Origin of the sequence: Streptomyces sp. NPDC018029, assembly GCF_044327655.1 — a bacterium.
Lineage (GTDB): Bacteria > Actinomycetota > Actinomycetes > Streptomycetales > Streptomycetaceae > Streptomyces.
Window position 1 is genome coordinate 1 of record NZ_JBIRFV010000019.1, and the last position, 54,509, is coordinate 54,509.

Genomic DNA, 54,509 nt, shown 5'->3' on the forward strand with positions numbered 1-54,509 from the left:
TTGTCCGGCGGGTGTGTGGGGGGGGGTCCCCACAGGCCCCGGGGGGGGGGGGCCCCCCCCCCCCCCCGGCGGCCCGGGGGGGGGGGGGGGCCCGCCCCCCCCCCCCCCCCCCACGCCCCAGCCGTGGCTGTCCCCCACGAAAGCCCCTCGCGTCAGCTGTGGACGTCGGCCCGGCCCAGTTCCTGCAGCTCGGCAACGGTCATCTCACGCCGCTCTCCACCGTCGAGCGTCACCGTGCAGACACCGCCGCCCCATTCCGCACGCCTCACCTGACCGTGCCGGTTCTCCCACTCGACGTAACTGCCGTCCGCGCCCTCCAGCAGCCCCAGTTCACGCGAGAACGTGGCGTACCGGGCGAACCCACGCTCGCCGCCGGTGCTGTGGCTCCGCGTCTTGGTGTTGTCATAGCGCATCTTCACGAACGGTACGGGGGTCCGGTCGAGCTTGGTCGGCTGAAGCATTCTGCGGAATCTCCCCCAGGCCTCTTCCTCCGTCTCCCTGCCGGAAATCTCGATCCGAAAGGCGGGGAACAGCGCATAGGTGACCGCGTTCAGGTCGGGATTCCCGTTCGCGTGATAACCGTGCACCTTGGGCGCCGCGACACCCACGGCGTCGAAATGGCTGCCTTCGTGACGGAAGCCTTCGAGAAGAGTCAACTGGGCCGCCGCCCCGACGAACTCCGGGCTGCGCTCCCGCCCGAACGCGAGCACCGCCCGGACGAGCCCCTCGTCGTTCGCTCCCCGCACATTGACCTGCAGCAAGTGCCCACGGTCCGCGCTCGCTGCGGCGGTGAAGGTGAACATCGGGTTGGGAGACCACCGCCAGGCAGCTTCCATACCGGGGAGTGGTGCGACGCCGGGGAACCCGGAGAGCGCTGAGTCGAAGTCCATGAGGGTCTCCTTGAGGTCACCGTCGGCCGGGCGTTGCTCCGCCGCTGACACGAAAGACACCGCCACGAACCCGTCTCCCACCGTGACGATCAGGTCGGGCTGCCGCACCCTGAGCGCGATCTTCTCCGGGTCGAATTCATTGAACTCGAAGACGAAGTGCTCGGCGATGGCGGGGCGGTCCAGGGGGTCGCCGTCGAGGTCGACCGCGGAATTCGCACGGTCCGCGCCTTGACAGAGGACCGATACGAACAGGGGGGCCACCAGGGCGTCCCAGTTGCCGCCGTAACAGCCGGGGAACCGGAAGGACTTCGCGAAGCCGCGGTGGATTTCCTGCTCGGTGAGCAGTGCGGCGGCGTCGAAGTGGTGCACGGTGCCACCCGTCGTCTCCAAGGTGCGCAACTGCCGTTGGACCTCGGGTGTTCCCGTGGGTACGAGGACGACCCAGGGGGGCGGAGGTCCCTGTCATGTCGAAGCTGGTCACTCAGCAGAACCTCCTTTCCCGCGTCGACATCTGCCCCGGCGTCGAGACAAATGACCCGGTTCAGCGGATCCCCTCGATGAGTTTCTCCAGTGCCTCGTCGCCGGTATCGGCGAGCAGCGTGACACTGTCCATGCCGATATAGACCTTGCCGTCCGGCGCGATTCCCAGATAGCTGTTGCGGCGGTCGGCCTCGCCGACGGGATACAGATACGCGCCCGCTTCCTCGCTGAGTACATCGAAGATCTCGTCGTCCCATTCGGCCGCGAGAGGGTCCAGCCGGAAGCCCATGCGGGCCATCGTCCTGCCCGGCCCCCGCTCCTCGCACGCCAGGCCGCCGAATTCGGCGAGGAAGAGCCGTGCCGCCTCGTGGATCTCGAAGCCGCCGTGTTCGTGCAGGACTCTCTCCCACTCGGCCGTGGGCACGGTTCGCCCGGGGTACCAGCCGGCCGCCCGCAGTACGCGGTCGGTCTCCGCGGACCACAACCTGCTTGCTCGTGACGTGTCCATAGGAGTGGTGGTTTGTTCGGTGGCGGGACCGGGCCGAGCGGTTCAGGGCACGAAGCGGAACGTAGACGTCACCGCGTCGAAGATGTCGAAGAAGGAGTCCGCGAGGCCGAGGACCTGGCTGCTGCCCGAGACGAGGGCGACCTTGCCCTCCTGGCCGGGGACCGGGATGAAGGTCTGCATCAGGACGACGCGGATCGTACGGTCGTCGCCGTCCACGGAGACGTCCTCGATGCCGTACGTGCGGGCCGCGAGGCCGACGCCCGGGATCTCGACCGTCGTGACCTTCCGCCACGCGTCGCCCTCCCGCTTGGCCTCGCGCACGCCGAGCTGGGCGACGATGCGGTCCGGGTCGGTGGGGAGCACGTCGCCGTTGGGCGTGCGGGCGCCGACCAGGGAGACGGTGACCGAGCCCGTGACCGGCGTATCGCCGCCGAAGCTCTCCGCCATGCAGCCGCAGTACAGCGCGCCGGACTGCCAGGCGTCCTTCGACGCCTTGCGCAGGAACGCCTCGAAGGTCTCCCGGTGCGGGGCCAGCTCCGGGCGGGCCCGGACGCGGTCGTTGATCATCTGCCGGATGGCGGCGTCACGCGACTCGGGCCGCACGTCGAACTCCCACCACGTCTCCGGCACCTTGATGCTGAATCCGCCGCGCGCGATGGTCTGCGGTGCTGTGTAGCGGGCCATGGCTGGCACTCTCCCCGTCCCCCGGTCCGTCTGTTTCCGGCCGCCAGCCTACGGGGGCTACTCGCCGGTGGCTCCGTCGATCCGCTCCCTGAGCAGGTCGGCGTGGCCGTTGTGGCGGGCGTACTCCTCGATCATGTGCGTGAGGACGTAACGCACCGAGTACGTGTCGTCGCGGAAGTCGACGGTGACATCAAGGGAGTCGAAGGCGTCCACGATGGCGCGGGAGCGGGCACACTCCGCGTGCCACAGCTCGAACGCCTCGTCGGGATCGGCATCCGCCACGTCGAAGTCGGCCGGGTCGCCGGGTACGCGGCTCTTCCGGTTGGCCCCGGCGGCCTCGCCGCTCAGGACATTGCGGAACCAACTCCGCTCGACCTCGGCGAGGTGCCGCACCAGCCCGAGCAGCGACATGTCGGACGGCGGCACGGCCCGCTCCTTGAGCTGCCCGGCGGTCAGCCCCGCGCACTTCATCGCGAGGGTCTCGCGCTGGTACTGGAGGAAGGCGGTGAGGGAGGTGCGTTCGTCGGCGGGGGCGTGCGGGGGGTCGGTTCGGGGGGTGGGGGCTGGGGGCTTGTCGGGCATAGGGCCATCATGGCCGGGGCGGGGCGGTGCCGTCTTGGTGGGTGGGGCACACCGGTCAGGTCAGGCCGACTGGCCCGAAGGAGGCGCTGGAAGGCCGGAGGGCCGGAACGCCTACGGTGGCGACGTAGTACGCGGCCCGAAGGGCACAGCACCGGCACCCGCACATGCGCCCAGGAAGACACCCACGACCATGGACCTATGGCAGCCCGACCCGGGCGAAACTCTTCTCGTCCGCGCCCCGGTCACCTTCGCCACCGGCGAGGCCATGCGCGTGAAAGGCATGCGCTGGTTCCGGGACACCGAGCGGAACGACATCCAGGGCGAACTGCCGGACTGGCCAGAGGGGCCTACCTACACGGTGCGGTCGGGCGGCAACTCGCTCGTGCGCAACGTCGTCAAGGGCGGCCTGATGACCGTGGGCGTCCTCATCCTGGGCGTCCTCACTTCCCAGGGCGGCAGCTTCGGCAGCAACGGTGGCCCCGGTGCGGGGTCGGACACCCCCGACGAACGAGCCGACGAGGTCGAGGACTTCCCCGTCATGTGGGCCGGCCCCGGCACCCTTGCCCGCACCCTCCCGTGGGAACTCGACCCGGGCCGCATGGACGAGAAGTACTTCACCACGCACGCGATCGTCACTGATCGACGTCTCGTGATCGTGGGGCTCCCGGTCCACAAGAAGAACCTGGACCTCATTGACGACGAAGTTCTCTGGGAGACACCTCGGTCCAACATCAGCGAGGTCGTCCCCCGGGACTTCAAGCACGGGACGGATCTGAAGGTCGTCTTCGCCGACGGGTCGTGGTGCAGGCTGGCGGTCCGCGCTCGTCAGGTGCTCGCCCGGTGCCTGGCCAATCCACTGAATCTCATCCCACTCACCTCGCTCACGTCGGAGCAGCGAGCCACTGCCGAAGCTTTCGCAGCAGCTCAGGCGCCGGATGCCGGACCTGCTCTAGTTTCGCGGAATGCCTGCGGCTGCTACGCCATACGCGTCGTCAAGACGACCTCGGTCACCTCGTACTTCGGGGCATCCGACCGGAGCACCGTCATGGACGCGGACGGCACGGAGCTCGACTTGATGAAGTACCACCCCGAAGACCTCACCTCCTGACACGTGCGCACACGCGGCGCCGACTCAGCCCGCTTCACCAAGTCGCGGTAAATAACGTTGCACGTTACATATTGTTCTCCGTAAAGCTCTCCCCAACTGCCCTGTTCGGGCTTGGTCCGAGCGATGTCGACCGCCGACGATCAACAGGTCCTCCCCATGCCCGCGCCGGTGACCCGTGTCCATCGGCAAGGCACGCAGTTCCGCAGTTCCGCAGTTCCGCAGTTCCGCCGACAAGAAGAGCCAGTAGCGTGGGCACCAAGCGACCCGAATTCCCCCACATAGGCTGGGACCCGACCCCCGGCGACGTCGAGGACACCCGCGCTCTCGCGAAAAAGCTCGGCACCCTCGCATCGGAACTCGGCGGCGCGGTACGCGACTTGGAGCGAATCGAGTGCGGCGCCTGGAAGGGGAAGGCGGCGCTCGCCTTCACCGAATACATCGGCGAGGACGTCACCCCGCTCATCCGCAGGAGCCACGAATCCTTCGCAAAGGCCTCGCGTGCGCTGCACCGGTGGGCCGAAGAGCTGGCGGACTTCCAGGACGAGGCCGACCGGCTCGAGAAGTCCGCGGGCAGGAAGCTCGAGGCACGGGCGGAGGCCGAGGCGGCGGCGGAGGGCAAGGGGAGCGAGGAACTCGGGAAGGCCTCCGGGGCCGTCACCCACGTCACGAACCAGGTCCACGACCTGGAGGACCGCTACAAGAAAGCCGCCGGGGCGATCAGCAGGGAGCTCGACAAGGCGGGCGACATCGCCCCGAATGAGCCCGGCTTCTGGGACAAGCTGGGCAAGGGAATCGCGGACGCGTGGGACGCCACCGGAGAGTGGTTCAAGGACCACGCCGACATGATCAAGGAAATCGGCGATGTGCTGAGCCTGATCAGTAACGCCCTGGGTGTCCTGGCCATCATCACGGCCCCTTTCGAGCCTCTCGGCGCCATCTTCGCCGTCGGCGCCATGGCGACCAGCGGCGCGGCACTGCTGACGCACCTGACGGCCAAGGCCGCCGGGGCGGACGTCAGCTGGACGTCCATGACGTTCGACGCTCTCGGTGTCCTGCCCGGCATCAAGGGGCTCACCGGAGGAGCCGCGCTGGCCAAGGGCACCAGCGCCGCGGCGCGCGCCTCCCAGCTCGGCTCCGGCTATCGCGGGGTGACGAGCATCGGCAAGACGTACAAGCTCTTCGGGCCGCTGAAGGCCACGCCCGTCGTCAAAGTCGGAGAGGGCGGCAGCCGCTTGAGGCTCGCTGCGGAGAGCGGTCTGCAGAACTTCAGGGGCGGTCAGCTGGCCGGAACGAAAACGCTCAACACGCTCGGCTCCAAGCTTCCGTTCGTCAAGAGCGACGAACTGCTCTCCCCCATGAGCAAGGGAGGCCGCGCCTTGGATGCCGCCATCAAGTCCGGCTTGACCGGTTACAAGGGCTACACCATCGCGCACACCGATTACGGAAACTGAGGAACGACCCCGTGAATGACACCGCGTCGTCCCTCTCAGTGGATTCGGCCTCATTGCCACCCATGACGTTCGACCTCCCCGACGGCATGCACGCGATCGAAGTGGCCCTCGACGCCGGTGAACGTGCGGCGGCCGTCCGGCAATTCGTCCGCGACCTCTACCCGAGAGGTGACGAGCCGCTCTGGGAGGCCCTGAGCGCGCTCTACGGCGAGACGGCGGACAGCATGCCGGCCGACGGCATCGCCTTTTTCGGCATCGGGTTGTACGAGATCGAGAACGGGGGCGTCGCGCACTGCTCCCTCACTTTGTCGGTATGGGACTCCGGTTCCGTCGACCAGGAGGTGGCGGCCCAGGGAATCCGCGCCGCTCTCGGCACAAACCCTCTGTACGACGTGACCTGGCTCGACCTGCCCTGCGGCCCCGCCGTGTCGGCCATCTCCATGCGGCGCCTCGTCATTGACGGACGATTCACACGAAGCGGCGAGGACGAGGAACTGGTGATGGGCCAGTTCCAGGTGCACATCCCCTTCGCGAACGGCCCGTACACGGCGGTTTTCACTCTGGATACGGCATCCATGGAACAGTGGGAGGAATTCACCCATGCCGTAGCGGGCATCGTCGGATCGGTGACGTTTCCCCTCGTCACGGGTGCCTCCTCCGATGGCCAGCAGGATGGCCCCGGAGGCCCGCGGAGAGAGACAAATCGCTGATGGACTGGTACCCGAACGCCGATGAGCGACTGCTCCTGCGTACGTCGGTCAGGTTCGCCACTGGTCTGGCGCCGGCGGTATCCGGATGCCGGTGGTTCCGGGACGTCGAACGCCGCGACATTCAGGATGAGTTGGAGCGGGCGGGGTGGCCCGCCGGGCCCACGTATGAGTTGCGTTCCGCGGGCGACAAGGCGGCCCGCCGTACCGGGCGCGCTCTGCTGGTCGGCATCCCGCTGGTCGCGAACCTCATCGCGAACCTCGGAGGGGCGGCGGGTACCCCTCTGGGGGAGGTCGCGGGCCGGGGCAGGCCCGATGAGCCCGAGAACGAGGTGCACGACTTCCCCGTCATGTGGGCCGCGCCCGGGGCCCTCGCCCGGGCCGTCCCCTGGCAGCTGGATCCCGAACGGCGCCCCGAGGACCGCGCGACCGACCTGGTTCTGACGGACCGCCGTCTGCTTTTCCTCGCGACCCGTAGGGGGAGCTTGGGAAAGGCCGAGGTGCTGGGCGAGTTCGCACGCGATTCCGTCGCCGAAGTCCGTCGTATGAAGTTCAGTGAGATCCAGGCGGATGTGCGGATCACGTTCACCGACCGTTCCTGGGTACGGCTGGCCGTCGGCAACCCTGACGATGCCGAGCGGCTGGGCCAGGTCCTCGGCGGTGCCGTCCGCATGCTCACGGAGAGCGAATTGTCCGCGGGGCAGCTGGACCGGGTGACGCGCTTCATGGCCGACCTTCCGAAGACGGCGCACCCTCCCACGTACAGCCGCCTGCGCAGTGGTGTCACGCTGGTCGAGTCGCGTGTCCCGGTGAAGGCAGGGTCGGGCCTCTTCGAGAACCACTCGATCCTGATGGACGACTCGGGAGGGCCGGCGGAGCCGGCGCCTGGCGACCTGTGAGACGACACACTTCGGGCTTCTGCCCCCGTTCCTGTCTCCCTTCCTGCCCACGGAAAGCGCGCAGCTGACCTGGGCAGCGCCCGGCTGATGGACCGGAAGCCCCATCTCGGGGAGGTGGAGGCGAGGCGACGCGGCTGGATGTAGCGGGTCGCGACCGAGAGCGGACACCGGCTTTCGGACACGGGGTCCGGCCCGTCCCAGGCCGGCCCTCGGATTGTCAGCTCCGGGGGCCTCCCCCTTCCAGGCTGACCCCCGGATCATCGCCTCACCTCACGGGGACGACCGCCGCCCCCACTCAACCAATCGGCCCCCAATCCCTCCGCGGCCGCTCAGCCTCCCCCACTACGCCCCTCGCGGGAGCAGCCGTACGCCGCCGCCCGGACCGCGCATCGCTCACCAAGCCGTACAGCAGGCCGACCACTCCGCCGATCGCGGGCAGGCCGAGGAGCCCAGCAGCGCCGAGCGAGAACCAGCCCTGGCTGTCACCGGCGTACAGAGCACGGATCCCGGTGACGGCGAAACACGTCACCAGCACGGCCCAGGGCAGCAGCCACGGCCAGAACCCGGGCTCGGGGACCGGCTCCTCGCGGCGGCCCTCGCAGTACGCCGCGTACCAGTACCGCACACACCACCAGACCACGGTCCAGACCGACACCGCCGCCGCCCCGAGCCCCACCCGCATCAGCCATCCGATGCCGTCATCGAACGCGCCGAAGGTCAGCCCGACCCCGAGTATCAGCGTCACCAGGAAGAGCATCGTGCCGACGGCGAGACGGTGCCGGCGACTGCCGTCGAGAGCGCGGTGCGAGATGAACATGCCACCACCTTAGGGAAGAGCGCGACCGGCTCCGGGGCCCCCTTACTTCCCCAGGACATCCACAGAACGGGCCCCGAAACGGGTGCATGATCATGGCAAAGTAGTGCCCCGTGCCATGCGGCAGCCCACTTAAGTACCGTATGGATTGCGCCAGCGCGGCCGAGATGCGACACAAATCCGGCAAGCGCGGCACGTACGGCAAGCGTGGCAAGAACGGCAAGCGCGGCGGGACAGCGAGAACGGGGAGACATGTCCGGATCCGACCTGGTCGTCGACTTTCAGTTGCTCAACAAGTCGGCGAGCCAACTGAGCGCCATCGAGACCGAGTTCAAGAACCTCGGCGAATGGAAGGACGACATCAAGTCGGCGGTCGGCGCATCCGACATCAAGGATGCGATGGGCGACTTCGTCGACAACTGGGACAAGAACCGCAAACGCCTTCTCGAATCTCTCGGCGAGGTCGGAAAGATGGTCGAGAACACGCGGGACGCGTTCAAGAAGCTGGAAGACCAGTTGTCGAAGTCGGGCAAGAAGAAAGAGAAGTAGCGCCGCGCAGTGTGCACTGCGCACTGGGCACTGCACGGACAGGCTTTATCGCATTCGGGGGAGAAAGAAATGGCTAGGCCCAAGGACTGGCAACCGCTGCGCGAGAGCGACCCCGTGCCGGGTGACCCCGTGGCGGTGCGCGAGCAGGTCAAGCACATGAAGAAGATCGCCGAGTACCTGCGCACTCAGGCCGAGGCGCTCAACGCGATGGCGGACGCGGACAACCTCAAGGGCAAGTATGCGGAGAAGCTGGGCGAGGACTCCCGCGCCCTCGGCCGCAAGCTCGACGAAGCCGAGGACCGCTATCGCGAGGTCAAGGGCCACCTCTCCGGCTGGGCAGAGGATCTCGAAGGATTCCAGAAGCGGGCCGACAAGGCGCTCGACGACGCCAAGGAAGCCAAGCGCGTCATCGACGCCCACGAGAACAAGCCCGACTCCGACAAGAAGGACAAGGACGGCGACGACAAGGACAAGAAGGGCGACAAGGGCTCGGACACCGAGGACCCGGCGCTGAAAAAGGCCAAGGAGGACTTGGAGGATGCCCGCGGGCGGCTCAACTCCGCGGCCGGGGACTACGACGAGCGCGCGAGCCACTACGCGGGCAAGATACGCAAATCCATCGACGACGACATGAAGGACAGTTGGTGGAACGACTTCAAGGCCTGGGTCGCCGACGCCGACTGGATCGGTGACTGGGCGGACAAGCTCAGCTGGCTCGCCACGGTCGTCGGCATCGCCGCCATGTTCTTCCCGGCGCTCGGCGTCATCGCGCTCGCTCTCACCATCGTCGTGGCCGCCGCCCACCTGCTGATGGCGGCGACAGGCAATGGATCATGGTTCGACGTCGTCATGGACATCGGCGCGCTCAAGATGGCGCGCAACGGCGTGAAGGCCGCCAAGGCCATCAAGGCGTTGCAGCAGAGCTCCCGGAAAACCGCTGCCGGAGTGGCCAAGGAGGGCGCCCAGTCCAGCGCGGCCGCGACCCGCAAGAACGCCATGAAGAACGCGGCCAAGGGTGAGAAGAAGGGCGGCGGCAGGTCGGGCGGCGACCGCCAGCGGAACCGGGCCCGCCGCCTCAAGATGGAGCAGAAGAACCGCACGGCCGGCAAGAAGGCGGGCGACGAGGTACGCGATGCCGAGATGCCCCAGATCACCGCGCAGGAGAAGGCGAGCATGCTCGGCGACGCCCAGCTCGGCAAGCAGATGAAGGACATCAACAAGTGGCGTGACACCTACCCGGACAACACCAAGCTGGCCGACAACGCCCGCGAGGCCGCACGCCAGAAGGACGCGCTCCGGGGCTCGTGGGCGGTCGGCACCGGCCTCGATGCCGCCGACAAGGGCGGCGACGCGGTCTCCGACGGCGAGTACGGCAGGATGAAGGACCGTATGACGACGCCGCTGCCGGGGACGTCGCGATGGTGAGAGAAGCACGTTGATGACCGAAAAGAAGCAACCGCCGGCCGAGTCCGGAGCATGGTCGGACCGACAGGCCCGGCGCCTGGCATTCGGCGTCGTCGCCTTCAGGTGGATCTTCGTCCTGGCCCTTCTCCGCATGTTCGCCACGCCCGCGACCAAGGACTTCTTCGACGAGGAGCTGGTCCCGTGGGCGACGTGGGAGTGGTCGCTGTGCTCGCTCACGCCGGGCCTGCTGATCTGGTGGGCGCGCCGCCCAGAGGACTGGAAGGAACTGTCGGGCGAGCGCTCGCTCGTGCGCATCGCGCTCGTCTTCTACCTGCTCTACGCCTTGGCCTTCGCCCTGGCCCAGGGCGTCTGGGTGCTCTGGATCGCCGTCGCCGCGTCCCTCGCCGGTCTGGCCGGTATGTGGCATCTCAACCGCAAGGAACAAGCACGTGCTGTCTGACCAGTCCGAGCCGTCCACGGAGCCGGACACCACGAACGCCGACACCCGCACCGGCACAAAGACCGGCACCGGCACCGGCACCGATGCTGCGGAGGAGGCGCCGGTCACCGGCTACCGCATCCTCCTGCCGTCGGAATGGGCTCAGGTCCCCCTGCGTCAGGGGACGGAGGACGCCGTCCGCCGCATCCTGGACGAGGCCTACTCCCGCATACCCGCCGACGCCCCACGGGACAAGGTCGGACCGTACAAGCGCGAGTTGGAACGTCGTTTCCGCGCGTCCGTCGCAGAGGCCCAGCAGAGCAAGGCCCTGGATCTGTACCTGCCGGTGAAGCCCATGGGCGACTTCACCGTCGGCGCTTCGATCCTGGTGTCGGAGTCCGTCGTGCCCCGGCGCCCCGGACAGCGCGCGGCCGTGTCCGAACCGACCGAGGTGGCGGTGCAGTTGCTGTCCCGGGACGGTGTCGAGGACGCCGATCTGAGCTCGGGCGAGATCGACGGTGCGCTGGCAGTACGCCGCGAGCACGTGGCTGACGCAGCCCTGGGCAAGGGCGCCGAACTCGCCTCACGGCGCGTCGAGTACATCCTGTCCGTGCCGGACGATCCGGACCGCTGGTTCGTCGCCGCGTTCTCGACGGTCGGCGGCGGGGACCCCCGGGACGAACTGGCCGAGGTCCTCGTCGAATGGTTCGACGCCGTGATGGCCAACTTCCGCTGGAGCCGGGATTCGGGATGACCACTGAAGCGAAAAAGTACTTCTGGAGCATCATCGACATCGAGGACATCGATGCCGACGCCTGGATCCTCGTCCCGCCGCGAGCGGGCCTGGGCGCTCCTTCGGAGATGTGGGACGACATCGGCGCCTGGGCCCGGGAGATCGCCGAGGAGTTGTGGGAGGACCACGATCTCGACCCCGGCCCCAACGGCGTCGACTTCGTCGCCGGCACCCTGCAGCGCACCGCCGAGGCCATGGCCCCGCCCGGCTCGGACCACTGGGTCTTCCTCCACCTGGACCACCCGACGGACGTGCCGCTCCCGGTCCTCGCCGCCATCGGCCCCGCGTCGGGCCCCCGCGAGGAAACCCTCCGCGCCCTCACCGAGGCGGACGACGAGAGCGCCGTCGAGCCCCCGGTCGTCAAGCCCATCAAGTCCGACAAACTCGGCAAAGGGCTGACCACCTTCCGCTACGTCCCCCAGGAGGGCTCCCCGCACCTCCTGGCCTGTGTCCGTTACGCATGGCAGGTCGAGGACCACGCGGCGGACGTCGTGATCTGGACGGCGTCGGAGGACATCGCCCACGTCATGCGCGCGGCGGAGGATCTGGAAACGCTCGCACGGTCGCTGGGGGTCTGGGCACCCTGAGGCCCTCAGGGTGCTGTGCGTCCCCCGTGCGTCACGACACGGTGACAGTCGGCCAGGATGCGGTGACTTGCCCCGCTATCCACCCTGGCGGGACGAGCAACCCCACGGTTAACGTCGGCACGCTGGAGACACCCCTCGCCCCACCGGGAGCCGACCGTGAACCGCCGCACCATGCCCGTCACCGCCGCGCTCGCCGCGACCGCAGCCCTGCTCCTGACGGCATGCGGCAGCGGAGACGACGGTGACTCGAAGGACAAGGACAAGATCGCCGGAGCCGACGTGAACTCGGCCAAGCCGAAGAAGTCGGCGGACCCGTCGGGAGCCCCCGCCGCCGACAAACCGGACGGCGTGGACGTCTCGCTGCCGAAGAGCATGAACCTCGTCTTCGACTGGGACAAGCCGGAGAACAAGAACGAGGCGGCGGCGATGAATGACGCCGCGAACTTCATGCGTGCCATTTATCGGGGCGTCGACAAGCGCACGTCGAAGGACGCGGCGGTCACCGCCTATTCCACCGGCGACGGCCTCCACTACGCCAAGGTCCAGATCGACAGCAGGCTCGACGGCGGCTGGACGGCCACCGGCACCCGACGCCATTACCAGGCCACCACGCGGTCAGCTCCGAACGGCAAGTCGGTAGAGGTCGCGTTCTGCGTGGACTCGAGCAAGTTCTACGGCAAAGAGATCAAGACCGGAAAGGTCCTGAAGAGCAAGCCCAGCATCGCGGACTACGACCACTTCAAGATCGTGATGACCAAATTCCCTACGGGCGACGACTTGTGGCAGGCCACCAAGGTGTTCGTCGAGACGAAGGCCAGGAAATGCCAGTGAACAGACCACGGCTCATGACCTTCTGGACCGGTGCCACCGCCCTGACACTCGCAATCGGCACCATCACCCTCGCCGAACCGGCATACGCGGCGGAACCCGCCAGCAACGGCGGTGGCAGCAACACTGAACAGCAAGGCGGCAGCGACAAGTCCGGAAACGGCATCTACGCCGCCGCGAAAGTCCAGTACTCCGGAGCAGTCGCCAAGGGCGGCGGCAGCGGCAACGTCGCCTCGGCCGACGTCAACTGGAACCCGCCCCCCTGCTGGTACGCCCCGACCTACGGCGCCAAGGAATTCAAGAAGAAGATGTCCAAGGAGCTCAAGGACGCCGCGAGCGCGCCCGGAATGTCCGGGCACGCGGGCGCGGCGATCAATGAGCTCCAGCGGCACTACGAGGACGACTACGGCTGGACGGACACTCCCGGCTACAAGGACTACAACGTCGACAAGGACGGCGAGGGGATGTTCTGGGCGGCCGTCGAGAACCCCGACGAGCCGGACATCCTGAAACGGACGTCGTGCAGTGACATCCCGTTCTGGGTCGAGAACGGCGAAGCTCCGCCGCCCCAGTACGAGGAGGCCATCTCCCCGGAGATCCTCGCGGCCCTCGCCTACCAGCACATGGAGCTCCCGAAGACCAAGGTCACCCTCGCGCCCGACGGCACCACCAAGGTCAAGCTGCCCACGTGGGCGTGGCTCGACAAGGCCGAGTTCGACGAGGTGAAGGCGACCGCGGCCATCAACGTCCCCGGTTTCAACATCGAGGCGACGACGACCGCCAGGCCCAGGTCGCTCACCCTCGACCCCGGCACCGAGGACGCGACCACTCTCCCCGCCAACGGCGAATGCCCCATCGTCGACGGCAAGATCGGCGAGCCGTACGCGAAGGGCAAGGCGAAGGAGACCCCGCCCTGCGGCATCGTCTACGGCCGCTCGTCGGGCGGCGCCACGTTCCCCCTGAAGGCCTCCCTCACGTGGGAGATCAGCTGGACGGGCACGGGCCAGGACGCCGCGGTGGGCATGCCCGACGGGAAGATCGAGGCGGTCCAGGACGTCACCGTCGAGGAAGTGCAATCGATCAACCGATGACGGCCGGCGACAGAGACGTGCGGAGGCAAGCATGACCGACCTCGGGGTGGATTTCGATTACCTCTATACGATCAAGAAGGACCTCGGCGCGGTGATGACTACGTTCCGCTGGAGGACCGAGTGAACGTCACCTTCTCCCTCGACACGGACAGCGACGCCACCGTCTGGCTCGCGATGCCCATCCTCGGCGAAGGACGTGGCGCCGCCCGGGAGCGCAAGAAGTGGGCCCGCCGCACCTCGGAACTGCTCTGGGCGCTCGTCGACGACGAAACGGCCGACAAGAAGCAGATCAAAATGCTGGCGTTCGAGCTGGACTCCGTGGCGGAGCAGCTCCCCCGGACGGTCCCGGTGCATCAGGTCTTCCTCTACGTCCCCGACCCGCGCCGGGAGTTCCTCACCTTCCTCGTACACGCGGGCCCGAGCGAGGGTGACGTCGACGCGACGCTGGACGAGCTCGTCCAGAAGAAGGAGCCCGGGGCCGTACAGGACCCCGAGGTGGTCGACTTCGACACCGAGCGTCTGGGCCGAGGCAAACGCTCCATCCGTTACTTCGTCGCCGCCAAGGCGGAGTCCATGTGCGTCTCGGTGAACTACGCCTGGCGCATTGAATCCCTCGGCATCGACGTGATCGTACGGACCGTCGGCGAGGACATCGGCTGGATCACCTCGAACATCGACGAGTTCGACGCATTCGCCAGAAGCCTGTTCGTCAATCTCGACACCTGAAACAAGGGCTTGAATCCACCACGCCCGGCCGGGCACGCGGGCGCGGCGATCAATGAGCTCCAGCGGCACTAAGAGGAGAGTCCTGACGTGACATCCAGGGGCGACCAGCGCATGATCACCCAACGCCTCGGCATCCGGGCCGAAGCGGCGGGATGGTGCACGATCGACGAGGTCCCCGATCCTCCGGCCGAGGTGCTCCGGGCAGCCGGTGAGCCGCGGCTGCGCCCGGCGGCCATGCCTCCGTTGGGCATGCTCGGCACGGCGCTGGCCGTACCTCTCCTGCCGTTCGTCAGCCTGCTGTCCCTGCTGGACCGTCTCCGGGAGTTCTTGTTCGAGAACAACGGAGGCGAGAATCGGCGAGCGCGTGAGGACGAGGCGCGGCTCAAGATACTCGTCGACAAGCAGGGGCTCGACCGCGTTTTCGACGGCAACTGGAGCGGGGAGGCGGGGCAGTTCCTGCTGCGCTGGTACAGCCATTCCTCTCACCACCAGCGTTTCGTCGTCGCGACTCAGGACGAGATCGTTCTGGCTGCCCCGCCGCGCCGCGTCTCGGTGGGGCGGGAGAAGCACATGGAGATCGTCGCCCGCCTGCCCGCCGGGGCAGCAGAGCTCGTCGACCCGTTCCACGGGGAGTTCCGCTCCCAGTTGCTGCTGCTGAAGTTCCGTGACGCGTCCTGGATCCGGCTCACGACGGAGGAGTTCCGCAGCGAACTCCATATGCACGCGATTCGACAACCTCGGGCCAGCACCTGACGTCGTACTCCGCCGTTGTCACGCTTGCTTGGCGCCATTCCCTCAGCCGCAGCCGTCGTCCCCCTACCCGCAGGAGTCACAGCACGATGACAAACCGCCAAAATAGGGCGACTTGACCCGTATCTGCGCTCCTCCGGCAACGGGGCGTACGACCTGAAGGCGACCCTCACGTGGGAGGTCACCTGGGAGGGGACAGGCGTACCCGGCGGCACACTCCCCAACGGCAGCTTCGGCACCACCCAGAACATCACCGTCGAGGAAGTCCAGTCGGTCAACCGGTAACCGGAGCGGAGCCGAGCGGCCGAGCGCAGGGGGGCGTCGCGCAGACCCTCCCCCTCTATTCCCAGTGCAGCGTCCCGGCCACCATGTCGAAGAGTTCCACCATCTTTGGCGCCAGGCCTTCCATCGGGGTGGAGAAGGTGAGGGTCAGCCACTGCTTACTCGCGGGGACGGGTACGTGGTACGCCACGGTGGTCGTCGCGAGGGTGTTGCCCATCTGGCGCTCAGGGTCGGGAGCCTCGGTCTTCTCGGTCCGTACGGCGTCGCCCCCGGCCTCCAGCCTCCGCACCTCCGCGGGGCGGCCGGTGTCCGCCAGCCGACGGGCCAGGTCGTACGCCGTGGTGCAGCCCGGCCAACCGTCCGGCAGCAGGCTCACCAGCAGCGAGGACGCCAGCGGCAGACCATCGACGGTCAGCAGCGAGATGTACAGCTCGAGGCCACCCTGGCTGTGCGCCGCCTTGGCCTGCTTCTGCAGGTCGCGCATCAGTCGCTCTTTGAGCACAGGGGCGTTGTCGATGCCGGCGAACTGGCGGTCGGCCAGCGCGGTGATACCGCGGTCGCGCTCTTCGGGGTCGAGATGCAGTTGGAACCAGCCGGCGGGGACGAGGATCGTGTAGTCGCTGGGAGGGGTGTCCCATTCCGTCTTCAGGGGCATGTCAGGTCTCGCTGGTTGAGCCGGAGGCGCCGTCCGGGGCGGGTTCCGCGAGTTCCGCGGGGACCGGCAGCAGGCGCATGGTGGGCATGAGGCGGTCGACGGCATCCGTCAGCTCGTCTGTCCGCTCAAAGTTCGCCCACCTCGCCTCGACCACCAGGATCTCCTCCTGGCCATCCGGCCAGACCCCGTATCGGAGGGCCTCGCTGAGTTTCTTGCCCCAGCCGAAGCGCCGCCCTTCGGCCAGCACCGCCTGCACACGGACCGCGGATCCGATCGGCAATTGGACGTCGGACACCTGCGCCTCGCCCTTCACCTGCGCATAGGACCACTTCATCAACTGGGGCAGATACTCCTGCGGTGAAGGCCGCTGCACGTCGTCCTCTCCGTATGCGAAGACCGACAGGTCCGCGAGCAGAATCCCGGCCTCCGTGTAGGCGACCGTTGTCAGCACCGGTCCGGCCTCGAACGCTGTCAGAGCGAGGTTCTCCAGCTCGGCCTGCAGGTCGGACTTACCGACTCCGAGCTTCAATGGATTGAACTGCTCCACAAGGCCTGCCGCCATCTGTCGGGCCGCTTCCCGAGTACCTTCGTGAAGTGTCAGAGGGAGCCAGCCGTCGTCGAAATCAAAATCGACGATGTAATCTTCCTCGACGTCGTTCGTACTCCCCATTGATTCCTGCTGGTCTCGCTCCATCAGCTCACCTCATCGATAAGTAGACCACCAGCAGTGATTCCGCTGCCGGCAGCGTTCAATGCCGTCGCTCGAAGCGACAGTTTGTTGACCGCGTATCCGTCACCCAGACTCTTGCCGAGGTGCTTCAACTCCTTGAGGTCCGAGGCAACGGATGCATCCGCCAGGGACATGGACTTGACCCCTCCTCTGATCACGCTTCCGTTACCGCGGTCGCGCAGCACCTGCGCCGATTCGCGGAAACCGCCCTTGAAAGCGTCTGTCCACGTGGAGCCCTTGAAGACTTCGGTGACCGGCTCCCGGATCGACTTCGCGATGTCACCCTGCTGGAAACCCTTGACGTGGCCCACATCGCGGTTGAACTTGTGGCGATTGCGCTTGTTCTGCCGAGGGGTCTGCTTGCCACCCTTGGCGGCCCTCATACGGTCCAACAGGCCCTTGGCGTAGCGGCCGCTGATCTTGGACATCGCCTTGCCCGCGCCCATCATGAGCAACCCCACCGCAGCGGTGGCGAGATCCGTCCACGACTCGTCCCCCATGGCGACCTGCACCGCCGTGCAAGCAATATTGATCAACGTCGCCGCCATGGAGATGGCCCCCAAGAGGCCCGCCATCCCTTGACCGATGACGGGGATCCAGCCGACGGCCAGCGCCGCGAGCCCCGCGTACTTCGAGATGTCTTCCGTCCAGCCCGCCGCCCACTCCACGAAATCCGCGAAGTCGTCCCAGAAGCCGTCCTTGAGTGCGTCGTCAGAGATGACCTCGTCGATCGCCTCGCGCGCCAGACGCGCCGCCGTGTCGCGGATGCTCTGTGCCTTGCGCAGTTTCTCCCGGGCCGCCTCCAAGGACTTCCCGGCGGCGTCCGCCCGGTCCTCCAGCTTTTCCTTGCGGTCCTTGCCGGCGTCCTTCTTGGATCCGTCGCCCCCTCCCGAATTCCCGGGCAGGGAGTCCAGTCCCTTCTGGGCGGCGCTCTTGTCGGCCTCGGCCTCCTGCGCTTCCTTCCGGGCGATCTCGGCGATCCGCTGGGCCCGCTGGAGTTCTGTGGCGTAATTGCCGGGCTGTGCCGAGGCGTTCGACTCGTAGTCGGAACCGTGGTCCACGATCCGGTCGCCGACCGCGTCGGCCACCGTCTCGTAGCGCTTGTGCGCGGCCTCCAGGCGCCCGCGGCACTTCTTCGCCTTCTCGCGGAACTCCTTGCCCGCGTCGCTGTCCCAGGATTCCACCTCGGACGCCGCTTTGAGGTGCCGCACCTGTCGTTCGAGTTCGTCGGCCGTCTTACGGAGCTTGCGACCCAGCTGTTCCAGGCGCTCGGGGTCGCCGGGGACCGGGTCCTGATCGGCCAGCGGCTGCCAGTCCCGGGGGCGGGCGCTCGCCATCAGGCCCTCTTCTTTTTCTTGTCGGCCTCACGGAGGGCCTTGGCCAGTTCGCTGTCGATCGTTTCGTACGTCTTCGCGGCGGTCTTCGCTATCTCACCGAGCCGCTTGACCTCTTCGCCGAGCTCCTCACGGTGACTCTCCCAGTTCTCGACGAAGTCCCCGAACTGCCAGGCCAGGTCGTGCTCCCCGAAGTCGTCCTCGTACTGGCCCTTCAGCTTCCCGAGCCCGTCGAACGCCTCCTTGATCCTCCCGAGACCGATGCCCATCTCCCGGATGACATTCAGGTCGTCGATCTTCGCGTACTCGCCCATCGGCACCCCCAGTCACGTCGTGATGTCCCGCACCCCTGAGATGCAACGAGAGCGGGGTGACGGCGATACCCCCCGTCACCCCGCTCCAGACGCACACAAGCCGAGCCGGCCGCCTACTTCCGCGCAGCCCGCCCCAGCTCGTCGTCGATCTGCTCGTACTTGTCGGCGGCGTTCGTCAGGTAGTCGCCCATGCCGTCCAGGCCCTCGAGGGTCTTCTTCGCGCCCTCGACGAAGTCGTCGAAGTTCTCGTCGAACGCCTTCGAGGCGCTCTTCGTGACGAAGCCCGTCTCGACGAGGTTCTTGATGTACTTCTTCAGGCCGTCCAGCTTCTCGTTGAGCTTGTCCTTCTCCTTGACGACGTGCTTCGCCGCGTCACGCATGTCCTGATATGTGACATCAAGGTCCTTGGCCATGAGGCTCTCTCCCTATCAACTCGCCGCAGGGCCAACCCCCGTGGCTCCTCTTTGCGGATGGTGCGATCTTCCGCTCGTGCGCCAGCAGCTTACGGGTGAGGTTGCCGGGAACGCAGCCCGGTTGAGTCACAGCTCTGCTATGAGCGAGTGCGAAGTGGTGGGCTTGGTTCCGTTATGGGGCCGCTGCGGGGACTGTGTGCAGGCCGTTGCCTGTGGGAAGGGGGGAGCGGATACCGCCGGGCGCGAGCGGATATCGTCAGGCGCATTGTTCAGCTCCGGGGAGGACGATCGTGCGCCTGACTCTGACCGTCGTCGATCCGTTCGGCGGGGGCTCCGCCGACGTGGTTCTCGACGCCGATCCCGAGTCCACCGTGCAGGACATCGCGGTGGAACTGGCCCGGCAGGTCGGCCGCGACGGTGCACAGATCATTCCGATCGGGCAGGGGCAGCAGGCGCCCGGCCGCGGCGCCCCGATGATCTACGTCGACGGGTACGCCGTCGACCCCACCGCCACCGTCGTCACCTCGCCGCTGCGCGAGGGCGCCGTCGTGAGCCTCGACGATCCCGCCGGGTGTCTGCCGGGCGAGCCCTCCGGGCTCGTCGAGCTGCGCGTCGCGAGCGGGGCCGCCGCCGGCGCCGTGCACCGGCTCGGGATCGGGCGGTACGACATCGGCAGCGGGCCCGCCTCGTACATCCGGATCGACGATCCCGAGATGGCGTCGCGCGCCCTCACGTTGTCAGTTGCAACCGACGGGACCTGCCACGTCACCCTCCACGGGGGAGAGAAGGCGAAAGAGGGCGTCACCGTCGACGGGGAGCCCTTCGGTGTGGAGAAGGAGGAGCCCGAGCCGGCGGGGGCGGCCGTCCCGCCCGAAGGGGAGTCGCGGAAGGAGCGGAAGGCTCGGGAGAAGCGGGAGAAGCAGGCGCACAAGGAGTGGAAGGAGCGGCGGGACGCGCGGGTGAAGGCGCGGGCCAAGGGCCCGGCCGACACCGTCGCCTGGCCGCTCGGCGCGCAGATCGCCCTCGGCAACACCCTCCTCGAACTCGTCAGGTACACCCCTCCGAACGCCGCCCTCAAGTGGTCCGAGGACGGTGCCGGTCTCGACTACAACCGGCCCCCGCGGCTGCGCCCGCCCGAGCGCCAGACCTCCTTCCGGCTGCCCACCCCACCCCGGGAGTACGAGGCGCGGCCGCTGCCGTGGCTGATGGCGCTGTTCCCGCTGGTCGGTGCCGTCGTCGCGGCGATGATCTTCGACCGCTGGTACTACCTGATCATGGCGGGGCTGAGCCCCATCATGCTGTTCGGCAACTACTTCATGGACAAGAAGCACGGGCGCAAGTCCCATGCGAAGCAGGTCAAGGAGTACAAGGAGACCAAGGCGCGGATCGAGAAGGACGCTCAGGACGCGCTGGTCGCCGAGCGGCTCGACCGGCGCAGCGCCGTGCCCGACCCGGCCACCGTGCTCGCGCTGAGCACCGGTCCGCGGACCCGGCTGTGGGAGCGGCGGCGCACCGACGCCGATCACCTCCTCATGCGCTTCGGCACCGGGCGGCTGCCCTCCGAGGTCGTGCTGGACGACCCGGAGAAGGACGACCACCGGCGGCAGGTGACCTGGCACATCGAGGACGCGCCGGTCGCCCTGCCGCTGAAGGGGCTCGGGGTCATCGGCATCGCGGGGCCCGACGACTCCGCGACGGCCCTCGGCCGCTGGGCGGTCGCGCAGGCCGCGACGCTGCACAGCCCGATGGACGTGCAGTTCTACGTGCTGACCGAGGCCACGTCGAAGGAGAGCTGGGACTGGGTGCGGTGGCTGCCGCACGCCCGTCCGTCGGGCGGCCAGGACATCAACGTCCTCATCGGGACGGATGCCGAGACCGTCGGCGCCCGCATAGGTGAGCTGACCCAGATCCTCGACGCGCGCGTGAAGGCCATGGAGGAGAACAAGGGCCAGGGCGCGAACTTCTCCGATCCGGACATCGTCGTGGTGTGGGACGGGTCGCGGCGGCTGCGGTCCCTGCCGGGTGTGGTGCGGCTGCTGCGCGAGGGTCCCGCCGTGCACATGTACGCGCTCTGCCTCGACACCGAGGAACGGTTCCTGCCCGGCGAGTGCCAGGCCTTCGTGGTCGCCGAGCCGAAGCCGGATCCGATGCCGGACCCGAACGCCTACCCGAACGCCTACGCGAGCGGCATGGCCCCTCAGGCACCCAGGGGTGCCTCGCACGCGCCCGCCCCGCCCCAGCAGGCCCCCGGCGGTTTCCCCTCCTTCCAGGCCTGGCACACCACCGCGCCCGACCCGCAGCAGGCCGACGCCCCGCGGGAGTTGAGGCTGCGCGTGGAGATGAGCGGGGCCGAGCGGCTGCGTGACGTGCGCCCGGACTTCGTGACGCCCGCCTGGTGTCTGCGTCTTGCGCGGTCCATCTCGCCGCTGCGCGACATCAGCGGGGAGACCGAGGACTCGGCGCTGCCGGGCTCCAGCCGCCTCCTCGACGTACTCCAGCTGGAGCCGCCGACGTCCGGGGCGATCACCGCCAGGTGGCAGGCGGGCGGGCAGTCGACGATGGCCGTCATCGGTGAGTCGTACGACGGGCCCTTCGGCATCGACATGCGCAAGGACGGGCCGCACGGTCTCATCGCCGGTACGACCGGTTCCGGTAAGTCCGAGCTGCTGCAGACCATCGTGGCCGCCCTCGCCGTGGCCAATACGCCCGAGAACATGACCTTCGTCCTCGTCGACTACAAGGGCGGCTCCGCGTTCAAGGACTGTGTGAAGCTGCCGCACACCGTCGGCATGGTCACCGACCTCGACGCGCACCTCGTCGAGCGCGCCCTCGAATCGCTCGGCGCCGAGCTCAAGCGGCGCGAGCACATCCTCGCGGACGCCGACGCCAAGGACATCGAGGACTACCAGGACCTCGTGCGGCGCGACCCGTCACACGCTCCCGTGCCTCGACTCCTCATCGTCATCGACGAGTTCGCCTCCATGGTGCGCGACCTGCCCGACTTCGTGACCGGGCTCGTCAACATCGCCCAGCGAGGCCGTTCGCTCGGCATCCACCTGCTCCTCGCCACCCAGCGGCCCTCCGGTGTCGTCTCCCCCGAGATCCGCGCCAACACCAACCTCCGCATCGCGCTGCGCGTGACGGACGGCGGCGAGTCCACCGACGTCATCGACTCCCCCGAGGCCGGGCACATCAGCAAGAACACGCCCGGCCGCGCCTATGTCCGGCTCGGGCACGCCTCGCTCGTGCCCTTCCAGTCGGGGCGCGTCGGTGGCCGCAGGCCCGGTGCCGCCGACCCGGCGCTGCTCGCGCCCTGGGTCGACGCCCTCGACTGGTCGGCGCTCGGCCGCGCCTCGCTGGCGAAGCCGAAGGCGCAGGCCCGCGAGGAGGAGGAGATCACCGACCTGAAGGTCCTGGTCGACGAGATCATCGAGGCCAACCGGGTCATGGGCATCCCCGCCCAGCACAGCCCGTGGCTGCCCGCGCTCGGCGAGACCGTGCTGCTCGACGAGATCCCCGCGCCCGCGCCGCGCACGGCTCCCGGGGCGCTCACGCCCGCCCCGTACGGCGTCGAGGACCTGCCCGCCGACCAGGCCCGCCGCCCGGTCGTCGTGGACTTCGCGAGCTTCGGCCACCTGATGATCGGCGGCGCTCCGCGCTCCGGCCGCTCGCAGGTGCTCCGTACGATCGCGGGCTCCCTGGCGCGCACGCACTCCTGCGCCGACGTCCACCTGTACGGCATCGACTGCGGCAACGGCGCGCTCAACGCGCTGACCCGGCTGCCGCACTGCGGCGCCGTCGTCGGCCGCAACCAGACCGAGCGCGTGGTGCGCCTCATCAACCGGCTCAAGGGCGAACTCACCCGCCGCCAGGACCTCCTCGCCGACAAGGGGTACGCGGACATCGGCGAGCAGCGGGCCGACGCCGCCGAGGACGAGCGCCTGCCGCACCTCGTCGTGCTGCTCGACCGGTGGGAGGGCTGGCTGCCCACGCTCGGCGAGATCGACCACGGGTCGCTCACCGACGAGATCACCACGATCATGCGCGAGGGCGCGAGCGTCGGCATCCACATGGTGATGACGGGTGACCGGCAGATCCTGGTGGGCCGCATCTCCTCGCTGACCGAGGACAAGTACGGCCTGCGCCTCGCCGACCGCTCCGACTTCTCGATGCTCGGCATCCCGGCCCGCAAGGTCCCCGAGGAGATCGCGCCGGGCCGCGCCTTCCGCAACGAGAGCGGTACGGAGACGCAGTTCGCGCTGCTCTCCGAGGACTCCACGGGCCAGGGGCAGGCCGCCGCGATCGCCGCGATCGGTGAGCAGGCCGCGGCCCGGGACGCCGAAGTGCCGCGCCACCGCCGCCCGTTCCGCGTCGACACGCTGCCGAGCCGGATCACCTTCGAGGAGGCGTGGGAGCTCCGCGACCCGGAGGCATCCCGCTCGAAGCTGTGGGCGCTGGTGGGCATCGGCGGCGACGAGGTCATGGGGTACGGCCCCGACCTGGCGCAGGGCGTACCGGCGTTCGTCATCGCGGGCCCGGCTAAGTCGGGACGCTCGACGGTCCTGATGAACATGGCGCGTTCGTTCCGCGCGCAGGGTGTACGCCTGGTCGTCGCCGCCCCGCGCCAGTCGCCGCTGCGTGAACTGGAGGGCGCCGAGGGCGTGTTGAAGGTGTTCACCGGCGACGACATCGACGAGGACGAGTTTGAGGAGCTCATCGACGGGGCGGACGCGTCACCGGACGAGCCGGTCGTCGTGCTGATCGACGACGCCGAGATCCTGGAGGACGCGGACGCGGCGAGCCAGTTCAAGCGGATCATCCAGCGCGGCGCCGACCTGGGCCTCGCCCTGGTCCTCGCCGGTGACGAGGAGGACGTGTGCAGCGGCTTCTCGGGCTGGCAGGTCGACGCGAAGAAGGGCCGCCGCGGCATTCTGCTGTCGCCGCAGGACAGCTCCAGCGGCGAACTCATCGGGCTCAGGATCTCGCGCAGCGTGGTCGGCGGCCCGGTGACGCCCGGCAAGGGCATGCTGCACCTCGGCAACGGCGAACTCGCCACGCTGACCACTCCGTCGTAAGTCCGAGGGGGGCGTTCGTGGGCGGATCGGCGAAGAAGGCGCGGCGGCGGGCGGCGGGAGCCGCGCTGCGGTACGAGCATGTGCCGGGGGCGCGGACCTCGCCCCCGGCGAAGGGGCGCGGGGGGAAGCGGGTCGGGTGGCGCGTCCGGCTGCGCTCCGTCGGCTTCGGCTGCACGGTGGTCGCCTGCCTGGTCGTGGGCTCGGCGGCGCTCATCTTCGGGCCCCTCAGCTGGGCCGGTGAGATGTGGCACGAGTTCGCACCGGACTGGCCCGGCGGGGGCTACGGCTTCGCGGCGACGACCGGGCTCTTCCTGCCGCTGGCCGGTGCGTGGATGGTCGCCGCGCTCTTCCGCACGAACTGGCGGAAGGAGAAGGCCCGCTCGCTCCTCTGGGCCGTCGTCGCGCTGCCGGGGGCCTGTGGGGCGCTCATGGCCTTGGCCATCGCGGCACAGACGATCCGGCCCAAGCACAGCCGCCGCCACGGGTCGTGCTCGGCGGCCGGTGAATACTGCTGGGTCAGCAGCAACTACCCGTACGTCTGGGCGGTGGGCCTCACGGCGACCGTCCTCGGCGTCGCGGGCGTCCTGGGCGCCTACGACCTGCGCAACATGAGGCGCAGGCGGCGGCTCACTCCACCGGAGACAGCCGCGCCTTCGGATCCCCCGCCTTCGGATCGTCCGACGTGTACATGAGCTTCTTCCCGTCGGGACGCAGATAGACCGTGTGGGGCGTCTGCGAGCACTGGCCGCCGTTGCTCTTCGCGCCCTCGCCCCGCGCCACGAGCCGCTCGGGCGTGACCGACTTCAGAGTCAGGACGTCCGTGCAGGTGTTGCCGATCGGGTCGCGCTGGAGGACCGTGCCGAGGCGTTCGCCCGGCTTCGCCTGGCGCAGGGTGACCGTGAACGTGCCGAGAGGGATCGTGCCGCCGCTCGCGTCGGCCCGGCCGCGCCACTTTCCGAGGTAGGCCTCGGGGACCTTCCCGGAGCCCGCGGAGTCGCCGGGCGTGCTGGGCGCGCCGGTCGCGGCCGGTGGCTTCGGCCCTGCGCCTCCCGACATGTCGTCGTCCTTCGGCAGCATCCCGAAGACGAACACCGAGCCGACCGTGACGGCGGCAAGCGCTCCGGCCACGGCGAGCGCGACCGTACAACTCACCTTGCGGCCGCGTCCCTCAGAGCCCTCCGGCACGGAGGTCGCGGCGACGGAGACGGAGAACTTGCCGGGCGGGGGCTCGGTGCGGGGTTCCGGTACCCGGTCGGCGTGCGCGGCTTGCGAGGGGCCTGCCGGCGGGTTGTACGAGGGGTCGGGCGGCCCGAAAGAGCCTTCCACGGAGGGGGTGTTGAACGGCACGGGACCGGAGGGAGCATTCACGGACGCCGCACCCGCGGCCGACCCCGCCTCCGCACCCGCCCCCGTGTCCAGGTCGAGCAGCCGCACCGCGCTCCGGCTCACGCGCTCCACGACGGGACCGGGCAGCCAGCCCGCCGCGACCAGCGCCGCCGCGCCCGTCGGGGCGAGGCGGCGGGCGAGCTCCTCCGGGGCGGGCCGCGCGGCCGCCTCCTTGGCCAGGCAGGCGGCGGCGAGGTCACGCAAGTCGCCGGTGAGCGAGCCCAGTTCGGGCTCCTCGTGGACGACCTTGTAGAGCAGCGCGGCCGACGAGTCGCCCGGGAAGGGCGACTCCCCCGTCGCCCCGTACACCAGGACCGCGCCGAGCGAGAAGACGTCCGCCGCGCCCGTGACGCCCTTGCCGAGGATCTGCTCGGGCGACATGTAGCCGGGCGAGCCGATGGAGACGCCGGTGGAGGTGAGCGACGCCGTGCCGTCGGTGGCGCGCGCGATGCCGAAGTCGATCAGGCGCGGCCCGTCGAGCGTGAGCAGGACGTTCGACGGCTTCACGTCGCGGTGGACGAGCCCCAGGGCGTGCACGTGCGCCAGGGCCTCCGCGAGGCCCGCCCCCAGGACCCGTACGGAATGCTCGGGAAGCGGTCCGCCCTCCCGCACCGCCTCCGTGAGCGAAGGACCCGCCGCGTACCCCGTGGCGACCCACGGCACCGACGCGTCCGGATCCGCGTCCAGGACGGGCGCCGTCCAGTCGCCGCCGACCCGCCGCGCCGCGTCGACCTCACGGCGGAAGCGGGCCCGGAACTCCTCGTCGAGCGCGAAGTGCGGGTGCACGACCTTGACCGCGACGGTGCGGCCGCCCGCGCTGCGCCCCAGATAGACCCGGCCCATACCGCCCGAGCCGAGCCGGCCGAGCAGCCGGTAGGGCCCGATCGTGGTGGGTTCGCCGGCTTCGAGCGGATGCATGACCGTGGCCTCCCCCAGGCGTGCTGTCCGGACACCTCGCGCGCCTCAGCACTCCGGATCAGCGTAGTGCGCAAGCGCGCGCGGGAACGCACCCGCCCGCATTCGCCGCCACACGTGCGCAATGACCAGAATGGTCCGCTACGTTCCCTTGACGTACGCCTGACGTACCTCTGTCCGGCAATTGCCGGAAGGAGAGAGCGGCAAGAGCGGCAAGAGTCTGCCGTTCACCGCGGGCATGCCCGGACGCAATCCGGAAGCCGCGAACTATTGCGGCATCGGCTGCATTCCGATTTCGCCCGCGCGAATTGCCGCTACGGCTTCAGGAGCTCCACGTGCACGTCCGCGGGGAAGCCCGTCGTCGGGCCGACCCGGCGGGCGAACTCGGTGACGCCCCCCAGCTGCGCGGCACCGAAGCGGAAGTCGAGCGTCGTGAAGTACCGCTCCAGGATCTCGGCGTCGAAGGACTCCCAGCGCGCGGCCTGCTCGGCGACCTTCCCGACCTCCTCCAGAGAGAGGTCGCGGGAGGCGAGGAAGGCCTTGTGGACGGCGCGTACGACCTCCGGCTCGCGCGCCGCGTAGTCGCGCCGGGCGGCCCAGACGGCGAAGACGAACGGCAGGCCCGTCCACTCCTTCCACAGCTGTCCGAGGTCGTACACGTCCAGGCCGAGCCGCGGCCCGTCGATGAGGTTCGCGCGCAGCGCCGCGTCGCCGATGAGGACGGCGGCGTCCGCCTCCCGCATCATCAGCCCCAGGTCGGGCGGGCACGTGTAGTAGTCGGGCCGCACGCCGTACCGCTCGGCGAGCAGCAGCTGCGCGAGTCGTACAGAGGTACGAGAGGTGGAGCCGAGCGCCACCCGGGCGCCGTCCAGCCGGTCCAGCGGCACCTGCGAGACGATCACGCAGGACATGACGGGCCCGTCGCAGCCGACCGCGAGGTCGGGGAAGGCGATCAGGTCGTCGGCGTTCTTCAGGAACTCGACGAGCGTCACGGGCGCGATGTCGAGCTCGCCCCTGACCAGCTGCTCGCTGAGCTTCTCGGGGGTGTCCTTGGTCAGCTCGAAGTCGAGGAGCGTTCCGGTCCGCGCGAGCCCCCAGTACAGGGGCAGGCAGTTCAGGAACTGGATGTGACCGACGCGTGGCCGGGGAATGCGGCGGGAGTCGTGCGACTGTTCGGCGCCTGCCCCCGCGAAGGCGTTCAGGGGAGAATTGTCCACATCGGCGAGGCTAGCCCTCGTGCGGGAGGGTTCGGGCGCCGGGGGCCCGACGCGCCCCCGAACCCCCTCCGTCAACCCCGTCGGGAGCCCCGTCAAACATCCGGGTGACGTGATCTTGCCCCCTATTGCATTCCCGGGTCTGCGTGCTAAGCTCGCCGCAAGTTGCAGTTTGGTTTCCCTTGCAGTACAGAGCCTGCGGAGCATGTAACCCCGCAGGCTCTCGTCGTTTTCAGACTTATGCAGTTGTTTAAACAATCGCTGGTTCTGGAGCAGGGCAACCCTTTGGCCCAAGGAGGGCTTATGGCTACCGGAACCGTGAAGTGGTTCAACGCTGAAAAGGGCTTTGGCTTCATCGCCCAGGAAGGCGGCGGCCCGGACGTCTTCGTCCACTACTCCGCGATCAACGCGAACGGCTTCCGCTCCCTCGAGGAGAACCAGGCCGTTTCCTTCGACGTGACGCAGGGCCCGAAGGGTCCGCAGGCGGAGAACGTCACCCCCCAGTAATCGGACGCCTCACGTCAGTGAGGTGTGTGATTCCTCCGGTGACTTGATCCGGACATGGATGCAGTACCCAAGGAGCCCTGCTCCTCCGCGTGAGCGGGGGAAGCGGGGCTCCTGCCTTTTTCTCCGGCCCCTGGGCCCTGGCCCTGAGCCCTGGCGGCCCTAGGTGTGCTGCATGATCATCACGAACGTGGTGCCGGGTTCCAGCGCCTCGTACGAGTGCGCGACGTCCCCGCGATACGACATGTAGTCCCCCGGACCCAGCTCCACCGCCTCGCCACACGGGCCCGCGAGCAGCCGGCCCGTGCTGATGACGAGGTGCTCCACCGATCCCGGGATGTGCGGGTCGGACTCACGGGCGGCACCCGGCTCCAGAGCCCCGTGGTAGATGTCGCGCCGCACGCCGGTCGGCCCGGCGGAGAGCAGGGTGCCCGCGTACGACGAGTTCTCGGCGTGCATGGTCGGGCCCTCGCCCGCGCGGATCACCGTCACGGCGGGCGCGGGCGACTCCACGAGCACGCTGAACGGCACGCCGAGCGCGACGGCCAGCGACCAGAGCGTCTCGATGCCGGGGTTGCCGGTGGCCGCCTCCAGCTGGGAGAGCGTGGACTTCGCGATGCCGGCGCGCTTGGCCAGCTCGGAGAGGGAGAGGCCGGCCCTGGCGCGCTCCCGGCGCAGGGCGGCGGCGACCCACTCGCGCGGCATGCGGGACCCGTCGGTCATCACAGTTTCCCTCGGCTCTCTCCTGTTCGGTACAGCGGACCGATCGTTCGCCTTGACGAACGCGCCCCACTCCACCCATCCTACGACGCATGCGTTCGCCACACCGAACAGATGACCCGTCCGACCGAACGGGCGAGATACCCGGGGACCCGCCCAAGGGCCTCGTCCGCGTATCCGACCTCCCGCCCGGCGTCCTGCGCGACATCGCGCTCGTCTGGCTCGCCGACGCCGTCGTCGGCGTCTCCTTCGGCGCCATCGCCGTGGGCGGCGGGCTTCCCGTGTGGGTGCCGGTGCTCATGTCGCTGCTGGTGTACGCGGGCTCCGCCCAGTTCAGCGCGGTCGGCATCCTCACGGCGGGCGGCGGCCCGGTGGCCGCGGCGGCGACCGGTCTGCTCCTCAACTCCCGTACGGCGGCGTTCAGTCTGGCGCTCGCCGACGACCTCGGCCGGTCCTGGGCGGCGCGGCTGATCGGCGCGCACCTGGTCACGGACGAGACCGCGGCGTTCGTGCTGGCCCAGCGCGGCCGCCGGCAGCGCAGGGCCGCCTTCTGGATATCCGGCGTCGGCCTGTTCGTCGCCTGGAACCTCAGCGTGCTGGCGGGCGCCCTCGCCGGGTCCGCGCTCGGCGACACCGACCGGTTCGGCCTCGACGCCGCGTTCCCCGCGGTGCTGCTCGCGCTGGTGCTGCCCGCGCTGCGGAGCGACAGCGCGGCGCGGCGGGCCGCGGCGGCGGGTGCCGTCATCGCGGTCGTCGCCGCGCCGCTGCTGCCCGCCGGAGTGCCGGTGCTGCTCGCCCTCCTCGGCCTGCTCGCGGCGCGCCGCCCCCGTCCCGCCTCTTCGAGGAGCACCTCATGAACGCCACGCTCGCCTGCGTCCTCGCCCTCGCCGCGGGCACGTACGCCTTCCGCCTGGCGGGTCCGGTCCTGCACGGCCGCGTCGAACTCCCGCCACGGGTGCAGGAGTTGCTGGCCGTGGCCGCCACGGTCCTCCTGGTCGCGCTCCTCGCCACCGGCGCCCTCACCGAGGGCCAGGAATTCGCGGGCTGGGCGAGGCCCGTCGGTGTCCTGGCCGGTGGCGTCCTCGCCTGGCGCAAGGCGCCGTTCGCCGTGGTCGTGGTGGGCGCGGCGGCGACCACGGCGCTGCTGCGTCTGGCGGGCGTCCAGTAGCTCCCGGGGCGTGGGGCTACTGCTCGTACAGGCCCTCCACCACCCCCGCGTACCGCTGTGTCACCGCCTTCCTGCGGACCTTCAGGCTCGGGGTGAGGAGGCCGGACTCCACGGTGAAGTCCTCGTCCAAGAGCGCGAATGCGCGGATGCGGGCGGGGCGGGACACCGTGGCGTTGGTGGCGTCTACGGCCTCCCGGACCAGGGCGTGGACGCGGGGGTCGCGGGACGGCGGGTCCGTCAGCCGCACGCCCTCACGCTCGGCCCAAGCCGCGATCTCCTCCGCGTCCAGCGTGATGAGCGCGACCGGGTAGGGGCGGTTGTCGCCGACCATGACGGTTCGGGACACGAAACGGGTGGTCTGGAGGGCCAGTTCGGTCAGGGACGGGGTGAGGTTCTTGCCGCCCGAGGTGATGATGAGGTCCTTCTTGCGGCCCGTGATCGTGAGGAACCCGTCCTCGTCGAGGGCGCCCAGGTCCCCGGTGTGCAGCCAGCCGTCGTCGTCGATGACCTCACGCGTGGCCTGCGGGTTGTTGTGGTAGCCGAGGAAGACCATGGCGCCCCGCGCAAGGACCTCCCCGTCGTCCGCGATGCGCAGCTCGACGCCGTCCACGGGACGGCCGACCGTGCCGTACCGCACCGCGCCCGGGTGGTTGAGGGTGAGGACGCCGGCCGACTCCGTCATCCCGTACCCCTCGTAGACCGCGATGCCGCAGGCCCGCAGGAAGTCGACGGTGTCGGGCGCGATGGGCGCGCCGCCGGTCAGCGCCCACCGGACGCGGCCGCCGAGCGCCTGCCGGACCAGGCTGTAGAGGGCCTTGTCGGCCGCTTCGTACGCCTCCCTCAGCTCGGCGGGCAGTTCGCCGTCGGCGGCGAGGACCCCGATGCGGACGGCCTCCTCGAACCGTTCGCGCCCGCCTTCCTCCGCCTCGGCGAGGGAGAGCACCACGGACCGCACCTTCTCGAACAGCCGGGGCACGGACGGCAGATGGGTGGGGCGCGCCTCGGCCAGCTCGGAGACCACGTCCTCGATGCGCCCGCCGAAGAAGGTGAGCGTGCCGCCTCCGATGAGTGTCGTGAACTCGATGAGCTGGGCGAGGAGATGGGCCAGCGGGAGGTAGAGGTACGTGGTGTCGCCGGGGCCGCCGTCGACGAGCGGCACGGCGGCGGCCTGCACGGCGAGCAGATTGCCGTGCGTGAGCAGACAGCCCTTGGGCGGCCCTGTGGTGCCGGAGGTGTAGATGATGGTGGCCAGGTCGTCACTCCGGCGGTCTTCCGCCCGCGCCAAGAGCACGTCGAGCGGGGCCTGTTCGGCGGGCTCCTCCGTCATCAGGACCACGTGCCGCACGCCCGGCAGCCGACCCCGCAGCCGCTCGATCTTCGCCGCCTGCGCCGCGTCCTCGCAGATCACCACCGTCGCGCCCGAGTCGTCCACGACCCAGGCGACCTCGTCGTCCCCCGCCGTCGGATAGACCGGGACCACGACGGCGCCGGCCGCGAGCACGCCGAAATGGGTGCAGGTCCACTCGGGACGGGTCTCGGCGAGGACCGCCACGCGGTCGTCCGGGCGGACGCCGAGCGCGAGCAGGCCCCGGCCCACCCGCCGGGCGGCGTCGCGGAGTTCCGCGTACGACATCTCGGCCCACGCCCCGTCGCGCCGGAAGCGCAGAGCGGGCAGATCCCCCGGTGACTCCCCCGGTGACCCCGGCGGCTCCCCGTGCCGCTCCGCCGCCCACTCCGCCAGGAGCGCCAGGCTGCCGGGCAGTTCGGACGGCTTCAGTGGGTCCTTCCGCGTCTGCTGCATGCGTACGACGCTAGGGGCCGCGCCCGGCTGCCGGGATGACGCGAAACGTCAGCAGCACTGGCCGGTCCGCTCAGCCGTCACTACCGTCGTGACATGGCCAGGCGGACGATCACCGTGCACCATGTACGGGCCGTGCTGCGCGGCGCCGAGCGGCGCGGCGTGGACACCGTGCCGCTGCTGCGGGGGGCGCAGATCCCGCCGCTGCTCCTCGGCGACGACCGGGCCCGGGTCACCGCGCCCCAGTTCGCCCGGCTCTTCCGCGAGCTGTACCGCGTCACGCAGGACGAGTTCCTCGGCCTCGGCTCCGCCGTCAGCAGGCCGGGCACGTTCGCGATGATGTGCCAGGCCTCGCTAGGCTGCGGCGACCTCGGCTCCGCGGTGCGGCGCGGCGTCACCTTCTACGGCCTGTTCCCCGGCGGCCCCGACCTCGTCCTCGAACGCCGCGACGACGAGGCGGTGTTCGGCGTCCGCGACGACCTCGAACAGGACTACTTCCTCGCCGAGTGCCTCGTCATCATCTGGCACCGCCTGTGCAGCTGGCTGATCGGCCGCCGCATTCCGCTGCGCTGGGCGGAGTTCGGGCATCCGCCGCCCCCGCACAAGGACGAGTACGAGCTGCTCTTCGGCTGTGCCGTGCGGTTCGGCGCCGAGCGCACCGGCGCCGGCTTCGACCCGCACTGGCTGGACGCGCCGCTGATCAGGGACGAGGCGGCGCTGGACGAGATGCTGCGCCGGGCGCCCTTCGAGCTGCTCTCCCGGCGCGAGTACGGCACGACGGTCGCCGAGCAGGTGCGCCGCGTCCTCGCCCGCGCCCTGCGCACCTCGCCGCGGCTCCCTTCGCTCGGCGAGATCGCGGCGCGGCTCGCGGTGAGCCCGGCGACGCTGCGCCGCCGCCTTGCGGAGGAGTCCACGTCGTACCAGCAGCTGAAGGACGCGGTGCGGCGGGACGCGGCGATCGCCGGTCTGGTCGAGGGGCGGGAGCCGATCGCGGAGCTGGCGGCGCGGCTCGGCTTCTCCGAGGACACGGCATTCCACCGGGCGTTCCGCCGGTGGACGGGGACGACGCCCGGGGCGTACCGGACGGAGACAGTCCGCTCCTGCGCCCCGGACCCCGGCTCCGACCACCCAGGCCCTCGTGCCACCGCCCCTTACGACTCCTCGCCGCCCGCCGCCCCGCCCCTCACATCATCCGCCGAGCCGTCCCCCGCACCATCAGGCGCCGCCCCCGCCCGGCCCCCGGACGGCGCATCCCGCGGCTGACCCCCCGGTTCGTCGAACACCGCGCCGTTGACCGTCGCCGCGTCCGCCCGCACCGTCGTCTCGCCCTCCAGCTTGCCGAGGCGCCGGCTGGTGCGGCCGAGTGCGATGAGCACCGTGATCAGCGACGTGGACGTGCCCTCGATGCGCCGCGTGTAGCGCACGGCCTCCTCGTAGGCGGCGTGGGCCTGCGCCACCATGTCCTGCGCGTCGTAGGCGTCGCCCATGTCCTTGAGGACGGAGGCGTACCAGCCCGGGTCGCTCTCGCCGTCGACCAGGGCGAGCACGGCCTGGCAGGTGGCGACCCCGTCGGCGTAGGCCCCCTCGACGCCCGCCCGCCCCAACTCCTCGTACGTGAGCGCCATGTTGTGCAGGACGGCGGCCCGCCGCTCGGTGTCCGGGATCTTCGGGACCTCCCCGGCGAGCCGCTCCAGGACGTCCCGCGCCTCGCTCCGCTCGCCCAGCGCGGCGAGCGTGTTGGCGAGGGCGGTCATCGTCGTCGCGAGGTCGCTCGGGTTGTCGGCCTGCTGCTTGTACGAGACGGCCTGCCGGAAGTACTCGACGGCCTCCTTGAGGTCGTCGGCGTCGCGGTAGGTGTCGGCGATGTCGTGCAGGATGATGCCGTAGACGCCCGGCGACTCCTCGGGGTCCGTCAGGCCGCGGGCCTCGTAGAAGCAGGCGAGCGCCTGGTCGAGGCGGGCGGGCCGCGGCTGGCTTGTCTCTTCCGGCATGACGGTCTCCGTTCGGGGTCGGATGGTGCGTCTGCTCTCGTCGCGTGAACTCCTGCTCGACGCCGAAGGCGAGGCTGGGCAGGGCGGCGAGCAGTTCCTCGTACGCCGTGACGGCACCGGCGGCGTCACCCGCGTGCCCCCGGCAGCCCGCGGTTTCCCCTCTGTGAACGTAGCGTCGAGGCGGCCCGCTGAATACCTGTGGGCGGAAGACCCGGTCGGATGACTGTGAGCAGAAGTCAACGAAGGTGAGCGTCGCGGTCAGCCCGTGGATTACTCGCTGGTCACTACGGTCGTTGCCAGAACACCCCTCCGCCCCTGAGGACAGTTGGGAGAGCCGCATGCACACACGTACCAGCGTCAGAGCGTGGGCCGTGGTGGCCGCGCTCGGTCTGTCGGCCGTCACCCCGCTCACGGCCGCGCACGCCGAGGACTCCGGGCCCCCCGGAACGGCCGGCGGCCCCCTCAGCTCCTCCGGCCCCCTCGGCTCCTCCGGCCCCCTCGGCCCCTCCGGACCCCTCGGCCCCGCCGGCCCCCTCGGACTGCTCGGCTCGTCCGGCCCGTCCGGTTCCCCCGGCGACATCGTGAGCTCCGAGCCGAGCAGCTTCCACCCGCTGCCGGGCCAGCCCACGAAGACGAAGGCCTGGAAGATCCACTACCGCTCCACGACCGCCAAGGGCGAGCCGAACACCGTCTCCGGCACGGTCATCGTGCCCCAGGACGGCCGCGAGGGCCCCCGCCCCCTGATCACGTACGCCGTCGGGACCGTCGGCGTCGGCGACCACTGCGCGCCCAGCGCGGGCTTCCCCAAGGGCACCACCGTGGAGGCCAACCTCATCCAGCAGCTGACCCTGCGCGGCTGGGCAGTGGTCGTCACCGACTACGAGGGCCTCGGCACCCCCGGCGACCACACGTACACGGTGGGCCGCGCCGAGGGCCAGGCCGTGCTGGACGCCGCCCGCGCCGCGATCCGGCTGCCCGAGGCGGGCCTCGGCGAGGACACACCGGTCGGCATCATGGGCTACTCGCAGGGCGGCCAGGCCTCGTCATGGGCGGCCGAACTGCACGGCTCGTACGCCCCCGACCTCGACGTCAAGGGCACGGCGACCGGCGGCGTCCCCGGTGACCTGATGAAGGTCGCGCAGTTCAACGACGGCCTGTACGGCTCGGGCCTGATCTTCCTGGCGGCGATCGGCCAGAACGCCGCCTTCCCCGAACTGAACCTCGCCTCCTACCTCAACCCGAAGGGCGAAAAGCTCATCGCGGCCCTGCGGAACGCCTGTGTCGCGGACGCCGCGGTGCTCGGCGCGTTCAAGCCGATCTCGTCGATGACCACGAAGAACCCCCTCGACCAGCCCGACTGGCAGCAGCGCCTGAACGAGTCGCGGGTCGGCACGGTCAGGCCGGACGCGCCCGTGTACCAGTACCACGCGCTCGGCGACGAGCTCATCCCGTACAGCGTGGGCAAGAAGGTCCGCGAGGAGTGGTGCGCGCGGGGCGCGAACGTGGAGTGGCACAAGGTGGCGGTCGGTGAGCACGTCAGCGGCGTGATCACGCAGTCGCCGTTCGCGGCCGGGTGGCTGGCGGACCGGTTCGCGGGCAAGCCGGCGCGCGGCAACTGCTGACCCGGGCCCGGGGATCGAGATGACCTGCGGGTCACCGGCGAAAAATTAGTGGGCAGTGCGGCGAAGTCCCCCTAGGATCTCGAGGTTTGCACGACTTCGAGAACCGGGGGGATTTCTCGTCATGCTCTTGGCACCCACGGCCCTGTCCCTGACCATGCTGGCCCTGTTCGTCCTGGCGATGAAGGCGTCCGACACGATGCCGCACCGCCCCACGGCGGAGCCGGGCGCCGAGCCGGAAGGCGCCGCCGGAAAGGAGGCCGCCCGATGACGCCACCCTTGACGTCCGCTCCGTCCGCTACGTCCGCTACGGAGGCGGCGCCGTTGACGCCGCCGCCGGGTGACCCCTCGCTGGCGGATCCCGCGCCGGGTCCCGACTTCGTCACCCCTGTGGACAACGTCTTCGTACGCACCCACCTGGGCCTCCCCGAGATCGACCCCGCGACGTGGACGCTGACGGTCGAGGGCCTGGTGGCCCGCCCCCTGCGCCTCGACCTGCCTGCGGTCCTCGCCCTCCCGCGCGAACAGCTCACCGCCGTCCACGAGTGCTTCGGCAGCCCGTTCCGCCCCGACACGCCCACGCGCGCGGTGACGAACATCGAGTGGACGGGTCTGCCGCTGGCCGCGCTCCTGGACCGCGCGCGCCCGCTGCCCGCCGCGCGGCACGTGCGCTTCGAGGGCGCGGACACCGGCTCCTTCCAGGGCGAGGACGGCCTCTCGTACGTGAAGGACCTCCCGCTGGAGACCGCCCGCCGTGACGTGTTCCTCGCCCACGGCATGAACGGCGAGCCCCTGCGCCCCCGCCACGGGTGGCCGCTCCGGGCCGTGGTCCCCCGCATGTTCGGCACCAACTCCGTGAAGTGGCTGACCCGCATCGTCCTCACGGAGGAGCGGCCGCAGCACATGTTCACGACGACGTTCTACACGCGTGTGCTGCCGGGGGACGACACCCCGCAGCCGGTGCGTGCGGTGGACGTCAACAGCAAGATCCTCGCCCCCGAGGGCGGCTCCAGCGTCTCGCCCGGTGATGTGGTGTTCCGGGGCCGCACCTGGAGCACGACGGAGGTCGTCCGCCTCGACCTGTCCGTCGACGGCGGCCCGTGGGAGCCCGCAACACTCGACGTCCTCGGCGCCGAGCCGACCTGGCAGGGCTTCTCCCTCCGCCGCACGCTGCGGCCGGGGCCGCACACGGTTCGCTCCCGCGCGACGGACGCGGCGGGGCGCGTCCAGCCGCCGCCGGGCGCCCGGAACTCCGTCCACGAGGTGCGCTTCACGGTGGGCTAGCGGCGGCCTGCCCCTCGTGGCGCAGCTCGGCCCAGACGGTCTTGCCGACGGCGCGCTCTGTCACGCCCCAGGCGCTGGCCAGTGCCTGGACGACGCACAGCCCGCGTCCCGACTCGCCGTCGGGGGCCGCCTGTTGCACCTCCGGGCGGCGGTCACCCCGGCAGTCCGCGACTTCGATACGGAGCGTGTCGGGCCTCGTCCGGACGAGGCGCAGCTCGAAGTCGCGGCCGGCCACGTGGCCGTGCGTGACGGCGTTCGCCGCGAGCTCGGCGACGATGTGCGCGGCGGCGTCGGAGAGCTCGCTCCCGTGCGGGATGCCCCAGAGGTCCAGCTGGTGGGTGGCGAGGCGCCGCGCCAGGCGGGCACCTCGCCGGGTGGGGCTGAGCAGTTGGGCAAATCTCTGGGGTGCGGCCTCGGAGTCGCTGACGCGGGTGGTCATTTGGGGATTCATGTGACTCAGCGTGGCCGAGCGGTTCTACGCTGCCCAGGTACGACGCCACGACGCCGGGTAGCTGTACGGGTACGGCCCGTTGGCGTACGAGACGTCGACCGTGACCCAGACAAGGGCGGTACGGGCAATGGCGAGCAAGAACGAGGAGCGCCCCGAGCGACCCTCTGTGGTGGACGGAACGGCCCATCTCTTCCGGGCCCTCGGCAAACAACTCAAGGTTCTGCGCGAGCACGCCGGGATGAGCCAGAAGGAGCTGGCTGTGGAGGTCCACTGCACGGAGGGCCTGATCTCCGCGATGGAACGCGGCGTCCGCACGCCGCAGCCGGATTTCCTCCGGCGGGCCGACAAGGTGCTCAAGGCGGGCGGGGTGCTGGTGGCGGCCATCGAGGACGTCGAGGAGGCGCTGAAGAAGGCGCGGACTCGGCATCCGGATTGGTTCCGAGACTTCGCCGAAGCGGAGGCAGAATCTGTCGTACTCCACGAGTACAGCAATCAGGCCGTCCCAGGGCTGCTTCAGACCGAGGACTACGCCCGAGCGGTGTTCACGCAACGACGCCCTCTGTTGGACGAGGAAACCATCGAGAAGCGAGTCGCCGACCGTCTGGCTCGGCAGCAAATCTTCGAGCGATGGCCAGCGCCCACCTTCAGCTACGTGCTGGAGGAGGCGGTACTCCAACGGCCGATCGGCGGCCGGACCGTTCACGTGCATCAGTTGCGGCAGCTGCTGCGATTCGGCCGGATGCGTCCCATCGAGCTTCAGGTGATGCCTACATCACGCGACGAACACGCGAGCATGGACGGCCCGTTCACGTTGCTGACGCCGAAGGGTAGGCGGCAGGTGGCCTACACGGAGATCCAAGGATATCCCCGACTCGTTACCGATCCAGAAGGAGTCAGCGTCTTCGCCGAGCGCTATGGGATCATCCGAGCGCAGGCTCTCACGCCCAGGGAGTCCTGGTCCCTGATCGAGAAGATGTTGGGGGAACGATGAACACCACCGAACTCGACTGGTTCAAGAGCAGTTACAGCGGCGGCGAAGGCGGCACGTGCCTCGAAGTCGCCTATGACTGGCGTAAATCCAGCTACAGCACGGGCGAGGGCGGAGAGTGCCTCGAAGTCGCCTACAACTGGCGGAAGTCGAGCCACAGCTGCGGCGAGGGCGGCCAATGCGTAGAGCTATCGTCCTGTCCCCACGCGATCCACATCCGTGACTCCAAGAACCCCACCGGACCCACCCTCTCCATAGCCCCCATCACCTGGTCCAAGTTCCTCCCTTACGCGAAGGCCTGACGTGGAGGAGGTCACCGAGACCCTGATCCGCGCCCTCCTCAAGGAGCAGCACCCCGACCTCGCGGAGCTGGACATCCACTCCCCGGTCAGGGGATGGGACAACGAACTCTGGCGCCTGGGCCAGAACCTGGCCGCCCGCCTGCCCCGCACGGAACGCGCCCCGGAACTCCTCCGCAAAGAACACCGCTGGCTCCCGGCACTCGCGCCGACGCTCCCCCTCCCCGTACCGACCCCCGTACACCTGGTCGAGCCGACGCCCCGCTTTCCGCAGCCGTGGACCATCGCTGCCTGGGTGCCGGGTTCTCCGGCCGACCGCACCCCGATCAGCGAGGGCGACCACGCGGCCGAGGCGCTGGCGGAGTTCCTGCGTGCGCTGCACAAGGAGGCCCCGGAGGACGCACCCCGCGTCCAGGAGCGAGGGGCGCCGCTCCCCACCCTCTCCCACGTCTTCGAACAGCAACTCCGCGACCTGGCGCACGAAATAGGGACCCAGGCCCCGGCCCTCCGTACCGTCTGGGAGGACGCCGTCACGGCACCCCCATGGCAAGGCACCCCCGTCTGGCTGCACAGCGACCTGCACCCCGCGAACGTCGTCGTCACCGACGGCACCCTCTCCGGCGTCATCGACTTCGGCGAACTCTGCGCGGGCGACCCGGCGACGGACCTCGCGGCGGCGTGGCTGCTCCTGCCGAACGGGGCGGCGCCACGCTTCTTCGAGGCGTACGAGCGGGCCGACGACGCGACGATCCGGCGCGCCCGGGGCCGGGCCGTCCTGCAAGCCCTGGTCCTCATCGCCATCCGCCGCAACGGCGAACGGGGCCTGCCGGGCGGCAAGGTGACGTGGGGCCGCGCGGGCCGGGCGACACTTCAGAGACTGATCGCCCGGTAGCTCAGCAGCGCATCGACGACCCGCCCCGCCGCATCGGCGCCGCGCTCCGGCCCCAGGTCCGAACCCAGGACCAGGTCGCGGGCGCGGGGGTGCGGGACGTTCGCGGCGAGGAGCAGCAGGTAGTAGTCGCAGTCGGGGGACGCCGCGTCGGCCAGAACCCGCCGTACGATCTCGGCGAGCTCGTCCCGCGTGACGTCCGGCACCCGGGGCCACGCGGGCCGCGCGGCCTCCCGCGCGAACTCCTCCAGGCTCCGCCACCCGTCGTACTCGACGAAGTCGAGCGGCCCGTAGCGATGCCCGGTCGCCGCATTGAACGCCGCGACGTGCTCGTCCCCGGCCCCGTCACGCACCAGCTCGGCGACCCGCTCGATCTCGCGGCTGAGCGCGACCAGGCGTTCCGGGGATACGGGCGGGGGCAGCAGCTCGGGGCGTAGGTCCACGGTGGGAATTATGCGGGTCAGTCGCGTGGGAGCAGCCACGCCGCCAGGGCCGTCGTCGCGCAGAGTGTGGCGCCCGCGACGACGAGCCCCGTGTGCATCCCGGAGAGCGAGAACCCTGAGGCCCCGCCATCACTCCCGCCGCCCGCGAGGAGGGAACCGAAGAGGGCCACGGACATCGCGCCGCCCGTCTGGCGAAGGGAGTTGAGGAGGCCGGAGGCGGTGCCGGCGCGTTCGCCGGGGACGCTGTCGAGGAGTTGGGCGGTCAGCGCGGGGACCGCGAAGGCGCCGCCGAGACCCGTGGGGACGAGCAGAACGAGGACGAGCCAGAGCGGCGTGTCGGCGGTCAGCGGGACGAGCGCGAACATGGCGAGGGCGAGAATCGCCTGCCCGAGGACGATGACCTTACGCCGCCCGAGCCGTTCGGCGGCACGCGGCGAGACGAGGTTCGTCCCCGTGATGAACGCGGCGAGCGGCACGAACATCAGGCCCGCCTCGACGCCCGACATCCCGCGCAGCTGCTGGTAGTAGAGACCGAGGAGGAAGGTCACGCCGTAGAACCCGGCGTTCACGGCGAAGCCGACCGCGAGGGCGACCGAGACCGGCCGCCGCCGCAGCAGTTCGAGCGGCACCATCGGCGCGGCGTGGCGCTTCTCGGCGCGGTGGAAGGCGAATCCGGCGGCGACGGCCACGGCGAAGGCGGCGAGTACCGGTGCGCTCCCCCAGCCCAGATGACCGCCCTCGATGACCGCGAACGCAAGGCCGGCCAGGGCGAGTACGGCCGTGACCTGACCGGCGAGGTCGAGCGGCGCCGGGCGGCGCGGGGAGCGTGCGACCCGGGCCAGGAGGACGAGGATCACCGCGCCCACGGGCAGGTTGAGGAGGAACACGGACCGCCACCCGGCCGTCTCCGTCAGCACCCCACCGAGCACGGGTCCCACCGCGACGGACGCGGAACCCCCCACCGTCCACAGCGCGATGGCGCGGGCGCGGCGGCGCGGATCGTCGTACGCCTGCCGGATCAGCGCGAGCGAGGCGGGCATCACGACAGCCGCGCCCGCGCCCTGGGCCACCCGGGCCGCGATCAGCGCGCCGATCCCGGGCGCGAGCGCGCACGCCAGCGACGCGACGGTGAACAGCCCCACCCCCCACACATAGGCCCGCCGCGCCCCCGCCCGGTCGGCCAGCGCTCCGGCGGACAGCATCAGCGCCGCGAACATCAGCGTGTACGCGTCCACGACCCACTGCAGTCCCGCCATGCCCCCGTGCAGGGTGCTCCGGATGTCGGGCAGCGCGATGTTCACTGCGGTGACGTCGATGGTGATGACGGCGAACCCGAGCAGGGCGGCGACGAGCGCGACAGGGCCCGAGCGAGCGGGCCTGGCGGCACCGTCCTGGACGGGACTTGGCGCGAGGACAGCGGCGGACATGGGGCTCCTACGGTGAGATGGACAGCGGGGGAAGACCTGTCGCGGAGCGACAAGGCCGGTGGGGCAGCCACGGAGCGGCAGGCAACCGGCACCGCGCAGCGTGCGGCGTGCGGCGTGCGGCGTGCGGCGTGCGGCGTGCGGCGTGCGGCGCAGGCGGCTCGGGCCACCGCGGCCGCGGCCCGGTGCCGTGCACCCCCTGGGCCGCGGCGGCCCGAGCCGCCTGACGTCAACCACTCTGCGCCGAAGCCCCGCGCCGTGGCAGGCCGCACCTCACCGGGGTCCCGCGTTCCTGGCCCTGACACAGCCCCCCACGCCACCCCCGGCCCTCGTACCCCACCAGGGACAATGAGCGGATGACGGACAGCACATCGAGCGCCCCCGCGGCCACGGGAGCCGCCGCCCGTACCGGCACGGAACTGGGCCGGTACCTGCGCGCCCGCCGCGCCCAAGTGACCCCCGCCGAAGCGGGCCTCCCCGCAGGCGCGGGGATCCGCCGCACGCCGGGCCTGCGCCGCGAGGAGCTCGCCACCCTCGCCGGGGTGAGCGTCGACTACTACACGCGGATGGAGCGCGGCCGCGAGACCAACCCCTCCCCCGCCGTCATCGATGCCCTGGCCCGCGCCCTGCGCCTGACGGGCGAAGCCCACGACCGCCTGCGCGACCTGGCCGAGCTCGCCTCGGGCCGCCTCACGGAACCGCACCCGACGCCCGACCACACGGTCCGTGACTCCACGCTGCGCACACTGGAGGCGCTGGCCCCGCTGCCCGCGTACGTGGTGAGCAGGCACAACTACATGCTGGCCGCGAACGCCGCCGGCAAGGCGCTGCTCCCTGGCCTGTGGGAGTGGCCCGCCGAGCAGCGCAACCTCATCCGCTACGTCTTCCTGCACCCCGTCGGCCGCACGCTGTACCGGCCGTGGGAGGAGACGGTCGCCAAGTCCGTGTCACACCTGCGCGCGATCGGCGGCGCCGACACCGACTCGCCCCAGCTGACGAACCTGGTCGGCGAACTCCTCCTGAAGTCCCCGGACTTCGCCCGCATATGGGAGCGGTACGACGTGAGCGAGCGCGGCGGCGGCACCAAGACGATCGAGCACCCGAAGGTGGGTCCGATGACGCTCACGTACGAGGTGATGGCACTGGCGCGGACGGGCGGCCAGCGCATGGTCGTCTACCAGGCTCCGCCGGGCACGCCGGACGAGACGGCGATGCTCGGCCTGACCACACAGGCCTGACACAGTCGCCCGTCCGCCCGCCCGGCTCTCACTCCGCCGCGCACGAACTACCCGTCTTGGGCGTCTCGCCGTACAGCAGGAATCCGTTCACCTTGTCCTGCACGCACTCCGAACCCAGGTAACCCGTGTGCCCGTCGCCCTTGTTGTCCAGGACGACTGCCTGCGGTCCGAGCCGCCGCGCGGTCTCCTCCGTCCACCGGTACGGCGTCGCCGGGTCGCCGCGCGTGCCGACGAGCAGCAGCTTGGGCGTCTTCACGTCGCGTACGTCCTCACGGATGTAGGTGGTCCCGGGAGGCCGTCCGAAGCAGAGCAGCACGGGCATCAGCATCGACTTGCCGAAGACGGGCGAGGCGGCGTCGAACTCCTTCTGGAGCCTGCCGACTTCCTTCTCTATGCGCGCGGCGTCGGGCCGGTCCGGATCGTCGGCGCAGTTCACGGCCATGAGTGCGGCGGCCATGTTGTCCGCGGGCACTTCTTCCCCCATCGCGTCTTCACCCCGCACGGGCGCGTGTGCGAGCCCGCCGCTCATCCGGATCAGCGCCCTCGGATCGCCGTCCGCGAGCAGCGCTCCGAGGGCCTGTGAGAGCGCGGGCCAGGCCTGCCTGCTGTACAGCGCCTGACTGAGTACGCTGACGACGTCCTGCCCTGTGAACTCGGCGCCGTCCATGGATTGCAGCGGCATCTGGTCCATCTCCTGGATGAGCGTGACCATGCTCTGCCGCGCGTTGCGCGCGTCCGTGCCGAAGACGCAGCCGGCGTTCCCCGTGCACCAGGTGAGGAAGTTGTCGAGGGCGGTCTGGCGTCCCTCTGCGGTGGCGAGGGACTGTGCGGCGACGGGCTCGGTGAGCGTGTCGACGCCGTCGAGCGCCATCCGTCCGACCTTCTTCGGGAACTGGGCGGCATAGACGGCACCGAGCCGGGTCCCGTACGAGAACCCCAGGTAGTTCAGCTTCTTGTCGCCGAGGGCCTGCCGCATGACGTCCAGGTCGCGGGAGACGTTGACGGTCCCCATGTGCGGCAGGACGGGTCCCGACCGGTCCGCGCACTCCTTGGCGACCTTGCGCATCTCCTTGAGCACGGCGGCCGGGTCCTCGGCGCCGCCGGCCGTGGGATCGGTGCTCTCGTCGGCGTCGCCGCAGCTGACCGGGGCGCTCTGGCCGACCCCGCGCGGGTCGAAGGAGACGATGTCGTAGTCCTTGCTCAGGAAGCCGAACTCCTTCTGCGCGCCCGCGAGGGCGGAGACGCCGGGCCCGCCGGGTCCGCCGAAGTTCAGCAGCAGGGAGCCGCGCGGCTTGCCGCTGGTGCTGGACTTCATCCGGATCATCGCGAGGTCGACGGTTCCGGCGCCGGGCTTCGCGTAGTCGATCGGGACGGTCACCTTCCCGCACTGGATGCCCTTGGCGCCGCCCGTGGCCTCCGCCACGGCCTCGGTGTCGCCCTCACAACCGGCCCACTTGATCTTCTGCGTATAGAAACGCGCCAGGTCGGGCCGCTCACCGCCGTCGGCGGCGACGGCGGCACCCGGCACGCCGGATATCCCCGTCACGCCCGCTCCCGCGACGACCAGAACGGTGACGCCGGCGACTGCACAAGCCTTGCGCACGGCAACCTCCCAGGGTGTGCCCCTCGCTCACCCTAAGCGCGTGACGCGCCCCTCGCCCGTTCAGGGCACATACCTCGGCATATACCTCGAACAGCTCATAACCGACGAGTAACTCTACGCAGGAGTAACCACACCCAGCCGTGCCTCAAGGAGAGGGGAGGGGCGACCACCGGCGCCCCTCCATCAACCCCCCGAGCCCCGCCCACGCGAAGTTCATGAGCGTGCCCGCGGCCTCCTTGGCCGAGACGGACCCGTCCGTGTTGGCCCACCCCGCCAGCGACTCCGCCGCCCCCACCAGCGCCTGGGCGAGCCCCGCGACCTCCCGCTCGGGCAGCGACGGGTCGCCGTGCGCCGACCGCGCCGCCTGCGCGATCAGCGACGTCACGAACGTGACGATCTCCTCCCGCGCCGCGGCGACCTCGGCCGCGAACGGCTCCCCCTGCGTACGCGCCTGGGTGTGCAGCACCGACCAGCCGTCGGGCCGCTCGGCGGTGTGCGCGAAGAACGCCCGCAGCCCGTCCCACAGCTGCCGGTCGGCGGGCTCGCCCACGGCCCCGCCGGCGCCCTTGCGCACCGCGGCGACGAGCGCGGCGGCCTCCCGCCGGATGCACGCGCCGAACAGCTCTTCCTTGGAGTTCAGATAGAGATACACGAGCGGCTTGGACACCCCGGCAAGCTCCGCGATCTCGTCCATGGAGGCGGCCCGGTACCCCCGCTGCCCGAAGGTCCGCACCGCCGCGTCCAGCATCTGCTGCTCACGCACGGCCCGCGGCATCCTCTTCTGCCGCCGCTTCTCGCCCACGCCCACCCCGGCCCCCGCCTTCCCACGCTGTCCGTTCACCCGTCAGCGTACGGTCAACGGACACCGGGTCACGATCAGCGGAAAGCCCCGCCCCGGAATACCGGGACGGGGCTGCGGCCGAGGAACCGGCCGGAGGTCAGGCGGTGGCGGGCACCGCGTGGGACGAAGGCGACTCGTCGAAGTCGTCGAGCGGGGACGCCGACGCGCTCTCGTACGCCTCGTGGTCGAGGATCTTCTCGCGGGCGGCGACGATCACCGGCACCAGCGCCTGCCCGGCGACGTTCGTCGCGGTGCGCATCATGTCCAGGACCGGGTCGATGGCGAGGAGCAGGCCCACGCCCTCCATCGGCAGGCCGAGCGTGGAGAGGGTCAGGGTCAGCATGACCGTGGCGCCGGTCAGGCCCGCCGTCGCGGCCGAGCCGACGACCGACACGAACGCGATGAGCAGGTACTCCTTGATGCCCAGGTTCACGTCGAAGATCTGCGCGACGAAGATCGCGGCGATCGACGGGTAGATCGCGGCGCAGCCGTCCATCTTCGTGGTCGCGCCGAAGGGCACGGCGAAGGACGTGTACTCCTTCGGGACGCCGAGGCGCTCGGTGACCTTCTGGGTGACCGGCATGGTGCCGACCGAGGAGCGGGAGACGAACGCCAGCTGGATCGCGGGCCAGGCGCCCTTGAAGAACTGGAGCGGGTTGACCTTGGCGACGAACGCGAGCAGCAGCGGGTAGACGACGAAGAGGACCAGGGCGCAGCCGATGTAGATGTCCGCGGTGAACGTCGCGTACTTGCTGATGAGGTTCCAGCCGTAGTCCGCGATGGCGAAGCCGATGAGGCCGACGGTGCCGATCGGGGAGAGCTTGATGACCCACCACAGGGCCTTCTGGAGCAGGGCGAGGACGGACTCGCTGAGCTCCAGGATCGGCTGGGCCTTGTCGCCGATCTTCAGTACGGCGATACCGGCGACGGCGGCCATGAAGACGATCTGCAGGACGTTCAGCTCGGTGAAGGGCGTGATGACGTCCGTGGGGATGATCCCGGTCAGGAAGTCGATCCAGGAGCCGGCGTCCTCCGGGGCCTTGCCGTCCTTCGGGGTCAGGCCGGTGCCCGAGCCGGGGTTCGTCAGCAGGCCGATGGTGAGGCCGATGGCGACCGCGATCAGCGACGTGATCATGAACCACAGCAGGGTGCGGGTGGCGAGCCGCGCGGCGTTGTTGACCTTCCGCAGGTTGGTGATCGACACCAGGATCGCGAAGAAGACGAGCGGGGCGACCGCGAGCTTCAGCAGCTGGATGAAGGTGCTGCCCACCTTGTCCAGCGTGGTGACGAGCCAGGACACGTCCTGGTCGCGGGCGATCCAGCCGAGCAGCACACCGAGGACCAGGCCGCCGAGGATCTGCGCCCAGAAGGGCATCTTGAGGTACTTGGTTATCCGGAAGCGGGACTCAGGCTTCTCGGTCTGGCCCGTCTTGTCGGCGGGCGTCGCGGAATTCGCGGACACGGACACACTCCGGTGAGGAAAGTCAGGGTGAGGGGGACGTACGGGAGCGGCGACCGCGAAGGGTCAGCAGCGCCGCTGCAGCGGGGGTCACGTTCAGATGTGACAGGCCGCGGACATGCAGCGGCAGAGGTCGACATGCAGGCGCGCCACGAGCGGGACGCTCATGGCGTGACGGTGCGCTGCTGCTGTCTTCATGACAAACACGTTAACACTCGTGCTTTGAGAACATCAAAGGTCTTGTTTGAGGTAGCGGGCTTCCGCGAGCGCCCCGGAACGCCACGGAACGCCACGGAACGCACGAAACCCCGGCGCCGCAGCGCCGGGGTTCCGGTGAGAGTGATGAACGTTACGAACTACGAACTACGGACTACGAACGCTGGGCGCGCGCCACGTCGTCCGCCTCGTCCTCCTGGGTGCGGTTCGCCTCCAGGTTGGCCTTGGCGCGGTCCACGCGCGCGACGACGTCCATCGAGGCGCGGTCGCGCTCCTTGCGGAGGGCCACGAAGCTGATGGGCGCGGAGACGACCAGCGAGAGCAGCAGCACCCACAGCAGGTTCGAGTCGCCGAGTCCTCGCGGCAGGATCTCGGAGTAGACGAGGCCCCAGACGACCAAGAAGCAACCCACGAAGATTCCGAGGCGCATCAGCGTGTAGCGGAGCATGTCAATCCACTCTTCCGTTCCGAAATGGGCCCGAGCAGGACGAGCCTCTCCAGTGAAGCACGAGAGGGCTCGTCCCCGGCAAGGGGGTCATCCCCGGCAAGGGGTCAGACCCGCATCGCCTGCGGGGTCTCGCGCAGCATCGGATCGGGCCCCTCGTACTCGCGGATCGCCTCGTAGCGCGTGTTCCGCTCGACCGGGCGGAAGCCGGCCTCGCGGATCAGGTCGAGGAGGTCCTCGCGGGTCAGCTTGTTCGGCGTACCGAAGTTGTCCGCGTCGTGCGTGATCTTGTACTCGACGACGGAGCCGTCCATGTCGTCCGCGCCGTGCTGGAGCGCGAGCTGCGTCGTCTGGAGGCCGTGCATGACCCAGAAGACCTTGACGTGCGGGACGTTGTCGAAGAGGAGGCGCGAGACCGCGAAGGTCTTCAGGGCCTCCGCGCCGGACGCCATGGTCGTGCGCGCCTGGAGGCGGTTCCTGACCTTGCCGTCCTTCATGTCCACGAAGTCGTGCTGGTAGCGCAGCGGGATGAAGACCTGGAAGCCGCCGGTCTCGTCCTGGAGTTCACGCAGCCGAAGGACGTGGTCGACGCGGTGGCGCGGCTCCTCGATGTGGCCGTACAGCATCGTGCACGGGGTCTTCAGACCCTTCTCGTGCGCGAGGCGGTGGATGCGCGACCAGTCCTCCCAGTGGGTGCGGTGGTCGACGATGTGCTGGCGGACCTCCCAGTCGAAGATCTCCGCGCCGCCGCCGGTGAGCGACTCCAGGCCCGCCTCGATCAGCTCGTCCAGGATGTCGGAGGCCGACATGCCGGAGATCGTCTCGAAGTGGTGGATCTCCGTGGCCGTGAAGGCCTTCAGCGAGACGTTCGGGAGGGCCTTCTTGAGCTCGCTCAGCGAACGCGGGTAGTAGCGCCACGGCAGGTTCGGGTGCAGGCCGTTGACGATGTGCAGCTCGGTGAGGTTCTCGCCCTCCATCGCCTTGGCGAGGCGGACGGCCTCCTCGATGCGCATCGTGTACGCGTCCTTCTCGCCCGGCTTCCGCTGGAACGAGCAGTACGCGCAGGACGCGGTGCACACGTTCGTCATGTTGAGGTGACGGTTGACGTTGAAGTGCACGACGTCGCCGTTCTTGCGGGTGCGCACCTCGTGGGCGAGGCCGCCGAGCCAGGCCAGGTCGTCCGACTCGTAGAGCGCGATGCCGTCCTCGCGGGACAGCCGCTCACCGTCCCGGACCTTCTGCTCAAGATCGCGCTTGAGACCTGCGTCCATGCCCTCGCCCTTACCTCTCCAGCAACCCGCGGCCTACGGCCTGCGCCCTACGACAAACTCCCGCCAACCGTACGCCCCCGCGCCTCACTCCTCTTCGGGCAGCTCTCCGACCCGGTTCTCCCACTTCGTGGAGAGCACGATCGTCGTACGCGTCCGGGAGACGCCCCGCGTGCCGCTGAGCCGGCGGATCGTCTTCTCCAGGCCGTCCACGTCGCTCGCCCTGACCTTGAGCATGTACGAGTCGTCGCCCGCGATGAACCAGCAGTCCTCGATCTCGTGCAGGTCCTTCAGGCGCCGCGCCACGTCCTCGTGGTCGGCGGCGTCGGAGAGCGAGATCCCGATGAGGGCGATGACGCCGAGGCCGAGCGAGGCGGAGTCGACGGTCGCGCGGTAGCCCGTGATGACACCGGCCGCCTCGAGGCGGTTGATCCGGTCCGTGACGCTGGGCCCGGAGAGGCCCACGAGCCGCCCGAGTTCTGCGTACGAGGCCCGGCCGTTCTCCCGCAGGGCCTGGATGAGCTGCCTGTCCACGGCGTCCATAGGTGCGATGCCTTTCATTATTCAGCGATACCGCGAGTCTATGTGCAGAATCTAAGGCGCAACAGGGTCTACACCCTGTGAATCTTTCCCACGTGTCCACAGGACGGCCGCGCTGGAAGCGCTACTCCCCCCGGGAGCCGGAGCCGAGCTCTCCCTCCCACCGGCGGTACAGGCCGTGCGGCACCCGGGCCGCGTCCAGCACCCGCCCGGCGACGAAGTCCACCAGGTCCTGGATGTGCGTCGCCCCCGCGTAGAACGCCGGGGAGGCCGGCAGCACGATCGCGCCCGCGTCGTCCAGGCTCACCAGGTGCCTCAGCGTCTGCCCGTTCAGCGGCGTCTCGCGTACGCAGACCACGAGCCGTCGGCCTTCCTTCAGCGTCACGCTCGCCGACCGCTGGAGCAGATCCTTCGAGAGCCCCAGCGCCACCCCGGCCACGCACGCCGTGGACGCCGGCACGATCAGCATCCCCTTCGTCGCGTACGACCCCGAGGAAGGGCCGGCCGCCAGGTCACCGGCGGCCCAGTACCGCACGTCGGACACATCGGGGTCGAACACCCCCGGCTTGCCGTCCGCGCCGCGCGCCAGCCACTGCCGCAGGTCGTCCCGCCAGTGCGCGTCCCGGAAGGCGATGCCCGTCTCGTCGAGCAGCGTCAGCCGCGAGGCCCGCGAGACGACGAGGTCCACGCTCTCCCCCGCCGCGAGCAGCGCGCGCAGCACCGCGGCGGCGTACGGCGTCCCGGAGGCACCCGACACCCCCACGATCCAAGGCCTACGCTGCGTATCTCCTGGGTTCACGCTGTGCAGCCTATCCGTCGGCGTTTCAGACGGTGAGCCCGCGTACGAGCAGATCCAGCAGCGCGCACGCGAACAGGGCGATCCCGATGAAGCCGTTCACCTGGAAGAAGGCGCGGTTGAGGCGGGACAGGTCGTGCGGCTTCACGATCGAGTGCTCGTAGACGAAGGCACCGGCGACGACCGCGAGGCCGATCCAGAAGAACACGCCCGCGTCGGTGGACGCGGCGTACCAGACGAAGAGCGCCGTCGTCACGAGGTGGCAGCCGCGGGCGCCCCAGATCGCGGCGGGGATGCCGAACCGCGCGGGCACCGACTTCACGCCGACCTCGCGGTCCGTCTCCACGTCCTGGCAGGCGTAGATCAGGTCGAAGCCGCCGATCCACACGCCGACCGCGAGCCCGAGGATCACCGCCTGGCCCGACCACTCGCCGGTGACCGCGATCCACGCGCCGACCGGGCCCATCGCCTGCGCGAGGCCGAGGATCGCCTGCGGGAAGTTCGTGAACCGCTTGCCGTACGGATAGACGACCATCGGCACCACCGCGACGGGCGCCAGCGCCAGACAGAGCGGGTTGAGCAGCGCGGCCGACGCGAGGAACACGGCGAGCGCGATCAGCGCGCCCGTCCACGCGGACTTCACCGACACCGCGCCCGTGACGAGCTCGCGGTGCGCGGTGCGCGGGTTTCGGGCGTCGATCTCGCGGTCGATGATCCGGTTCGCCGCCATCGCGAACGTGCGCAGGCCGACCATGCAGACGGTCACCAGGAGCAGCCGCCCCCAGTGGATGTTCTCGTCCAGCCGGAACATCGCGGTCAGCGCGGCGATGTACGCGAACGGCAGCGCGAAGACGGAGTGCTCGATCATGACGAGCCGCAGGAATGCTTTGGTGCGCCCCGGCTGCGGGATCGCGGCTGATGCTGAACTCACGAGAGTCCGTACTCCTTCCAGCGACGGTCGACCTTCGCCGCCGTCTCCGGGTCGGACTCGACCATGTTCGGCCAGCCGCCGTCCCGGGTGTAGCCCTCCTCGGGCAGCTTCTTCGTGGCGTCGATCCCCGCCTTGCCGCCCCAGAACTGCTGGTACGAGGCGTGGTCGAGGTGGTCGACCGGGCCTTCGACGACGGTGAGGTCGCGGGCGTAGTCGGTGTTGCCGAGCGCCCGCCAGGACACCTCGTGCAGATCGTGGACGTCGCAGTCCTTGTCCACGACGACGATCAGCTTCGTCAGGGACATCATGTGCGCGCCCCAGATGGCGTGCATGACCTTCTGCGCGTGCTTCGGGTACTTCTTGTCGATCGAGACGATCGCGCAGTTGTGGAAGCCGCCCGACTCCGGCAGGTGGTAGTCGACGATGTCCGGGACGATCACCTTGAGGAGGGGGAGGAAGAACCTCTCCGTCGCGCGGCCGAGCGGGCCGTCCTCCGTCGGCGGGCGGCCGACGACGATGGACTGGAGCAGCGGCCGCTTCCGCATGGTCACGCAGTCGATCTTCAGCGCGGGGAACGGCTCCTGCGGCGTGTAGAAGCCGGTGTGGTCGCCGAAGGGGCCCTCCGGGAGCATCTCGCCCGGCTCCAGCCAGCCCTCGATGACGACCTCGGCGTGCGCGGGCACCTGGAGCGGGACCGTCTTGCAGTCGACCATCTCCACGCGCTTGCCCTGGATGAACCCGGCCAGCATGTACTCGTCCATGTCGCCGGGGAGCGGCGCCGTCGACGCGTACGTCACGGCAGGCGGGCAGCCGAAGGCGATCGCGACCGGCAGCTTCTCGCCCCTGCGGGCGGCCACCTGGTAGTGGTTGCGGCTGTCCTTGTGGATCTGCCAGTGCATGCCGATGGTGCGCTTGTCGTGGCGCTGGAGGCGGTACAGGCCGAGGTTGCGCACCCCGGTGTCCGGGTCCTTGGTGTGGGTCAGGCCCAGGTTGAAGAAGGAGCCGCCGTCCTCGGGCCAGGTGAAGAGCGCGGGCAGCTGCTCCAGGTCGACGTCGTCGCCGGTGAGCACGACCTCCTGGACGGGGGCCTCTTTCACCTTCTTCGGCGGTACGTGCGTCATCGCGCCGAGCTTCCCGAACGCCTCGCGCACCCCGACGAAGCCGTGCGGCAGCTCCGGCTTGAGCAGGCCGCCGATCTTCTCGCTGATCTCGCCGTACGACTTCAGGCCCAGCGCCTTCAGGAGGCGGCGGTCCGTCCCGTACACGTTCATCGCCAGGGGCATCGCGGAGCCCTTGACGTTCTCGAAGAGGAGCGCCGGGCCGCCGGCCTTCTGGACGCGGTCGACGATCTCGCCGACCTCCAGATACGGGTCGACCTCGGCCTTGATGCGCTTGAGATCGCCCTCGCGGTCCAGTGCCCGGAGCAGGGAGCGAAGATCGTCGTAAGCCATGCGTTCCAGTATCCGGCACCGGTTACCCTGGCCCCGTCACCGGGGGCCTGCACGCCTCCCGCCGTCACTGCTTGGGGGACCCCGCCACCATGCTCAGGTATCTGCCGTTCCTGCTGGTCCTGGCGGTGTGGATCTACGCCTTCATCGATGTCCTGAACACTCCGGAGAAGGAGGTCAGGCATCTGCCCAAGGTGGTGTGGGTCATCATCGTGCTGCTCTTCGGGGAGGTGCTGCTCGGCCCGATCGCCTGGTTCGTCACGGGCAAGAAGCGGCACGCGCCCGGCGCCGGAGGCGGCAGGACCCGCTGGGTCGCGCCCGACGACAACCCGGAGTTCCTGAAGTCCCTCAAGGAAGAGGACCCGGACGACAAGAAGCGCGACAAGGGCACCGAGGGCTGAGGACCCGTATCCGTGGAACTGCGGCTCCTCGTGACCTTCGAGAAGGTCGCCACCGTCCTCAGCTTCACCCGCGCCGCCACCGAGCTGAAGTACGCGCAGTCCAGCGTCACCAGCCAGGTCCGCGCCCTGGAGACCTCCCTCGGCACCGAGCTCTTCGACCGGCTCGGCAGCCGCATCCGCCTGACCGAGGCGGGTGAGCGACTCCTCCCCTACGCCCGGCAGATCATCGACCTCGCCGACGAGGCGCGGGCCGCCGTCGTCGACGCCGAGGAGCCGTCCGGCACCATCGCGGTCGGCACGATGGAGTCGCTGACGTCCTACCGCCTCCCGCCGCTCCTCGAACTCTTCCACCACCGCTACCCGAAGGTGCGGCTCTCGCTGCGGCCCACGCTGGGCGACGAGACCCGGCGGGCGCTGCGGCAGGGGACGTACGACGTGGGCTTCCTGATGGAGCCGGAGACCGAGCACCAGGGCCTGGAGACGGAGGTCCTCGCCGAGGAGCCGCTGGTCCTGGTCTGCGCCCCCGCCCATCCGCTGGCCGCGCGCGGGACGGACGGGCTCGTCACGGACGACCTGGCGTCGGCGCAGCTCGTCGGCACCGAGCCCGGCTGCCCGTACCGGGACCTCTTCGAGGCGGAACTGCGCGAACGGACCGGCACGCCGCCCCCGTTCATGGAGTTCGGCACCATCGAGGCGACCAAGCAGGGCGTGGCGGGCGGCCTCGGGGTGGCGCTGCTGCCGGCCGTGGCGGTGGCGCGGGAGCTGGCGGACGGCACGCTCGTCCGGCTGCCGTGGGAGCCGCCGTTCACGCTGTGGACGCAGCTCGCGTGGCGGTCGGGGAAGCGTCTGCCGCCGCAGGTGCGGCTGTTCGTGGAGCAGGCCGTGCGGCTCGTGCGGGAGCAGGTCCGGTCCCCCGGCCCAGGGTGACCTTGAGACTCGCCAGGACGATCAGCGGGACGCCGAGGCCCTGGACGGGCCCGATGTGGTGGCCGTAGACCGCCCAGTCGGCGACCATCGCGACCGCCGGGTAGGTGAAGGCGAGCACGGCGATCTTGGCGGTGGGCAGCTTGGCGTACGCCGCGTACATCAGGACGTACATCAGACCGGTGTGGATCACACCGAGCCCGGCGAGCCAGGCCCATCCGGCGCCCGTGCCGCTCATCGCGCCGACGTCGGCGAAGGGCAGCAACAGCGGGATTCCGACGACGACTTGGACCAGGGCGATCAGGTGCGGGCGGACGCCGGTTATGCGCTTTGTGGCGAGGGTGGACAGGGCGTAGAGGACGGCGGCGAGGAGCGCGAGCCCGATGCCGGCGAGCGATCCCGCGTCGCCCGGGCGCACCCCGGACACCAGCACCAGCCCGGCGAACGCGGCGACGAGCCAGCCCAGTTGGGAGCGGCTCAGGCGCTCGCGCAGGACGACGGCGCTGAGCAGCACCAGGAAGAACGGCTGCGTGTGGTAGACGACGGTGGCCAGGGAGATCGAGGTGGCCTCGTACGCCTTGAAGAGGAACACCCAGTTGAAGACGATGAACACGCCGCCGAGCGCGGCGAGTCCGAGCTTCCTGAGGGTGAGCCCGTGGTCGCGGAAGTAGCCGCGGGCCAAGGCGTACGCGCCGAGGGCGAGGGCGCCGAACAGGACGCGGAAGAAGACGACGTCGAACGCCGCCGCGCCGGACTCGACGACGAAGATCCCGAGGGTGCCGGAGAGCACCATCGCGGCGGTGAGCTGGGCGGTGCCCGTGCGCTCCGAAGACTTGGTGGTGGTCATGCCGCCGAAGCTACGAGCGGGCGTACGCCCTGGTCCACGCGCCAGTGGGGCGTCCTCCCGATGGCTCCATCGGTGCTGTCGATGAGGCCTGACCGGGGGCCCGGAGGGGCACGATGGGAGGCATGAGCAGCGCATCCCGCATTCCGACGGTCGACCTGCGGCCGTGGCTTTCCGGCGACCCCGACGCCCGCGCGCGGACCGCCCGCACCGTCGACGAGGCCCTGCGGACCGCCGGGTTCCTCCTGGTGACGGGGCACGGCGTCGACCCGGCGCTGCGCACGGCGATCCGGTCGTCGGCCCGCGGCTTCTTCCACCTGCCCGCCGAGGCGAAGCGGCCGTACGCGGTGCGGGTCGGCGGGCGCGGCT

Annotated in this window: 57 protein-coding genes and 1 pseudogene (1 of these 58 running past the window's edge); 30 read left to right on the top strand and 28 right to left on the bottom strand. The window is 70.0% G+C overall.

Annotated features, from left to right (window positions below):
- Positions 1-152: 152 nt before the first annotated feature.
- The 4 genes from ACH4D5_RS37870 to ACH4D5_RS37885 all read right to left on the bottom strand — a co-directional run bounded on the left by ACH4D5_RS37870 (position 153) and on the right by ACH4D5_RS37885 (position 3,144).
- Positions 153-1,280 (bottom strand): barstar family protein, encoded by a 1,128-nt coding sequence (locus ACH4D5_RS37870; protein WP_398312475.1) that lies wholly within the window; start codon positions 1,278-1,280, stop codon positions 153-155.
- 151 nt (positions 1,281-1,431) lie between these two features.
- On the bottom strand, positions 1,432-1,878 hold the full coding sequence (locus tag ACH4D5_RS37875; protein ID WP_398312477.1) for an SUKH-3 domain-containing protein: 447 nt from the start codon (positions 1,876-1,878) through the stop codon (positions 1,432-1,434).
- Positions 1,879-1,920: 42 nt separating this feature from the next.
- Positions 1,921-2,562: a hypothetical protein gene (locus tag ACH4D5_RS37880; protein WP_398312479.1), complete on the bottom strand. Its 642-nt coding sequence runs from the start codon at positions 2,560-2,562 to the stop codon at positions 1,921-1,923.
- Between the two features lie 57 nt (positions 2,563-2,619).
- Positions 2,620-3,144, bottom strand: a complete 525-nt coding sequence (locus tag ACH4D5_RS37885) for a DinB family protein (protein ID WP_398312482.1) — start codon at positions 3,142-3,144, stop codon at positions 2,620-2,622.
- Positions 3,145-3,334: 190 nt separating this feature from the next.
- Here ACH4D5_RS37885 and ACH4D5_RS37890 point away from each other — a divergent pair, with 190 nt between their 5' ends.
- The 4 genes from ACH4D5_RS37890 (at position 3,335) to ACH4D5_RS37905 (ending at position 7,309) form a co-directional block, all read left to right on the top strand.
- Positions 3,335-4,252 carry a hypothetical protein gene (locus tag ACH4D5_RS37890; protein ID WP_398312485.1) on the top strand — a complete coding sequence of 306 codons (918 nt, stop codon included), beginning with the start codon at positions 3,335-3,337 and terminating at the stop codon, positions 4,250-4,252.
- 248 nt (positions 4,253-4,500) lie between these two features.
- Positions 4,501-5,703: an enoyl-CoA hydratase/isomerase family protein gene (locus ACH4D5_RS37895; RefSeq protein WP_398312488.1), complete on the top strand. Its 1,203-nt coding sequence runs from the start codon at positions 4,501-4,503 to the stop codon at positions 5,701-5,703.
- A gap of 62 nt (positions 5,704-5,765) precedes the next feature.
- A complete protein-coding gene (locus ACH4D5_RS37900; protein WP_398312491.1) occupies positions 5,766-6,413 on the top strand; it encodes a hypothetical protein in 648 nt (215 codons plus the stop codon).
- Positions 6,413-7,309, top strand: coding sequence for a hypothetical protein (locus ACH4D5_RS37905; RefSeq protein ID WP_398312494.1), 897 nt, complete (start codon positions 6,413-6,415; stop codon positions 7,307-7,309). The genes ACH4D5_RS37900 and ACH4D5_RS37905 overlap by 1 nt, the downstream gene beginning before the upstream one ends.
- Positions 7,310-7,604: 295 nt before the next feature.
- Here the strand turns inward: ACH4D5_RS37905 and ACH4D5_RS37910 are convergent, their stop codons facing one another.
- Positions 7,605-8,126, bottom strand: coding sequence for a hypothetical protein (locus tag ACH4D5_RS37910; RefSeq protein WP_398312497.1), 522 nt, complete (start codon positions 8,124-8,126; stop codon positions 7,605-7,607).
- A 249-nt stretch (positions 8,127-8,375) separates the two neighbouring features.
- Between ACH4D5_RS37910 and ACH4D5_RS37915 the strand changes: the two genes are divergently transcribed.
- The 9 genes from ACH4D5_RS37915 to ACH4D5_RS37955 all read left to right on the top strand — a co-directional run bounded on the left by ACH4D5_RS37915 (position 8,376) and on the right by ACH4D5_RS37955 (position 15,293).
- Positions 8,376-8,672, top strand: a complete 297-nt coding sequence (locus tag ACH4D5_RS37915; RefSeq protein WP_398312500.1) for a hypothetical protein — start codon at positions 8,376-8,378, stop codon at positions 8,670-8,672.
- A 69-nt stretch (positions 8,673-8,741) separates the two neighbouring features.
- Complete coding sequence (locus ACH4D5_RS37920) at positions 8,742-10,097, top strand: putative T7SS-secreted protein (RefSeq protein WP_398312502.1); 1,356 nt, start codon at positions 8,742-8,744, stop codon at positions 10,095-10,097.
- A gap of 13 nt (positions 10,098-10,110) precedes the next feature.
- Entirely contained in the window at positions 10,111-10,536 is a 426-nt protein-coding gene (locus ACH4D5_RS37925) for a hypothetical protein (RefSeq protein ID WP_398312504.1), read from the top strand.
- The gene (locus ACH4D5_RS37930; protein ID WP_398312507.1) at positions 10,526-11,269 is read left to right on the top strand and encodes a hypothetical protein; all 744 of its coding nucleotides are present in this window, start codon (positions 10,526-10,528) and stop codon (positions 11,267-11,269) included. Before ACH4D5_RS37925 ends, ACH4D5_RS37930 begins: the two co-directional genes overlap by 11 nt.
- Positions 11,266-11,895, top strand: coding sequence for a hypothetical protein (locus ACH4D5_RS37935; RefSeq protein WP_398312510.1), 630 nt, complete (start codon positions 11,266-11,268; stop codon positions 11,893-11,895). Before ACH4D5_RS37930 ends, ACH4D5_RS37935 begins: the two co-directional genes overlap by 4 nt.
- 156 nt (positions 11,896-12,051) lie before the next feature.
- On the top strand, positions 12,052-12,726 hold the full coding sequence (locus ACH4D5_RS37940; protein WP_398312513.1) for a hypothetical protein: 675 nt from the start codon (positions 12,052-12,054) through the stop codon (positions 12,724-12,726).
- A 14-nt stretch (positions 12,727-12,740) separates the two neighbouring features.
- A complete protein-coding gene (locus ACH4D5_RS37945; RefSeq protein WP_398312516.1) occupies positions 12,741-13,814 on the top strand; it encodes a hypothetical protein in 1,074 nt (357 codons plus the stop codon).
- Positions 13,815-13,934: 120 nt separating this feature from the next.
- On the top strand, positions 13,935-14,540 hold the full coding sequence (locus tag ACH4D5_RS37950) for a hypothetical protein (RefSeq protein WP_398312519.1): 606 nt from the start codon (positions 13,935-13,937) through the stop codon (positions 14,538-14,540).
- Positions 14,541-14,627: 87 nt separating this feature from the next.
- Positions 14,628-15,293, top strand: a complete 666-nt coding sequence (locus ACH4D5_RS37955; protein ID WP_398312522.1) for a hypothetical protein — start codon at positions 14,628-14,630, stop codon at positions 15,291-15,293.
- A gap of 337 nt (positions 15,294-15,630) precedes the next feature.
- On the opposite strand, the gene ACH4D5_RS37960 is transcribed toward ACH4D5_RS37955, so the two are convergent.
- The 5 genes from ACH4D5_RS37960 to ACH4D5_RS37980 form a co-directional block, all read right to left on the bottom strand.
- The gene (locus ACH4D5_RS37960; protein ID WP_398312525.1) at positions 15,631-16,227 is read right to left on the bottom strand and encodes a hypothetical protein; all 597 of its coding nucleotides are present in this window, start codon (positions 16,225-16,227) and stop codon (positions 15,631-15,633) included.
- A 1-nt stretch (position 16,228) separates the two neighbouring features.
- On the bottom strand, positions 16,229-16,921 hold the full coding sequence (locus tag ACH4D5_RS37965) for a hypothetical protein (RefSeq protein ID WP_398312528.1): 693 nt from the start codon (positions 16,919-16,921) through the stop codon (positions 16,229-16,231).
- A complete protein-coding gene (locus ACH4D5_RS37970; protein WP_398312531.1) occupies positions 16,921-18,294 on the bottom strand; it encodes a hypothetical protein in 1,374 nt (457 codons plus the stop codon). Before ACH4D5_RS37970 ends, ACH4D5_RS37965 begins: the two co-directional genes overlap by 1 nt.
- On the bottom strand, positions 18,294-18,605 hold the full coding sequence (locus ACH4D5_RS37975) for a hypothetical protein (RefSeq protein WP_398312534.1): 312 nt from the start codon (positions 18,603-18,605) through the stop codon (positions 18,294-18,296). Before ACH4D5_RS37975 ends, ACH4D5_RS37970 begins: the two co-directional genes overlap by 1 nt.
- A 113-nt stretch (positions 18,606-18,718) precedes the next feature.
- Positions 18,719-19,018, bottom strand: coding sequence for a WXG100 family type VII secretion target (locus ACH4D5_RS37980; protein WP_127910200.1), 300 nt, complete (start codon positions 19,016-19,018; stop codon positions 18,719-18,721).
- Between the two features lie 290 nt (positions 19,019-19,308).
- Here ACH4D5_RS37980 and ACH4D5_RS37985 point away from each other — a divergent pair, with 290 nt between their 5' ends.
- Complete coding sequence (locus ACH4D5_RS37985) at positions 19,309-24,093, top strand: FtsK/SpoIIIE domain-containing protein (protein WP_398312537.1); 4,785 nt, start codon at positions 19,309-19,311, stop codon at positions 24,091-24,093.
- A gap of 17 nt (positions 24,094-24,110) precedes the next feature.
- A complete protein-coding gene (locus ACH4D5_RS37990) occupies positions 24,111-24,785 on the top strand; it encodes a hypothetical protein (RefSeq protein WP_398312540.1) in 675 nt (224 codons plus the stop codon).
- Here ACH4D5_RS37990 and ACH4D5_RS37995 read toward each other — a convergent pair.
- Both ACH4D5_RS37995 and ACH4D5_RS38000 read right to left on the bottom strand, forming a co-directional pair.
- On the bottom strand, positions 24,721-26,397 hold the full coding sequence (locus tag ACH4D5_RS37995) for a protein kinase (RefSeq protein WP_398312543.1): 1,677 nt from the start codon (positions 26,395-26,397) through the stop codon (positions 24,721-24,723). The genes ACH4D5_RS37990 and ACH4D5_RS37995 overlap by 65 nt on opposite strands.
- Before the next feature lie 311 nt (positions 26,398-26,708).
- Entirely contained in the window at positions 26,709-27,545 is an 837-nt protein-coding gene (locus ACH4D5_RS38000) for a menaquinone biosynthetic enzyme MqnA/MqnD family protein (RefSeq protein ID WP_398312770.1), read from the bottom strand.
- A gap of 366 nt (positions 27,546-27,911) precedes the next feature.
- Here ACH4D5_RS38000 and ACH4D5_RS38005 point away from each other — a divergent pair, with 366 nt between their 5' ends.
- The gene (locus ACH4D5_RS38005) at positions 27,912-28,115 is read left to right on the top strand and encodes a cold-shock protein (RefSeq protein WP_018528239.1); all 204 of its coding nucleotides are present in this window, start codon (positions 27,912-27,914) and stop codon (positions 28,113-28,115) included.
- 159 nt (positions 28,116-28,274) lie between these two features.
- Here ACH4D5_RS38005 and ACH4D5_RS38010 read toward each other — a convergent pair whose 3' ends face one another.
- Positions 28,275-28,835 (bottom strand): helix-turn-helix domain-containing protein, encoded by a 561-nt coding sequence (locus tag ACH4D5_RS38010; protein ID WP_398312546.1) that lies wholly within the window; start codon positions 28,833-28,835, stop codon positions 28,275-28,277.
- An 89-nt stretch (positions 28,836-28,924) separates the two neighbouring features.
- Here ACH4D5_RS38010 and ACH4D5_RS38015 point away from each other — a divergent pair, with 89 nt between their 5' ends.
- Both ACH4D5_RS38015 and ACH4D5_RS38020 read left to right on the top strand, forming a co-directional pair.
- Positions 28,925-29,689 carry an AzlC family ABC transporter permease gene (locus ACH4D5_RS38015; RefSeq protein ID WP_398312549.1) on the top strand — a complete coding sequence of 255 codons (765 nt, stop codon included), beginning with the start codon at positions 28,925-28,927 and terminating at the stop codon, positions 29,687-29,689.
- Positions 29,686-30,000 carry an AzlD domain-containing protein gene (locus ACH4D5_RS38020; protein WP_398312552.1) on the top strand — a complete coding sequence of 105 codons (315 nt, stop codon included), beginning with the start codon at positions 29,686-29,688 and terminating at the stop codon, positions 29,998-30,000. The genes ACH4D5_RS38015 and ACH4D5_RS38020 overlap by 4 nt, the downstream gene beginning before the upstream one ends.
- 16 nt (positions 30,001-30,016) lie before the next feature.
- Here ACH4D5_RS38020 and ACH4D5_RS38025 read toward each other — a convergent pair whose 3' ends face one another.
- Positions 30,017-31,801 carry an AMP-dependent synthetase/ligase gene (locus ACH4D5_RS38025; protein WP_398312555.1) on the bottom strand — a complete coding sequence of 595 codons (1,785 nt, stop codon included), beginning with the start codon at positions 31,799-31,801 and terminating at the stop codon, positions 30,017-30,019.
- A gap of 93 nt (positions 31,802-31,894) precedes the next feature.
- Between ACH4D5_RS38025 and ACH4D5_RS38030 the strand changes: the two genes are divergently transcribed.
- Positions 31,895-33,061, top strand: a complete 1,167-nt coding sequence (locus ACH4D5_RS38030; RefSeq protein WP_398312558.1) for an AraC family transcriptional regulator ligand-binding domain-containing protein — start codon at positions 31,895-31,897, stop codon at positions 33,059-33,061.
- Here ACH4D5_RS38030 and ACH4D5_RS38035 read toward each other — a convergent pair.
- Positions 32,950-33,789: a tetratricopeptide repeat protein gene (locus ACH4D5_RS38035; protein WP_398312561.1), complete on the bottom strand. Its 840-nt coding sequence runs from the start codon at positions 33,787-33,789 to the stop codon at positions 32,950-32,952. The genes ACH4D5_RS38030 and ACH4D5_RS38035 overlap by 112 nt on opposite strands.
- Here ACH4D5_RS38035 and ACH4D5_RS38040 point away from each other — a divergent pair.
- The 4 genes from ACH4D5_RS38040 (at position 33,788) to ACH4D5_RS38055 (ending at position 36,692) form a co-directional block, all read left to right on the top strand.
- Complete coding sequence (locus ACH4D5_RS38040) at positions 33,788-34,012, top strand: hypothetical protein (protein ID WP_398312564.1); 225 nt, start codon at positions 33,788-33,790, stop codon at positions 34,010-34,012. The two genes, ACH4D5_RS38035 and ACH4D5_RS38040, sit on opposite strands and share 2 nt — an antisense overlap.
- Before the next feature lie 115 nt (positions 34,013-34,127).
- Positions 34,128-35,411 carry a lipase family protein gene (locus ACH4D5_RS38045; RefSeq protein WP_398312566.1) on the top strand — a complete coding sequence of 428 codons (1,284 nt, stop codon included), beginning with the start codon at positions 34,128-34,130 and terminating at the stop codon, positions 35,409-35,411.
- Between the two features lie 121 nt (positions 35,412-35,532).
- On the top strand, positions 35,533-35,679 hold the full coding sequence (locus ACH4D5_RS38050; RefSeq protein WP_398312569.1) for a hypothetical protein: 147 nt from the start codon (positions 35,533-35,535) through the stop codon (positions 35,677-35,679).
- On the top strand, positions 35,676-36,692 hold the full coding sequence (locus ACH4D5_RS38055; protein ID WP_398312571.1) for a molybdopterin-dependent oxidoreductase: 1,017 nt from the start codon (positions 35,676-35,678) through the stop codon (positions 36,690-36,692). The genes ACH4D5_RS38050 and ACH4D5_RS38055 overlap by 4 nt, the downstream gene beginning before the upstream one ends.
- Here ACH4D5_RS38055 and ACH4D5_RS38060 read toward each other — a convergent pair.
- Positions 36,679-37,143 carry an ATP-binding protein gene (locus ACH4D5_RS38060; protein WP_398312574.1) on the bottom strand — a complete coding sequence of 155 codons (465 nt, stop codon included), beginning with the start codon at positions 37,141-37,143 and terminating at the stop codon, positions 36,679-36,681. The genes ACH4D5_RS38055 and ACH4D5_RS38060 overlap by 14 nt on opposite strands.
- A gap of 127 nt (positions 37,144-37,270) precedes the next feature.
- On the opposite strand from ACH4D5_RS38060, the gene ACH4D5_RS38065 reads away from it, so the two are divergent.
- From ACH4D5_RS38065 to ACH4D5_RS38075, 3 genes are read left to right on the top strand one after another with little or no spacing between them, the layout of a single operon-like run.
- A complete protein-coding gene (locus ACH4D5_RS38065) occupies positions 37,271-38,134 on the top strand; it encodes a Scr1 family TA system antitoxin-like transcriptional regulator (protein ID WP_398312577.1) in 864 nt (287 codons plus the stop codon).
- Positions 38,131-38,433, top strand: a complete 303-nt coding sequence (locus ACH4D5_RS38070; RefSeq protein WP_398312580.1) for a DUF397 domain-containing protein — start codon at positions 38,131-38,133, stop codon at positions 38,431-38,433. Before ACH4D5_RS38065 ends, ACH4D5_RS38070 begins: the two co-directional genes overlap by 4 nt.
- A 1-nt stretch (position 38,434) precedes the next feature.
- On the top strand, positions 38,435-39,322 hold the full coding sequence (locus ACH4D5_RS38075) for an aminoglycoside phosphotransferase family protein (protein WP_398312583.1): 888 nt from the start codon (positions 38,435-38,437) through the stop codon (positions 39,320-39,322).
- On the opposite strand, the gene ACH4D5_RS38080 is transcribed toward ACH4D5_RS38075, so the two are convergent.
- Complete coding sequence (locus ACH4D5_RS38080) at positions 39,301-39,762, bottom strand: hypothetical protein (protein ID WP_398312586.1); 462 nt, start codon at positions 39,760-39,762, stop codon at positions 39,301-39,303. The two genes, ACH4D5_RS38075 and ACH4D5_RS38080, sit on opposite strands and share 22 nt — an antisense overlap.
- Positions 39,763-39,779: 17 nt before the next feature.
- Positions 39,780-41,189: an MFS transporter gene (locus ACH4D5_RS38085; protein WP_398312589.1), complete on the bottom strand. Its 1,410-nt coding sequence runs from the start codon at positions 41,187-41,189 to the stop codon at positions 39,780-39,782.
- A 353-nt stretch (positions 41,190-41,542) separates the two neighbouring features.
- Here ACH4D5_RS38085 and ACH4D5_RS38090 point away from each other — a divergent pair, with 353 nt between their 5' ends.
- Positions 41,543-42,424: a helix-turn-helix transcriptional regulator gene (locus ACH4D5_RS38090; protein WP_398312592.1), complete on the top strand. Its 882-nt coding sequence runs from the start codon at positions 41,543-41,545 to the stop codon at positions 42,422-42,424.
- 28 nt (positions 42,425-42,452) lie between these two features.
- On the opposite strand, the gene ACH4D5_RS38095 is transcribed toward ACH4D5_RS38090, so the two are convergent.
- From ACH4D5_RS38095 to ACH4D5_RS38135, 9 genes are all read right to left on the bottom strand, one after another.
- Entirely contained in the window at positions 42,453-44,027 is a 1,575-nt protein-coding gene (locus tag ACH4D5_RS38095; RefSeq protein ID WP_398312595.1) for an alpha/beta hydrolase, read from the bottom strand.
- Between the two features lie 145 nt (positions 44,028-44,172).
- Positions 44,173-44,802, bottom strand: coding sequence for a TetR/AcrR family transcriptional regulator (locus ACH4D5_RS38100; RefSeq protein WP_398312772.1), 630 nt, complete (start codon positions 44,800-44,802; stop codon positions 44,173-44,175).
- A gap of 163 nt (positions 44,803-44,965) precedes the next feature.
- Positions 44,966-46,330: a dicarboxylate/amino acid:cation symporter gene (locus ACH4D5_RS38105; protein ID WP_398312598.1), complete on the bottom strand. Its 1,365-nt coding sequence runs from the start codon at positions 46,328-46,330 to the stop codon at positions 44,966-44,968.
- A 367-nt stretch (positions 46,331-46,697) separates the two neighbouring features.
- Entirely contained in the window at positions 46,698-46,991 is a 294-nt protein-coding gene (locus tag ACH4D5_RS38110; RefSeq protein WP_362996552.1) for a DUF4229 domain-containing protein, read from the bottom strand.
- 104 nt (positions 46,992-47,095) lie between these two features.
- Complete coding sequence (gene mqnE, locus ACH4D5_RS38115) at positions 47,096-48,259, bottom strand: aminofutalosine synthase MqnE (RefSeq protein WP_398312601.1); 1,164 nt, start codon at positions 48,257-48,259, stop codon at positions 47,096-47,098.
- Positions 48,260-48,343: 84 nt separating this feature from the next.
- On the bottom strand, positions 48,344-48,799 hold the full coding sequence (locus tag ACH4D5_RS38120; protein ID WP_030791839.1) for an Lrp/AsnC family transcriptional regulator: 456 nt from the start codon (positions 48,797-48,799) through the stop codon (positions 48,344-48,346).
- A 121-nt stretch (positions 48,800-48,920) separates the two neighbouring features.
- Positions 48,921-49,595 (bottom strand): UbiX family flavin prenyltransferase, encoded by a 675-nt coding sequence (locus tag ACH4D5_RS38125; protein WP_398312605.1) that lies wholly within the window; start codon positions 49,593-49,595, stop codon positions 48,921-48,923.
- 25 nt (positions 49,596-49,620) lie between these two features.
- Positions 49,621-50,523, bottom strand: a complete 903-nt coding sequence (gene mqnP / locus ACH4D5_RS38130; RefSeq protein WP_398312608.1) for a menaquinone biosynthesis prenyltransferase MqnP — start codon at positions 50,521-50,523, stop codon at positions 49,621-49,623.
- Positions 50,520-51,974 (bottom strand): menaquinone biosynthesis decarboxylase, encoded by a 1,455-nt coding sequence (locus tag ACH4D5_RS38135; RefSeq protein ID WP_398312611.1) that lies wholly within the window; start codon positions 51,972-51,974, stop codon positions 50,520-50,522. Before ACH4D5_RS38135 ends, mqnP begins: the two co-directional genes overlap by 4 nt.
- An 89-nt stretch (positions 51,975-52,063) precedes the next feature.
- Between ACH4D5_RS38135 and ACH4D5_RS38140 the strand changes: the two genes are divergently transcribed.
- On the top strand, positions 52,064-52,372 hold the full coding sequence (locus ACH4D5_RS38140) for a PLD nuclease N-terminal domain-containing protein (protein WP_398312614.1): 309 nt from the start codon (positions 52,064-52,066) through the stop codon (positions 52,370-52,372).
- A gap of 12 nt (positions 52,373-52,384) precedes the next feature.
- Positions 52,385-53,275: pseudogene (locus tag ACH4D5_RS38145) on the top strand (LysR family transcriptional regulator); the annotation flags it as partial.
- Here the strand turns inward: ACH4D5_RS38145 and ACH4D5_RS38150 are convergent.
- Positions 53,178-54,143, bottom strand: coding sequence for a DMT family transporter (locus ACH4D5_RS38150; RefSeq protein ID WP_398312617.1), 966 nt, complete (start codon positions 54,141-54,143; stop codon positions 53,178-53,180). The pseudogene ACH4D5_RS38145 and the gene ACH4D5_RS38150 overlap by 98 nt on opposite strands.
- A 122-nt stretch (positions 54,144-54,265) precedes the next feature.
- Here ACH4D5_RS38150 and ACH4D5_RS38155 point away from each other — a divergent pair, with 122 nt between their 5' ends.
- Positions 54,266-54,509, top strand: the 5' end (the start) of a protein-coding gene (locus ACH4D5_RS38155; protein ID WP_398312620.1) for an isopenicillin N synthase family dioxygenase. Its footprint extends 689 nt past the window's final position; 244 of the gene's 933 nt are visible here — the first part of the coding sequence; its start codon is at positions 54,266-54,268; its stop codon lies off the right edge, out of view.

What these genes read in the sequence shown, in the direction of transcription:
- ACH4D5_RS37945 (WP_398312516.1), top strand. Translation starts at nt 12,741, where the DNA reads ATGACCTTCTGGACCGGTGCCACCGCCCTGACACTCGCAATCGGCACC.
- ACH4D5_RS37910 (WP_398312497.1), bottom strand. Translation starts at nt 8,126, where the DNA reads ATGTTCATCTCGCACCGCGCTCTCGACGGCAGTCGCCGGCACCGTCTC.
- ACH4D5_RS38015 (WP_398312549.1), top strand. Translation starts at nt 28,925, where the DNA reads ATGCGTTCGCCACACCGAACAGATGACCCGTCCGACCGAACGGGCGAG.
- ACH4D5_RS38090 (WP_398312592.1), top strand. Translation starts at nt 41,543, where the DNA reads ATGACGGACAGCACATCGAGCGCCCCCGCGGCCACGGGAGCCGCCGCC.
- ACH4D5_RS38085 (WP_398312589.1), bottom strand. Translation starts at nt 41,189, where the DNA reads ATGTCCGCCGCTGTCCTCGCGCCAAGTCCCGTCCAGGACGGTGCCGCC.
- ACH4D5_RS37920 (WP_398312502.1), top strand. Translation starts at nt 8,742, where the DNA reads ATGGCTAGGCCCAAGGACTGGCAACCGCTGCGCGAGAGCGACCCCGTG.
- ACH4D5_RS38040 (WP_398312564.1), top strand. Translation starts at nt 33,788, where the DNA reads ATGACGGTCTCCGTTCGGGGTCGGATGGTGCGTCTGCTCTCGTCGCGT.
- ACH4D5_RS37915 (WP_398312500.1), top strand. Translation starts at nt 8,376, where the DNA reads ATGTCCGGATCCGACCTGGTCGTCGACTTTCAGTTGCTCAACAAGTCG.
- ACH4D5_RS38030 (WP_398312558.1), top strand. Translation starts at nt 31,895, where the DNA reads ATGGCCAGGCGGACGATCACCGTGCACCATGTACGGGCCGTGCTGCGC.
- ACH4D5_RS37980 (WP_127910200.1), bottom strand. Translation starts at nt 19,018, where the DNA reads ATGGCCAAGGACCTTGATGTCACATATCAGGACATGCGTGACGCGGCG.
- ACH4D5_RS38070 (WP_398312580.1), top strand. Translation starts at nt 38,131, where the DNA reads ATGAACACCACCGAACTCGACTGGTTCAAGAGCAGTTACAGCGGCGGC.
- ACH4D5_RS37905 (WP_398312494.1), top strand. Translation starts at nt 6,413, where the DNA reads ATGGACTGGTACCCGAACGCCGATGAGCGACTGCTCCTGCGTACGTCG.
- ACH4D5_RS37975 (WP_398312534.1), bottom strand. Translation starts at nt 18,605, where the DNA reads ATGGGCGAGTACGCGAAGATCGACGACCTGAATGTCATCCGGGAGATG.
- ACH4D5_RS37900 (WP_398312491.1), top strand. Translation starts at nt 5,766, where the DNA reads ATGACGTTCGACCTCCCCGACGGCATGCACGCGATCGAAGTGGCCCTC.
- ACH4D5_RS38045 (WP_398312566.1), top strand. Translation starts at nt 34,128, where the DNA reads ATGCACACACGTACCAGCGTCAGAGCGTGGGCCGTGGTGGCCGCGCTC.
- ACH4D5_RS37970 (WP_398312531.1), bottom strand. Translation starts at nt 18,294, where the DNA reads ATGGCGAGCGCCCGCCCCCGGGACTGGCAGCCGCTGGCCGATCAGGAC.
- ACH4D5_RS38065 (WP_398312577.1), top strand. Translation starts at nt 37,271, where the DNA reads ATGGCGAGCAAGAACGAGGAGCGCCCCGAGCGACCCTCTGTGGTGGAC.
- ACH4D5_RS38060 (WP_398312574.1), bottom strand. Translation starts at nt 37,143, where the DNA reads ATGAATCCCCAAATGACCACCCGCGTCAGCGACTCCGAGGCCGCACCC.
- ACH4D5_RS37880 (WP_398312479.1), bottom strand. Translation starts at nt 2,562, where the DNA reads ATGGCCCGCTACACAGCACCGCAGACCATCGCGCGCGGCGGATTCAGC.
- ACH4D5_RS37890 (WP_398312485.1), top strand. Translation starts at nt 3,335, where the DNA reads ATGGACCTATGGCAGCCCGACCCGGGCGAAACTCTTCTCGTCCGCGCC.
- ACH4D5_RS38035 (WP_398312561.1), bottom strand. Translation starts at nt 33,789, where the DNA reads ATGCCGGAAGAGACAAGCCAGCCGCGGCCCGCCCGCCTCGACCAGGCG.
- ACH4D5_RS38055 (WP_398312571.1), top strand. Translation starts at nt 35,676, where the DNA reads ATGACGCCACCCTTGACGTCCGCTCCGTCCGCTACGTCCGCTACGGAG.
- ACH4D5_RS38110 (WP_362996552.1), bottom strand. Translation starts at nt 46,991, where the DNA reads ATGCTCCGCTACACGCTGATGCGCCTCGGAATCTTCGTGGGTTGCTTC.
- ACH4D5_RS38005 (WP_018528239.1), top strand. Translation starts at nt 27,912, where the DNA reads ATGGCTACCGGAACCGTGAAGTGGTTCAACGCTGAAAAGGGCTTTGGC.
- ACH4D5_RS37885 (WP_398312482.1), bottom strand. Translation starts at nt 3,144, where the DNA reads ATGCCCGACAAGCCCCCAGCCCCCACCCCCCGAACCGACCCCCCGCAC.
- ACH4D5_RS38120 (WP_030791839.1), bottom strand. Translation starts at nt 48,799, where the DNA reads ATGGACGCCGTGGACAGGCAGCTCATCCAGGCCCTGCGGGAGAACGGC.
- mqnE (WP_398312601.1), bottom strand. Translation starts at nt 48,259, where the DNA reads ATGGACGCAGGTCTCAAGCGCGATCTTGAGCAGAAGGTCCGGGACGGT.
- ACH4D5_RS38020 (WP_398312552.1), top strand. Translation starts at nt 29,686, where the DNA reads ATGAACGCCACGCTCGCCTGCGTCCTCGCCCTCGCCGCGGGCACGTAC.
- ACH4D5_RS37875 (WP_398312477.1), bottom strand. Translation starts at nt 1,878, where the DNA reads ATGGACACGTCACGAGCAAGCAGGTTGTGGTCCGCGGAGACCGACCGC.
- ACH4D5_RS38025 (WP_398312555.1), bottom strand. Translation starts at nt 31,801, where the DNA reads ATGCAGCAGACGCGGAAGGACCCACTGAAGCCGTCCGAACTGCCCGGC.
- ACH4D5_RS37960 (WP_398312525.1), bottom strand. Translation starts at nt 16,227, where the DNA reads ATGCCCCTGAAGACGGAATGGGACACCCCTCCCAGCGACTACACGATC.
- ACH4D5_RS38050 (WP_398312569.1), top strand. Translation starts at nt 35,533, where the DNA reads ATGCTCTTGGCACCCACGGCCCTGTCCCTGACCATGCTGGCCCTGTTC.
- ACH4D5_RS38100 (WP_398312772.1), bottom strand. Translation starts at nt 44,802, where the DNA reads ATGCCGCGGGCCGTGCGTGAGCAGCAGATGCTGGACGCGGCGGTGCGG.
- ACH4D5_RS37965 (WP_398312528.1), bottom strand. Translation starts at nt 16,921, where the DNA reads ATGGAGCGAGACCAGCAGGAATCAATGGGGAGTACGAACGACGTCGAG.
- ACH4D5_RS37995 (WP_398312543.1), bottom strand. Translation starts at nt 26,397, where the DNA reads ATGCATCCGCTCGAAGCCGGCGAACCCACCACGATCGGGCCCTACCGG.
- ACH4D5_RS38010 (WP_398312546.1), bottom strand. Translation starts at nt 28,835, where the DNA reads ATGACCGACGGGTCCCGCATGCCGCGCGAGTGGGTCGCCGCCGCCCTG.
- ACH4D5_RS37935 (WP_398312510.1), top strand. Translation starts at nt 11,266, where the DNA reads ATGACCACTGAAGCGAAAAAGTACTTCTGGAGCATCATCGACATCGAG.
- ACH4D5_RS38150 (WP_398312617.1), bottom strand. Translation starts at nt 54,143, where the DNA reads ATGACCACCACCAAGTCTTCGGAGCGCACGGGCACCGCCCAGCTCACC.
- ACH4D5_RS37925 (WP_398312504.1), top strand. Translation starts at nt 10,111, where the DNA reads ATGACCGAAAAGAAGCAACCGCCGGCCGAGTCCGGAGCATGGTCGGAC.
- ACH4D5_RS38140 (WP_398312614.1), top strand. Translation starts at nt 52,064, where the DNA reads ATGCTCAGGTATCTGCCGTTCCTGCTGGTCCTGGCGGTGTGGATCTAC.
- ACH4D5_RS38135 (WP_398312611.1), bottom strand. Translation starts at nt 51,974, where the DNA reads ATGGCTTACGACGATCTTCGCTCCCTGCTCCGGGCACTGGACCGCGAG.